This is a genomic window from Clostridium algidicarnis (assembly GCF_000703125.1).
Classification (GTDB): Bacteria; Bacillota; Clostridia; order Clostridiales; family Clostridiaceae; genus Clostridium_L; species Clostridium_L algidicarnis.
Genome location: NZ_JNLN01000001.1, coordinates 340,001 through 397,671, shown reverse-complemented (window position 1 = coordinate 397,671; position 57,671 = coordinate 340,001). Strand labels below are relative to the sequence as shown.

Below are 57,671 nucleotides of genomic sequence, written 5' to 3'. Positions count from 1 at the left end.
AGCAAGAGAAATAGAACTTGAAGATCAATATGAAAACATGGGAGCACAATTAGTTAAAGAAGTTGCAACTAAAACTAATGATGTAGCAGGAGACGGAACTACTACAGCAACACTTCTTGCTCAAGCTATAATAAGAGAAGGATTAAGAAATGTTACAGCAGGAGCAAACCCAATGCTTGTAAGAAAAGGCATTAAGCTTGCTGTAGATAAATCAGTAGAAGAAATTAAAAAGGCTTCAAGACCAGTAGAAGGAAAAGAAGATATAGCTAGAGTTGCTGCAATATCAGCTGCAGATGAGGAAATAGGAAAACTTATAGCAGATGCTATGGAAAAGGTAGGAAACGAAGGTGTTATCACTGTAGAAGAATCAAGATCTATGGGAACTGAACTTGATGTAGTTGAAGGTATGCAATTCGATAGAGGCTATGTAAGCCCTTATATGGTAACAGACACAGAAAAGATGGAAGCTGTTTTAGAGGATCCATATATACTTTTAACAGACAAAAAGATAACTAACATTCAAGAGATACTACCAGTGCTTGAACAAATAGTTCAACAAGGTAAGAAACTTCTTATAATATCAGAAGATATTGAAGGAGAGGCAATGGCTACATTAGTTGTAAATAAACTAAGAGGAACATTTACTTGTGTTGGAGTTAAGGCACCGGGTTTTGGAGATAGAAGAAAAGAAATGCTTGAAGATATAGCAATATTAACAGGTGGAGAAGTTATATCAGAAGAACTTGGAAAAGACTTAAAAGATGCTACACTTGAAATGCTTGGAAGAGCTGAAAGTGTAAGGATTTCTAAAGAAAACACTACTATTGTAAATGGTAAAGGTGATTCAAAGAGTATAAAAGATAGAGTAAACCAAATAAAAGCTCAATTAGAAGAAACAACATCAGAATTCGATAAAGAAAAATTCCAAGAAAGATTAGCTAAACTTTCAGGCGGAGTTGCAGTTATAAAGGTAGGAGCAGCTACTGAAACTGAATTAAAAGAAAGAAAGCTTAGAATCGAAGATGCTTTAGCAGCAACTAAGGCAGCAGTAGAAGAAGGTATTGTTTCAGGTGGTGGAGTATCTTACGTTAATGTTTTAGGAGAAGTAAATAAATTAACTACAGAAGATACAGATATTCAAGTTGGAATTAACATAGTAGCTAGAGCTTTAGAAGAGCCAATGAGACAAATAGCTATAAATGCTGGAGTAGAAGGCTCTGTTATACTTGAAAAAATAAGAAATAGTGAAGCTGGTATAGGATATGATGCTTTAAAAGGTGAATATGTAAACATGATTAAAGCTGGAATAGTAGATCCAACTAAGGTTACAAGATCTGCACTTCAAAATGCAGCATCAGTAGCATCAATATTCTTAACTACAGAAGCAGCAATTAGTGATATACCAGAAGCAAACCCACAACCAATGCCAGGAGCAGGTATGGGAATGGACGGAATGTACTAAAATAAACAAAAACTTAATATTAAAAGATGTTTTGCATTGCCAAAACATCTTTTTTTTATCAAATAATATAGTATAAATAATATAGTATAAATAAAATACCTCTTTAATATATGGAGTATATATTAAAGAGGTATTTTAATTTATTTAAAAATAGTTAAAAATTATGAATAAGCTATATGAATTGAGTTAAGAATTATAGCTAGGTATATGATATTGTACACTTCTTAATATAAAGCATTAATGATGAAACTTTAGTAGTATACCTAATAAAATTAAAGGAGATAAATAAAGTGAAAAGATTTTCTAGAACAACTAAAAAAAAGAAGGGGTTTACATTAATAGAGCTTTTAATAGTTATATCAATTATAGGTATCTTAGCAACATTAATCGTACCAAAGTTTTCTAATGTTACAAAGGATGCTAAGATAAAAACAGATTTAGCTAATGCTAGAACTATATATAATGTAGTTAATACTTGTATTGCAAATGATGAAATTAAAGATACTGATTTCAAAGAAGGTGTACTTTCAATTGAAAATAGCAAACTAAAAGAACATATTCAAGTTATACCAAAACCAAAAGCAAAGGAAGGAAATTTTATTATATCTAAAACTGATGAGAATATAGTAATTATGATTGACAAAGAGGTGATTTATCCAACTGATGATGTTGGTGCTAGCGAGTAATTTAATTATAAAAAGTAAATAGAGAAGAGAAAAACCTAATAAAGTCTATTTAAAGCTATTCAAAATAAAAATTGAGTAGCTTTTTTAGATGTTTTTCAAAATTAGCCTGAATTCCTATTGCATTAACATCTTTCTTGAAGTATAATACTAACAAATATTTAAATAAAGAAGTTTTAAATTCAAATTTATAAAATTATGCAGGAATATATTCAACTCATATATACCCAAAATAAGGTTGGGAGTATCTACCGAATACCAAAAATATTCGACTATGAGTGGGGATTAATATATCTTTTAAAGACATATTAATTTTCACTTAGAGTAAAGTGAGAATTGGTATGTTTTTGTTTATTTATCCGATGGCTACCATCCGTAACACCCCTATACTCTTCAAGGTGAGGGATAACTGTTGCTACGCCCCTGGATAAGTTCTTCTAAGGCACAGATGGAGAGAGGTGTTCCTTATAAGCAAACTCCACCTGTGTCTAAGAATCACTTGATGGGAATACTAGTTTGATTATTTCAATTTAAAATTCTTGCAATAATATCTTAAAAGAATACAAATAAAGGAAGGATGATTGTTTTGGCTAAAATATTAAAAACAGCGTATACGTTTGATGATGTGCTTTTAGTACCTAATAAATCTGAAATATTACCTAGAGATGTAGAACTAAGTACTAATCTTACTAAAAAGATAAAACTTAACATACCTTTAATAAGTGCAGGTATGGATACTGTAACAGAATCAAAGATGGCAATTGCTATAGCTCGTGAAGGCGGAATTGGAATCATACACAAAAATATGACAATTGAGCAACAGGCAAGTGAAGTAGATAGAGTAAAAAGACAGGAAAATGGAGTAATAAAAGATCCCTTTTATTTGTCACCTGAACATACTATAGAGGATGCAGACAAGTTAATGGCTAAATATAGAATATCGGGAGTTCCTATTACTATAGAAGGCAAGCTTGTAGGTATAATAACTAATAGAGATATCATATTTGAATATGATTTTAGTAAAAAAATAAAAGATGTTATGACAAAAGAAAATTTAATTACAGCACCAGAAGGAACTAGTATGGAAGAAGCTAAAAATCTACTTAAGACAAATAAGATAGAAAAGCTTCCATTAGTAGATGAAAACTTTAATCTTAAAGGGCTTATAACAATTAAGGATATTGAAAAATCAATAAAATTTCCAAATGCAGCTAAAGATAGTCAAGGTAGATTATTATGTGGTGCTGCAGTAGGTGTTACTAATGATATGATAGAAAGAGTAGATGCTCTAGTTAAAGCAGGTGTAGATATTATAACTCTTGATACAGCTCATGGTCATTCCAAGGGAGTTTTAGAAGGGGTTAAAAAAATAAAGAGTTTATATAATGATTTAGAAATTATAGCAGGGAATGTAGCTACAGCAGAAGCTACAAAAGACTTAATAGAAGCAGGAGCAGATTGCATAAAGGTAGGGATAGGACCTGGGTCTATATGTACTACTAGAATAGTAGCAGGAGTTGGAGTTCCGCAACTTACAGCTGTTATGGATTGTGTTGAAGAGGCAGAAAAACATGGGGTCTCTGTAATAGCTGATGGTGGTATAAAGTATTCAGGAGATATAGTAAAAGCTTTATCAGCAGGGGCAAAGGCATGTATGATGGGTTCTTTATTTGCAGGATGCGAAGAATCACCTGGTGGAACTGAGATATATCAAGGAAGAACTTACAAGGTTTATAGAGGAATGGGATCTTTAGGCGCAATGGCAGCTGGAAGCAGAGATAGATACTTCCAAGAAGGAAATAAGAAGCTTGTACCAGAAGGTGTTGAAGGAAGAGTACCATACAAAGGATATGTATGCGAAACTATATATCAACTAATAGGTGGAATACGTTCCGGCATGGGATATTTAGGATCAAAGACTTTAGTTGATTTATATAATACTTCAACTTTTGTAGTTCAAACCTCAGCAGGATTTAGAGAAAGTCACCCACATGATATAAATATTACAAAAGAAGCTCCAAATTATAGCGTAAATCATTAAAAATGTATAGAATTAAAAGTATATGGCTTAAAATTATATATTAATTTAGGAGGATTGCATGAATAAAGATTTAGTTTTAGTAATAGATTTTGGTGGTCAGTATAGTCAATTAATAGCTAGAAGAGTTAGAGAATGTGGTATATATTGTGAGATTATTCCTTATACTTACAGCATAGAAAAGATAAAAGAAAAGTCACCTAAAGGTATGATTTTTACAGGTGGACCTAATAGTGTTTATGGTGATAATTCACCAACTATTAGTGAAGAAATATTTAATATAGGAGTGCCTATACTAGGTATTTGTTATGGAGCTCAGCTTATGGCTCACGTACTTGGTGGAGAAGTTAAGGCATCTACAGGAAGAGAATATGGGAAAACTGATATAAATATAGATAATAATAGTTTGTTATTTAAAGGTGTTAGTGAAAAAGAACAATGTTGGATGAGTCATACGGATTTCATAACTAAAAAGCCAAAAGGATTTGAAATAATAGCTACAACTCCAAAATGTCCTGTAGGAGCTATAGAAAATTCAGAAAAGGCATTATATGGAGTTCAATTTCATCCAGAAGTAGAACATACACCGGCTGGAAGATTAATGATAGAAAACTTTTTATATAAAATATGTAAGTTAGAAAAAAGCTGGACTATGGCTTCATTTGCAGAAGAAAAGATAAAAGAAATAAAAAGCATAGTAGGAGATAAAAAACTTATATGTGCATTATCAGGAGGGGTAGATTCTTCTGTAGCAGCACTTTTGATTCATAAAGCTGTAGGTAAGCAATTAACCTGTATATTTGTAGACCATGGTTTACTTAGAAAAGATGAAGGTGACATGGTAGAAAAGGTATTTAAAGAAGAATTTGATTTAAATATAATAAGGGTAAATGCGAAAGATAGATTTCTTTCAAAACTTAAATCTGTTTCAGAACCTGAAAAGAAAAGAAAGATAATTGGAGAAGAATTCATTAGAATATTTGAAGAAGAAGCAAATAAACTAGGTGAAATAGACTTCTTAGTTCAAGGTACTATATACCCAGATGTAGTAGAAAGCGGTACGGATACCTCTGCTGTAATAAAGAGTCATCACAATGTAGGGGGACTTCCAGAAGATATGAACTTTAAACTTATAGAACCTCTAAGAGAATTGTTTAAAGATGAAGTTAGAGCTGTAGGTGAGGAACTTGGAATACCACATAAACTTGTTTGGAGACAGCCTTTCCCAGGTCCAGGACTTGCTATAAGAGTATTAGGAGAAGTTACAGAAGAAAAGTTAAGCATAGTTAGAGAAGCGGATTCTATAATGAGAGAAGAAATTTCAAACGCTGGACTTGAAGAGACCATATGGCAGTACTTTGCATGCCTTCCTAATATACAATCAGTAGGAGTTATGGGTGATGAGAGAACTTATTGTCATACAATAGCTTTAAGAGCAGTAAACTCTTCTGATGGTATGACCTCAGATTGGAGTAGAATTCCCTACGAAGTACTAGATAAAATCTCTAGAAGAATAGTTAATGAAGTGAAAGACGTTAATAGAATAGTCTATGATATAACATCAAAGCCACCTTCAACTATTGAGTGGGAGTAATTAGAAATAAACATAAAAGATTATAAAACCAATGCTTACAGAGATTAAAAAGCATCAACTGGAACGAAATTGGGTAAAAAAGTTTTTTAGAATAATTTAATAAATAATGCCAAGTGGCTTACAAATAGAAACACCATAGAGATCTTGTTAAAAGAATCTATGGTGTTTTTTGGTGTGCATTTATTTTTTAAGTTTAGATAAATTCTAACGGTGTCGAATTCGAGACGGTTAAAACTTGACTTTGGAATTTGCTAATGAAATATTCTAACCCCATCGAATTCGATGGGGTTAAGGCTGAATTATGTATTTATTATTGAGCCATTTCCAAACTGGTGGCAATCAGTCAGACCTAAATCTTTTTATACTTATATTATGATAATTATCTTTTTAATCTAGACTTTTTAGGATATGATAATTTCCAATCCTCAAATTCTTCATCTGTAACTTCTCCGTTATAGTGTTTTTTTCTCATCTCATCCCATTCAGTTAGAAAATCATTTAAATTCATATCATGTGAAAGCAGCCCTATTGTAGAATCTTCTACTAGGGGTCTGATTTTTAAATCCTCTTCATAATCAAAAAGAATCTGCATAAATTCAAAATTTGAAATAGGAGTATGGTCAATTAGGGCAGATACATCACAAGCTAAAGCCTCTGCTATCTTTATTAATTGATCCTTATTGGGAGATCTATAACCCAATTCATAATTCCTTATAGCAGAATCTGTAAGTCCTGATTTTATAGCTAATTCCTTCTGTGTCAATTCTCTAAGTAATCTTAACTTTTTTAGCTTTTCACCTGAAATCATTTGGAACTCCTTTAAAAAGTATTTTTATTTATTCTATCATAAAACATCATCAATAGCAACAAAAGTGAACTATTACAAAATCAAGCAAACCCATTGTAATACAAGAAATAAATTTTAATTATAATAAATAAATCTTGACAACACGAAAACGTGCTGATAATATATAATTAAATAGCACGAAATTGTGCTATTTAATTATAAGGAAACCAAATTGATGCTCGTCATTTATTCATTGATGAGAAGCTTATAAATAAAAACATAAGGGGGAAGAAAAAAAATGAATAAGATTTTTATGAACGCAAAAGAAGTTCAGGATTTTTTAGAAGTTAGCAGAACTACAGCCTATCAAATAATAAATGAAATGAATGGAGAACTAGTTGAACTAGGCTATAGGGTTCAAAGAGGTAAAATCAATAGACAATATTTCTTGGACAAGTATTGTTACCAAGTAAGAAAGGAGGCTTAGCAGTGGGAGCATATAAGGATGAAAGTGGAAATGGGACCTGGTTTGTCAAATTCACCTACACCAATTGGAGAGGTGAAAAAATTAATAAAAAGAAAAGAGGATTTAAAACAAAAAAAGAAGCCTTAAAATGGGAAGAAGATTTTTTAAGAGAGCAAGCTGGAAATCTTGATATGACATTTGCTGAATTTTTTCAAGTATATGGGAAAGATATGCGACCAAGATTAAGAGAAAATACTTGGAGAACTAAGGAACAAATAATAAGGACAAAGGTTATTCCCTATATAGGAGATCTTCAAGTTAATGAAATTACTAAAATGACAATAGTTAAATGGCAAAATATCTTAATGAAAGAGGAGGATGATAAAGGCAAAAAATATTCCCAGACCTACTTAAGAACAATACATGCTCAATTAAGTAGTGTCCTAAATCATGCTTGTAAATATTATAATCTAAAATCTAATGTAGCAAGGGATGTTGGATCTATTGGAGAAAAGGAAGCTTCTGAGATGAAGTTCTGGACTGAAAAAGAGTATGACAAATTTATAGAGGAAGTTAAAGACAAACCTTTATCTTTCCATGCTTTTCAAATTTTGTATTGGTGTGGACTAAGAACAGGAGAATTGCTGGCTTTAACCAAGGAAAAATTTGATTTTACTAACAATACTATTAGAATAAACCAATCTCTACAAAGAATTGATGGTGAAAATGTTATTACAGAGCCTAAGACTAAGAAAAGTATTAGAATAGTTGTTATGCCAGACTTTTTGGCAGAAGAAATGGAAAAATATATGGCTGGTATATACAAGCTAAAGAGGGATCAATTATTATTTCCAATTACTAAGTCTTATCTACACCATGAAATGACCAGAGGGAGTAATAAAGCTGGGGTTAAAAGGATTAGAGTTCATGATTTAAGGCATTCCCATGTATCTTTATTAATTGAATTAGGATATTCGGCAATAGCTATAGCAGATAGATTAGGCCATGAATCCATCGATATAACCTATAGATATGCTCATTTATTCCCAAGCAAACAAAATGATATGGCTAACTCCCTATCTACTATAAGAAAAAGCAACTTAGATGATGAGTGGGAAAAATTATTGGAGGATGAAGATGAGTAAGGAAATAAAAAAACAAGTTAAAAGAAAGAGAAATAAAATAATCTCCTTTAGAGCAACGGAGGAAGAAGCTGAGTTATTAGATAGAAAGGTAGAAATAAGTGGCCTTAGCAAGCAAGATTATATAATAAGTTCATTAACTTCTCCTACTGTGTCTATTAAAGCGGATTATAGACTTGAAGACAAATTTGCTCTAGAAATATTTAGACTAGCAAAGCTTGTAAAAAAATATGGAAGATTAGAAGAGGATGACCAAGAGATTTTAAGGTTTTTAATAGAGATTTACTATGAAATCAAAAAAGAAAAAAGCCTTTAGCACAAAGACCAAAGGCACACCCCCGTATGGAATGTTTCTACCAAATTCATTTTACCATATGGGGTCTGTTTTGAACAGCATAAGGAGGTAAAAATGAATGGAAAAATATAAATATCTACCAGAAGAAATGAAAAATTTGAAAAGATTTGTAGGTTGGAGAAAGGAAGAGGTAAATGGTAAAGTAGCAAAGCTTCCCTTTTCACTAATTGATGGAAAAGCTAGTGATTGGAATCATCCAGAGCGATGGATAGCTTTTAATGAAGCTAAGATTAAAAATAGACCTCTAGGCTTTGTTTTAGTGGAGGAAGATAGGATTATCTGTATAGACCTAGACCATGCAATTAAAGGTGGAAGGCTAACTCCTATGGCCAAAGAAGTTGTAGAGAACTTTGCAGGAACTTACATGGAAGTATCCCAATCAGGCAAGGGAATCCATATCTTTGTTCAAGGGACTATACCAGATAATCTTAATTTATCAAGTAGAGGAATTGAGATATACAAGAAAAATAGATATATAGCTCTTACAGGAAATTTAGGAGATGGATCCTTCTTTCCTAGAAGTAATAAGCTTTTAGAAAATGAAGATGAATTAAATAAGCTTTATAAGAAATGGACACAGGAGAAAGCATCCACCCTAAAACAAATTAGAGAATATAAGTATAAGCCTTTAAATAAGATTTCTAGACTTGATGACTTAAGCCTAGATGAAATACTAACCACCATGGAAAGAACCAATAGAAAGGCAAGTATGCTTATCTCAGGAGCTAGTCTAACAGGGGATCATAGTCGAGATGACTTTACATTTTTATTACTTGCTAGAAACTATACAGGTGGAAATCCTAGCTTAATGAAAGAACTTTTTTTAATGACTCCTTTAAATCGCTTAGCCACCAATGAAAAAAGAAGGGATGATAGAAAGTATCTTGATTATGTAGAAAAGACCATAGATAAAGTCTTAGGTCTTGGAAATTTTGTAGCCTTTGACTGGAGCAGACATTTTCAATACAAGAAAAGGACAAGGGCCTATGAAAGAGTTTAAACTAGCTTTTCCTGAAATAGACCAGTCCTATTCTTTAATCGATTTACAGAAAACAATAAAAGGTAATGTAAAGCAGATTACAGGAAATATCGTCACAGTACTTCTTAATCCAAAATATTGTAAGGCTAAGAAAATATATGAAGGACAAATCTTCTATGATAAATTTACCAATGAGATTAAATTTCAAGGCAAGATTATAGGGGAAAAGGGCATAAAGCCAAATCAAATTAGGCTATGGGATGACTCACTAAACAATAGGCTAGGACTTGAAATAGAAAAGCATTTTGGACTTAATTACAATGCCAATAAAATGTGGGATGCAGTTCGCTTTGTTGCTAATCAATATGAAATAAGTCCACCAGAACAATATCTAAAAAATCTTACTTGGAAGGGAGATAGAAATGCAATAGCTAAACTCCTACCAACTTATCTAGGAGCTGAAGATACAGAATTAAATGCCTGGATTATGGAGCATATAATTTTAGGTTTAATTAAAAGAGTATTTGAACCAGGATCTAAGTTTGATGAGATGATGGTCTTAGTAGGTGGTCAAGGAATAGGAAAATCTACCTTTGCTAGATACTTGGCTATTAAAGATGATTGGTTTTGTACTATAGAAAATATTCAAGGTAAAGATGCTGTTATGAATCTAATGGGAAAGACTGTAGTAGAAATTGAAGAATTTGTAGCCTTAAGAAATGCAAAGTCTGCCAATGAAGCAAAATCCTTTTTATCTAAATTAAGTGATAGAATAAGAATCCCCTATGAAAAGTTTTCAACAGATGTTCCTAGGACTTGTATTTTAATTGGAACATTAAATGAAAGAACTTTTTTAAATGACCATACAGGCGAGAGAAGATATTTACCTGTAGAATGTCACAAGGAAAACAGAAAGAAGGCCATTTACCTCGACAAGGATTTTCAAGGTGAACAATCAGAAAAAGAATATTTAGATTCAATCCGAGAAGATTTTAACCAGGCCTTAGCCTATGGTTATAAACTTTATAAAGAAAAGAAACATTCTTGGACCATACCAAAAAAACTCCTTGAAGATCTTTACCAGGAACAAGAAAAGTTTAAGTATCTCAACCCAGATGTAGAAGATATTCGCTACTTCTTAGAAGAGTATAAAGTAAAAACACAAGAACCAAATATAACTTGTTATAAGGAATTATCCATGCAAGGCTATCAGATTAAATCAAAATCTTTTTCTGAAATCATGGATAATTATTTTCCAGAATGGAAGCCAGTTCGCTCATCAAAGACTAAAAGAATTTCCCCTAGTGGCGTATCTATACCTGTCAAACTTTTTTATGAGAGAGAGATGAAAGAAAATGACTTTATAGAAGTTGATAATAATAACCTACCAAAAGAATGGCAAGAGCCAGAGAGAATAAAAATAGACACAGGAGAGAATGATAAAGAGAAATTGTAACTTTGTAACCTTGTAACTTGTAACCGAGATTTTAAAACCCTTAGAAATAGGCTGGAAGAAATGGGGGTCTAGTAATATCAAGACTTGTAGGAATCAAGATAAGAATCAATGCCTTATTTGAGGACTTTTGAAATAGTAGGTTACAGTTACAAATCTCCTGTGTCTATTAAAACTTTAGTAGCAAGCACAGTAAGTGTACGGACACTTACGAAAAAATTGAGAAAGCGGACCTTAAGGTTCGCTTTCTTCAAATCAAATTTTTTACTTGTTCTTATCAGAATGATTTAGGGGTTCCCCCTAAGACCCTAGTTAAAAATATAAAAGGAAGGAAAGATATTATGGCCAATAGATACAGGAATGAAAGGATTGAAATCAAGTTGACTAAAGAAGAGAAAGAAATTTTTAAGAGAAAACTTGAACTTAGCAAGTCAAAATCAATGGGACATTTTATAAGGAAAAGTGTTCTATAAGCTCCTATATTTGTAATAGATATGAATGTTTTTAGGAGGCTACAAACTCTTATAGGAAAGAACTCTGGTAATCTTAATCAGATTGCAAAGAGGGTAAATATTACAGGAATAATCTACAGAGAAGATATTGAGGATCTTAAAAAAGAAAATGATGATATATCAAGAGAAATATTAAAGATACAGAATATCTTGCTGAGAAAATATATTTAAAACTACTTACAGGTGTAATAAGAAAGGAAGTCTGTTATAATTATAGTAATGAGTGAATTTACAGAAGGAGACAGGGATATGGAGAATTTTGGACAGGTGGTTTTCAAGATTGATCAAGTCTTGGAAGAGAAAAACATAAGTAAAAACAAATTAGAAAAGGAAGCTAATTTACAGAGAACACAGCTCAATTCATATTGCAACAATAAAGTTAAGAGATTAGATTTAGCTACTATAGCAAAAATTTGCTATGTTTTAGACTGTGATATAGAAGATATTATGGAATATAGAAGAAAGTAAATATAAAATAAAAAGGAGAGAGAATATGACAGGAAAAATTTATAGTCAAATAGTCAGTTTTATTTGGTCTATTGCAGATGATGAATTAAGAGATGTTTTTGTTAGGGGAAAATATAGGGATGTAATTCTACCTATGACTGTAATAAGAAGATTGGATGCTGTATTAGAAGATACAAAAAAAGAAGTTATGGAAATGAAAAAAAGGCTTGATGAAATGGAAGTTTTAAATCAAACAGAGGCACTTTGTTCTGTATCAGGACAAGCTTTTTATAATGATTCTCCCTTTATACTTAAAGATCTAACCTCAAGAACTAAAAAACAGCAATTAGAAGCAGATTTTTTAGCTTATTTAGATGGATTTTCACCAAACATACAAGAAATATTAGAAAAGTTTAGATTTAGAGAACAGATTAAGGTTATGACAGATGCAGATGTTTTAGGAGATGTAATAGAAAAATTTGTAAGTCCCAGAATAAATATAAGTCCAAACTCAGTATTGGATGACAATGGAGATATATTGCTACCAGGACTTGATAATCATACTATGGGTACAGTTTTTGAGGAACTAATAAGAAAATTTAATGAAGAAAATAACGAGGAGGCTGGGGAACACTTTACACCAAGAGATGCTGTAAGACTTATGACTGATTTAATGTTTAAGCCTATAGCAGATAAAATAAGTGATGGAACCTATCTGTGCTATGATGGTGCTTGTGGCACAGGGGGAATGTTGACTATAGCAGATGAAAGGCTTAAGGAATTAGGGAAAAAGAATAATAAAAACTTTTCAATACACCTTTACGGGCAAGAAAGTCAACCAGAAACCTATGCCATAGCTAAAGCTGATATGATTTTAAAAGGTGATGGTTCACAAGCTAATAATATATCTTATGGCTCAACCTTGTCTGTAGATGCTAATCCAACTACGGAATTTGATTTTATGATATCAAACCCGCCTTATGGAAAGTCTTGGTCATCTGATGCAAAAAAAATGGGTGGAAGAAATAAACTAACAGACTCTAGGTTTGTGGTTAGTTTTGGAGATGAAGAAGAGTTTAGGATGGTTCCTTCTCAATCTGATGGTCAAATGTTATTTTTAGCTAATAATATTGCTAAGATGAAGCATAGTACACCACTTGGTAGTAGAATAGTTCAAGTACATAATGGATCATCCTTATTTACTGGAAATGCAGGAAGTGGAGAGAGTAACTTAAGAAGATATATAATAGAAAATGATTACTTAGAGGCAATAGTAGCCCTACCTGAGAATATGTTTTATAACACAGGAATAGCTACTTATGTTTGGGTTCTTTCTAATAGGAAAGAAGATAGAAGAAAGGGTAAAATCCAGTTAATAGATGCTACTAGCTTTAAAAAACCTCTTAGGAAAAATCTAGGGAATAAAAACTGTGAAATATCAGAAGAATTAAGAGAAGAAATAATGAAAATGTATTTAGATTTCGAAGAAAATGAATTCAGTAAAATATTTGAAAATGAAGAGTTTGGATACTATGAAATAACAGTAGAGAGACCACTTAGGTTAAAGGTAAACCTAAGTCAAGAAAACTTAGACAAGCTAGAAGAAAGTCTAAAGAAGAATGATAAATATATATTTGACCTAGTATTAAAGCTAAAAGAGAAAGAAAGAAAAGAAGAATATTTAGATTATAATTTATATATAGAAAAATTAGAAAACCTAGCAGAAGAAAAGGATGAAAAGTTTTTAGCTAGGCATAGAAAACTTATACAGGACAACTTAACTATAGCTGATGAAAAGGCTAAAAAGCTTATAAAGTCCTCAAAGAAAAAAGGTAAAGAAAATCCTATATATGGAGTATTTAGAGAGGATAATCTATATATAGAATATGAACAAGATACAGATCTAAGAGATACAGAAAGAATTCCTTTAAACTATAATGGAGGAATAGAAGGATTTTTCAAGGAAGAGGTTATTCCCTATGTTGGGGATGCTTGGATAGATGAAAGTAGAACTAGAATAGGCTATGAAATAAGCTTTACAAAATATTTTTACAAGCCAGTAAAATTAAGATCATTAGAAGAAATAGTAGAAGATATAAAGGCTTTAGAAGAAGAGACAGACGGCTTATTAGATGAGATAATAGGGGGCTAGATGGAAATGAAATTTAAGCCTTATGAAGAATATAAGAAAGTAGATTTACCATGGATAGATGAAATACCAAGTCATTGGGAAATGAAGAAGATTAAATATATTTTTAGTGAACGTAATGAAAGAGGCAAAGAGAGAGAACCTCTATTGGTAGCTAGTCAAAGACATGGAGTCATTCTAAAGTCTATGTATGAAAATAGAACAGTTGAAGCCCTAAGAAACTTAGAAAGTTTAAAATATGTAAATGTGGGAGACTTTGTAATAAGTTTGAGAAGTTTTCAGGGGGGGATAGAATATGCGTATTACAGTGGTATAATAAGCCCGGCTTATACAATAATGATTCCAAAAGGAGAAGTAGTTAGAAGATATTTTAAATATTTAGCAAAGTCATATAATTTTATAAAGCTATTACAAACATGTGTAACAGGAATTAGGGAAGGGCAAAATATTGACTATAATAAACTACGAGATCAAAAAATATTCTTACCCCCAAAAGAAGAACAGGATAAAATAGCAGACTTCCTAGACCATAATTTAAGTAAGATAGATAAATTTATAGAGCTAACAGAAAGGCAGATAGAGCTTTTAAAAGAGCAAAAGGAAGTTATAATTAATGATGCTGTAACTAAGGGAATAGATAAAGATGTAGAGTATAAGGACAGTGGTATAGATGGGATAGGTGAGATACCTAAGCATTGGGGAAGAGATAAAACTATTAGAATATTTAAAAGGATAGGAAGTGGCACAACTCCAAATAGTAGTAATTTGAATTATTATAATAATGGTCAATATAATTGGATAAATTCAGGAGACTTAAAATCAAAATATTTATATAAATCGAAAAACAAAATCACAGATATAGCAGTAAATGAAAACCCTAGTTTAAAACTATTCCAAGAAAATACAATAGTAATTGCTATGTACGGTGCAACAATTGGTAACTTAAGTATTTTAAAAAAAGAATCGTATATGAACCAAGCTTGCTGTGGTTTAGCTCAGTATGAAGATGATTATATTGTAAATTATTCATATTTTGCTTTACAAAGCATAAAACAATTTCTATTAGAAAGTGCTCGTGGAGGAGGACAACCAAATATAAGTCAAGATATAATAAAACAAACATGGCTTCCAATACCTCCAAAAAAAGAGCAGGAAGAAATTGTATCTTATATTGAAAAAGAAACTAGTAAAATAGATAGGACTATAGAGCTTTACAAAAGTCAGATAGATTTAATTAAAGAATATAGGACTAGTTTAATAGCTAGTGCAGTTACTGGGAAGATAGATGTAAGGGATTTTTAGGAGGGATTATTTGGCTCAAATAGATGTCTATAGAAGGAACATAGAAAATAAGAGAAAGCAAATTAATAAACTGTCCTCAGACAGAGCTAAGGAAAGAGAGAAAATATCAAAAGAAAGTAAAAATATAATAAATGCAAAAAAATCTATATCTAGAACGAAATCACAGTCAACTATTAAATCTAAGCTTAGAACTATAGAAAATGCGGAAAAAAAGATTTCTGATAGTCATAAAAAGGTAGCTGATTTGGAAAGTAAAATATCAAAGTTAGAGAAAGATATTTTAAATGAAGAAAAGAAGTTATCGAGAGAGAAGAAGAAAATAGAAGATAAAAGATTAAATGAAGAGAAGAAAAGAATTAGATCATCAGAAAAATTAAGTAGTCAGCTTCAGAATAGTATATACAATAATGAAGTATTTAAAGAACAGGTGGTAAGGGATATTGAGAAGTTAAAAAATATACCCGAAAAAATAATTATATTATTTATTTCATCCAACCCTAAAGACCAGAGTAGTCTAAGGTTAGATGAAGAGGCAAGGGAAATAGAAGAAAATATAAAAAAATCTAAAAATAGAGATTCAATAGAATTTAAAACAATTTGGGCAACTCGTCCCTTAGATATATTAGATGCTATAAATGAACATAAACCTACGATTATTCATTTTAGTGGCCATGGAACAGCAGATGGATCTTTAGTTTTTGAAGATTCAAATGGTAATAGTAAGTTTGTAAGTAAAGATGCAATATTTCAAGTAATTTCAGGAGAATCAGAAACAGTAAAGTTGGTATTTTTCAATAATTGTTTTTCATATATTCAGGCTAAAGAAATAATGAAAAGTATAGATTTTGCAATAGGTATGTCAGATGCTATTGGTGATAAGGCCGCTATAATATTTTCTTCTAAGTTCTATTCATCAATAGGATTTGGTAATACAGTAAAAAAAGCATTTAATCATGGTATAAGTGCTATAATGCTAGAAGGAATTTTAGAAGAAGATATACCAAGACTATATTATAGAGATGATAGCTTAGAGATAGACAAACCATTAGTGTTGCCAGATGAAGAGAGTATTCATATAAATCAAGAGATGGATAAGCTAAGTGGTGAAAGAGAAGATAAATATATAATAAATGTGCATATAAATGGAGACGGGCAAATAAATTTAGCTCAAGATAAGTCCACTATAAATGCTGTCCAAAATAACAATAGTAATGACTTAGAAGAGCTATCTAAGGAAATAAAGGAAATATTAAGGGGTATAGATTTAGATAAAGAAATTAAAGAAAACATAAAAGATAATATTGAAGTGTTAGAATCCGAATTATTAGAAGAGAAACCTAGAAAAGGATTTATAAGGACAGCTATAGATGGTCTTGAAAATTCACTACCAAATATAAAGAATCATATAGAATTAACTGCAAATATAACAAGTATTATAGGATTTGCAATGGCTGTAATTAAATAAATAGGGGTGAGATAGTTGTTTACTAATGTAAAAGAAGAGGGACTTGAAGATATAATTGTAGAATATCTTGTGGAAAACAACGAATATGAGCTTGGAAATACTGGAGATTATAACTTAGACTTTGCAGTAGATGAAGGAAGGCTTATAAGGTTCTTAGAATATACACAGCCTCAACAAGTAGAGCTTTTAGGCATAAAGGAAAGTGAACATAGGAAGAAACAATTTTTTGATAGGTTATCAAAAGAAATCACTAAAAGAGGAATTATTGATGTACTTAGAAATGGTATAAAAGTATATCCAGCCGATTTAATAATGTTTTATTTAACTCCATCAGATATGAACCTAGAATCACAAAAAAACTTTAATAAGAATATTTTTTCTGTTACTAGACAGCTACAGTATTCTAAAAGTAATAGAAGATTGGCTTTAGACCTGGCTATTTTTATAAATGGTCTACCTGTAATTACTATGGAACTTAAGAATACCCTAACTAATCAAAACTATAAGGATGCTATATATCAATATAAAAATGACAGGGATCCAAAAGATTTACTTTTTCAGTTTAAAAGATGTATGGCTCACTTTGCAGTTGACGATAATGAGGTATATTTTTGTACAAAATTAAGTGGGGATAGTTCTTGGTTCTTGCCTCTTAATAAGGGTTTTCAAAATGGTAGGGGCAATCCTCCCAATCCTAGTGGCATAAAGACAGATTATTTGTGGAAGATAATATTAGAAAAAAATGAACTTACTAATATTATAGAGAACTATGCTCAATTAGTAGTAGAGGTGGATGAGGAAACTAAGAAAAGAAAAGAGAAACAAATATTTCCTAGATACCATCAGTGGGATGTTGTAAAGAAACTGTTAGCAGATGTTTATAATAATGGAGTGGGGAAGAAATATTTAATTCAACATTCAGCGGGAAGTGGAAAGAGTAATTCTATAGCTTGGACAGCACATCAACTAGTTTCTCTTGAAAGAGAAGGGAAAAACCTAGTTGACTCTGTAATAATAGTTACAGACAGGGTTATACTTGATAAGCAAATAAGAGATACCATAAAGCAGTTTATGCAAGTTTCTAGCACTGTAGGCCATGCTGAAAGCTCTGCAGATTTGGCAAAACTTATTAATGAAGAGAAGAAGATAATTATAACGACTGTTCATAAATTTTCATTTATATTAGATGAGATTGGAACTTCTCATAGGAATAGTAAGTTTGCAATCTTAATAGATGAGGCACACTCTAGCCAAAGTGGTAGTTTATCAGCCAATATGAATATAGCTCTTTCAGGTATTGATGAAGAAGAAACTACAGAAGATAAGATTATTAGAATAATGGAAGGCAGAAAGATGCTTGATAATGCTAGTTATTTTGCCTTTACTGCTACACCTAAGAATAAAACTTTAGAGATGTTTGGAGAAGAAGTTCTTAAAAATGGGGAAATAAAGCATGAACCTTTTCATAACTATAGTATGAAACAGGCCATAGAAGAAGGATTTATATTGGATGTATTACAAAACTATACAACTATAAAAAGCTATTATAAATTAGCAAAGATAGTGGAAGATGACCCTATGTATGATACAAAAAAAGCTCAGAGGAAGTTAAGAAATTATGTTGAGTCTAATGAATATGCTATAGGGCAGAAAGCAGATATAATGATAAATCATTTTCATGAACAAGTTATAAATAAGGGCAAGATTAATGGACAGGCTAGGGCCATGGTTATAACTAGTAGTATAGAGAGGGCTATAGAATATTATTATGCAATTGAAAAATCTTTGGCTGAAAGAAAGAGTCAGTATAAAGCTATTGTTGCTTTTTCTGGAGAGAAGGAGTTTAAGGGGCAAAAGTTAACTGAATCCAAAGTCAATGGATTTCCAAGTTCTCAAATTGAAAAGAAAATAAAGCATGATCCCTATAGATTTTTAGTTGTTGCAGATAAGTTTCAGACGGGTTATGATGAGCCCTTACTCCATACTATGTATGTAGATAAACCTCTTTCTGGAATAAAAGCTGTACAAACGCTTTCTAGGTTAAATAGGTCTCATCCTGGTAAGGTTGATACATTTATTTTAGATTTTGTAAATGATGTTGATCTTATAAAAGAAGCTTTCCAATCCTATTATACAACTACAATTTTATCAGAAGAGACGGATCCTAATAAACTATATGATATACAAAGTGAGTTAGAATTTCATCAAGTATATTCTGATTATCAAATTAATGAACTAGTTGAAAAATATATTAATGGGGTTAGTCGTGAAAAATTAGATTATATATTGGATACTTGTGCTAAAGAATATAAGGAACTTGAAGAAGATGAACAAATAGATTTTAAAGGTAATGCGAAGGCTTTCGTAAGAACCTATGGTTTTTTAGCATCAATATTGCCTATTGGAAATATTGAATGGGAAAAACTTAATATATTCTTAAGATTATTAATTCCTAAATTACCTTCACCTAAGGGAGAAGACTTATCTAAGGGTATATTGGAATCTATAGATTTAGATAGTTATAGAGTTCAGGCACAAAAAAGCTTATCTATAGTTTTAGAGGACGAGGGTGATTATGAAATAGATCCTGTACCTACAAGTGGAAAGGCCTATATAGACAATCCAGAACTAGATTACTTAAGCAAAATATTAGACGTTTTTCATGATATGTTTGGAGATATAGATTGGAAAGATGAGGACCAAGTTAAAGATCATATATCAAAAATTCCAAAGGCTGTAGCAAAGGATAAAGCCTATCAAAATGCTATGAAAAATTCAGATAAACAAAATGCTAAACTAGAAAGTGAAAGGGCATTAGGTAGAGTTATTATGAACATGATGACAGATAATATTGAAATCTTCAAGCAATATCAAGATAACGATTCATTTAAAAAATGGCTTTCTGACTTAGTTTTTGATGTAACTTATAATACTGAGGGGAAAGAGTTTGATAGTAATTTAAAGATTTAAATAAATAAACAAGATTGCATCTATCTCAAATTTAAGGTAGGGTGAAAAACTTGATAGATTTTGATGATGATTTATTAGAAAAAATAAAATATAAGATTGATGTTAATGAAAACATAAAAGACTTTGTTTTAAATAATAATAATTATTTTATTGTAAGTAGCTACGCACAATTGAAAGATTTAAATAAAATATATAGATTTATTAACATATTAAATAAGAAAAAGTCTGAAAGTAAAAAATATGATGCTGAATTAGAAAAACTGCTAGAAAACAATTACTTCATTATAAATTTTGACTTAGATTTAAAGAAAACTAAGGTAGCATTCTTAAACAAGGGTAATTTTCTTTATATAAGAAATAGCATCTTTTTTGGAGAACTAACAAATATTGTAGACATAGAAGATGAAGAGTGTTTTGAAGGTAAGTTGATATTAGATGATTGTTTTGTTAAAAAAGAAATAGATTTTATTTTTGACCCAGTTTATTTTGAAGCTAAGGGATGTAAATTTAAAAATACAATAAAAATTCATGATTTACCGGATGGTTTTGTAGCATCACATTCAGAATTTGAAGATATAGATTTAGAATCTTTTTCTTTGGATAAAGTTTATCTTTATGGCTGTTATGGAGATAAATTAAGTATTAACTTTGATTATTATGAACCTGATTTTAAATCATTAAAAATGGAAGATTGCACTTTTGAAGAAGTGATTGTTAATTCCAATGAATCTGCGAGTAAGGTCATAAGTGAAGAAATAATTTTAAATCGATGTAATTTTGATTTGTTTTATTTTAATAAATTGCTAGGATTAAGATTAATAATTGGTGGAAATAATATAGGAAATATTAGCGTTGTAAGATCAATAATTAGTCAAGAATTTATTTTTACCAATCAATCATTTAACAGTATAAATCTAATTGATACTTACTTTACTGGGAAAACCTTATTTGATTTAGATTTTGTTGAGTATGCAGATATGGACAAAACACTTAAGAATGATCTAACAGACGAAGAATTTCTTTATAATATTGAATCCTTTTTAAGAATTGCGGTGAATGAAGAAAACCCAGAAATAAAATTAAAACTAAAATATTTTAAGGATTACCAGAAAAACAAAGTATATAATAGAGGCATAACGAAATTTTCAAACAATTTGTTGGATCTTACTACTGGATATTTTACAAATTATAAAAGAATAGTGATTACCATGGTTAGTATTATAATTATATTCGGGTTTATATATTCATTGTTTCCACGGAATATTTTAATAGATGGGCAATCGTTAAATTTCATTGCAAGTGGTGATTATTTGAGTATCTTATATAATTCAATGTATTTTTCTTTAATAACTTTTACTACTATTGTTTACGGTAATATATCTCCTATAGGAATATTAAAATTATTTTCAGGAATTGAAGGATTACTAGGTGTGTTAACTACTGCCTCTTTAATTACTGTTTTTGCAAGAAAGTTCACTTAAAATATAATATTTATTGAAGAATAAGAGTAAATAGGGAGGATGCAAGAATGGACAAGGATAAAATGTTTAATCTTATTCAAGAGGACATTGGTAAAATTGAACAACAACTTAATAATAGAAATGGATCACAAGAACTTTGGAATGATTTACAAGTTAGATATTCAATGATTTTATCAGATCTTGTAAAACATGTGAAAGTTGGTGGCAAAATAGCAGCTGTAGGGCAGGAATTTGATTATAGGCCTGAATTAAAGAAGCTGAAAACTGCTTTACTTACTTGGATAATGATGAATGAGGATAAATTAGAATTAAGTAAAGAAAATATAGATAATGAAGCGAAAGATTTACTGAATGAAGTGCCACAAGAATCAATAGAATCAGAATTAAGAAGTTTGATTATGGAATCAAAATTGTATATTCTTAAAAAAGATTTTACAGAAAAGAAAATTGGAATTGATAAAATATGGGATGCTTTTGAGCGATTAAAAACCATGAAATCTTCAGATAAGAAAAATTCTATAGAACGAATTATTGATGAGATTTCGGGTGGTGATGAAGAATTAAAGTTTCAAATAGATGAAGAGTTTAGACTATTAACAAAGATAGGTAACACTTATTCCATTAGACATCACGAAATTGATCAAAAAAAATTTCCAAACAATGAATATATAGAATATTTTTATTTCAGTATGTTAGCATTAATATCTTTTGTTTTAAATATGCTCAATATGGAGGAGTAAATCACATATCTTTACTGGAACTGGGACTGGAACGGGTAAAGTTAAGTTGAAATACATCTAAACTAGACGGATAGAACATAAATGAACGGCCAAATAATGGCTAATTTGAAAGCTTTTGCATACAGTTGATAATATGTAATGAAGAGTGGGAGTAATTATAAGAAAGCCCCAAGCCCTTATATAACAAGGGATTGGGGCTTTTACCTTTTTAAAAATCCTATTCATGATTTTTATTAATCAATATTCCTAGTTCATAATCATTATAATAAAAAGCTATAACCATAACTTTCCGAATTTATTAACAAAAGTTAAACTAATATTTATAGTACAAATACTAGTTCACTTGAATCATATTGACCATCTTTATAGAGAATTATATATTTTCTAGCTTATTGTGGTCTAAAATAATAATTGTCTTTCTATCCCTTTTAATAAGTCCTTCTTTTTCTAACAACTTAAACTTGCGGGACAATGTTTCAGGAGTTGTTCCTAAAAACGCTGCAAGTTCCTTCATTTTCATAGGTAATACTACGCAATTTTCTTCTTTAACTTTTGAAAGGTTAATTAAATAGGTTGCTAAACGTTCTTCTACCTTTTCCATCACTAAAAACTGTGTTTGTTGTTCTAATTTTAATGATTTTTCTGCGTTGATTTCTAGTAGCTTTAAAGTAATTTGGGGATATTTCAATAATAGTTTCTGAAAGTCTGATTGCCGCAAGACACAGACTTCTGTTTGTTCTAGGGCTTCACCAAAAAGGGTATTATTATCAGCTCCAAATAATTGATTTTCACCTTCATATCCACCTGGTTCAACAACTCTTAATAATTGTTCTTTTCCAGTTACAGATAGTTGATATACTTTCATATTTCCACGAGCCACAATGATCAATTGAGCTTCTTCATCCGGAGAAAAAACCAGTTCTCCTTTTTCTACCAAGTGATGAGTTACTAATTCATTAATTTTCTTTTGATCTTCAATATTTAAATGATTAAAAAGTGGTACTAATGAAACACAAAGATGGTTATATGTCATGGAAATCCCCCCTTTAACATGCTAATGTTTAATTATCAACTGTATTATTCGAAATAGTTCTATATTAAGAATCTTTTTCAACTGCTTTTAAAACAGAATAGCCCATATCTTCTATTGCCTTTTTAATATCAGCAATAGAAGTTTTTTCTTTATCAAAATTGGTTTTGACTTTACTGGCGTTAAAAAGTACCTTTACACTTTGTTGATCTACACCATCCACATGTTTTACTGCACTCTCTATTTTTTGCATACAAGTTGGGCAAGCTAATGTTTCTAACGTAAAAATTGCTTTTGTCATTGATAACTCCTCCTTATTTAAACTTCTTCATAGATATGATCTGCTTGTTCTAACATATGATATGTTGCGACAAATGTGGGACAAACATCTGTGGGAATAGCATAATTATTTGTGAGTTTTCGTAATTCAGTAAATTCCAGATCTAAATTTATTGTATCTGTAATACTACTTTGTATTTTATCTTGAATAGCTGTATAAATTTTTTTCACACCAAAAACTTCTGGATGATGTTCTTTATGAGCACGCGTAATTGCAGTTGTGTATAAATCTAAGATTTCTTGGTTTTCTTTGAAATATTTTAATACATTTGCCATAAATAATCCTTCTTTCTCTATTATACTATTTATTAGGCTGTTTTTAATATGGTTCATGTCTCTCGGTACTTATATATTGCTTTTGATATTTATAGTATAGACAATTTACTATGATAAAAACTTGATATCTATCAAGTTTTTATCAAATTATCTTTTAGTGAATACTTTAATAAGCGCATACCGTTTAAAATAACCACTAAGATACTTAATTCATGGACAAGCATACCGATTGTCATGTTCATCCATTGACTGAAAATTAAACTTAACAATAAAATAATAACCACACCAATAGCAATCACAATATTTTCTTTCATGTTTCTTGCAGTGGCTTTACTTAAACCTAGTGCATGCGGTAGTAGACTGAAATTAGAGTTCATCAAAACAATATCAGAGGTTTCAATAGCAACATCAGTTCCATTCCCCATTGCAATGCCGACATCTGCTAAAGCTAGGGAAGGACTATCATTTACACCATCTCCAACAAAGGCAACAATTTGACCTTGTTTTTGTAATTGATCAATATAAGCGGATTTATCTTCTGGAAGCATATTTCCATGTGCCTCTGTTAGACCTAACTGTGTTGCGACTAAATTCACTGTTCCTTGATTATCCCCAGAAAGAACTATAAGATTTTTTACACCCATGACTTTAAGTTTTTTTAAATCTTCGTTTACACCTGTACGAATTTGATCACGAATTCCAAGCAAAAGTTTTAATTCATCATCTATGGCTGTTAAGACTAGTGAATCACCATTTTTTTCAAAGGTAGCAATATCATTTACTACTTGTGGATTTAATAATATTCCTTCATTTTTTATCAACGTTACATTTCCAACAATAACTCGATGCCCCTCAATGGTTGCAATGATACCACCACCTTTTATAACCTCAGTATTGGTCACAGGACTTGGAGGAACCTCACCAATACTTTCCAAGATAGCTTTTGCCAAAGGATGATCCGATTCTTTTTCAATGTTAGCTAGATAACGAAAAGGATCTTTTGATTCTGTTCCATAAATTGATTGTTCTGCGACTTTTGGACTCCCCATTGTTAACGTTCCTGTTTTGTCAAATACAATTGTATCTACGCCACTGAAACTGTTAACTACTTCACTACCTTTTAGTAAAATTCCATTTTTAGCACCATTTCCGATGCCTGAAACATTTGAAACGGGAACTCCTATGACCAAAGCACCTGGACACCCTAATACTAAAATGGTAATAGAGAGTTCAAGATTACGAGTAATCACCCATACAAGAATTGCTAGTGCAAGAACAATAGGTGTATAGTATTTAGAAAATCCATCAATAAAACGTTCTGCCTCAGATTTTGAGTCTTGTGCTTCTTCTACTAATTCAATAATTTTCCCGAAGGTTGTATCTTCTCCAACTTTATCTGCTCGAATTTTTAGCGTTCCATTTTCTAAAATCGAACCTGCGAATACTTCACTCCCTTTTACTTTTGTTAAAGGAACAGATTCACCTGTGATGCTTGCTTCATTAATATAGCCATCTCCACTTAAAACAGTACCATCAACAGGAACCTTTGCCCCAGTTTTAACCAGTAGAATATCCCCTTCCTCCACTTCATCCACATCAACCTCTTTAAAACTACCATCGTTTAATTGAAGCAATGCATTTTCAGGTGCCATAGCTATTAGTTCTTTAATGGCTGATCTTGTTTGATTCAATGTTCGTTGCTCTAAATAAGCTCCAAACAGAAATAAAAATGTGACAATAGCTGATTCTTCATAGTTTTGAATCAAAAACGCTCCAAATACTGCAATAGTAACCAATAAATCAATGCTCACTACATGAACCTTCAGTGCCCTATATGCTTGTATTGCAATAGGCAAAACACATATAACGGAGGCAATTACTAATGAACTGATTACTATATACGAGTTTTGTAGAATAAAGTGGCCTACCAGAGCTACTAAAAGTAAAAAACCATTTATTAACACAATTTGATTTTTCTTTCTCAAAATATATTTTTGCATTACGATTCTCCTCTCTCTTATTCTTGACAGTATTATATTGCTTTCCAAAAGAAAAAAACTTGATAGCTATCAAGTTTTAAAATCTCTTTTTATCTTTTTGTAAACTTTATTAAAACGGGTTCACCTTAATATATCTTAATTTATATTGGGAATGAGGAAGGAGTAGGTAATATATAGGTATAGGTGTAGCGTATTTATTAGATTTAAGATAAAATTAGTATATACACTTAAATAATATTATGATGGGATAATTTTAAGAGATAGGAGTGGTACATTTGAAACCAATGAAGAAAACAAAATTATTGGAAAAGCTACGTTATCTTCCCTTAATTTTTATGGGGATATTCTTTGTATATTTTGCATTTAACTTTAGAGAATTATCAGTTAATGATATTTTAAATTATACGCCATCTAATTATTTTTTAGCAGGAGTTATAATGGTATCTTTTTTCGCAATAAAATCAATTTCTGTAGTTATCCCTCTTACACTTCTTTATATTAGTTCAAGCATCATATTTTCTTGGTATTGGGCTATTATAGTAAATCTAATAGGATTGTTTGTTAGTATGACTATTCCTTATTATATAGGAAAGTTTTCTGGAAAAGATGTAGTAGATAAATTAATGTCCAAATACCCTAAAATTAATAAAGTAAATGATATCAAAGTAAAAAACCAGTGGGCTTTTGTATTTATTGTAAAGATATTAGGGTTTATACCTAATGACGTAAGTAGTATAGTCTTAGGTTCATTGAATACAGATTATAAAGCATTTATTATATCTTCTGTACTGGCTAAGACTCCAATGATGTTAGCTAAAACTTTAATAGGAGCTAATATTAATCAACCAGGGAGCAAAGGATTTAAAGTAGCAATTTTAATTTCAATATTAGTTTTTATATTTACTGTGGTTATTTATTGGAAAAACAAAGATATAAACAAATAAAGAGTTAAAAACATCTAAAATAGACTAGTGATTTTATAAAAATTAAGAATAATATGAGTAAACAGGGTTAGTGTAATATATTAAGTGATTTATAAAATGTAAATTTTGTATGATTCTAATTTGTCTATACAAAATAGAAAGCCTATAATCCTCATTTAAAATGAGGTGTAGGCTTTTGTTTTATTTTAGACTTGACAATATAAGTTGTATACCATAATATGAATATAGGTAAGTACTTACTAACATTAGTAACAATCATGAAAAATAAGGAGGTGCTAAAGAAAATGAATAAAGAAGATAGAAGAAAACAAATATTAGATGCAGCCATGACGGTATTTACTGAGAAGGGCTTTAATGGAAGTACCACTTTGGAAATAGCAAAAGCAGCGAATATAGCGGAGGTGACATTGTTTAGATACTTTTCATCTAAACAGGAAATATTTTTAGAAGGCATTAAGCCTATTCTATTTAGTACTTTAGAAGAAACGATAAATGCTTCAAAAGAATTAAATGCTGAAGAAAAATTAGAATATATATTATATGAAAGGATTAGTTTGATATCAAATAACTACAAAACAGTTAAATTAATACTTACAGAAGCACCGCTTTTAGAGGAACTAGGTAGTGAAAACTTTATGAGTAAAATACTACAGATTCTTGAAAGTATGCTTACTCAAATAGGTGTATCTATAAATGATAAAGGTTTTATCTTAAGAATATTAATGGGGTCAATATTATCATTTTTATATATGCCTGAAATGGATGAAGAAAACATTAAAAATTATGTTAGTAAAGTTGTGTCTATTATATTAAAAGAAACTAATAAATAAGGCAGGGTGTGACTTGTATGAATAAGTTATTTAAATGGATAGGTAATTTAATAGAGAAATGGTCTGTTAAGACACTATTAGTTACAATAGCACTATTTGCAATATTAATTGCTGGCGTGTCAAATGTTAGAATGGCAACAGGAAACGATACCTTGGTTAAAAATGATAATGAAGTATATATATCAAATAAGCAAATGGAAAATTCATTTGGTGGGGATGCAATTCTAGTTCTTTTTACAGATCATGCAAAAGGAAATTTATTATCATATGAAAATCTGCAAAAGATGTGGGATGTAGAGCAAAGATTTAAATATGAAGAAGATATCTTTTCTTTTATGAGTCCAGCAAGTATAGTTCATCAAATGACTCAAAGGCAAAGTATTGAAATAAAAAATCAGGTACTTACATTGAGTGATGGTTTAGATGAGATGAGTTCTAAGATGATAGACCTTGGGAATGAACTTAATTCAAAGGATATAAAGGATCCAAAAGAAATAGAAGAAAAGTTAAATGGGCTATCTGATTCCACAGAAGCATTTAATAAGCTTATTGCAGGTCAAGATAACCTTACAGAAGGTGCAAAACAGATTCAAGGGGGACTGTTTACTGCAGCGGATGGATTAGGCATAGCATCTAACCAACTAAAAGAACTAAGTGAGTTAACGGGTGAAAATGTAACACTAAAAGTGAAATTAATGGCTATATCAGAGAATATAAGTGCAAGCTCTAAAGGTATTAGGACCATGGGAGAAAAAACAACTAATGTTCAAGATGGAACTACAAATACTTCTAAAGCACTAACAAATGTTAGTGACAAGTTAACAAAAGAGACCTCATCTATGAAAGAAGGTTTAACAGGTGGAATTTCTCCAGTTGAGTTAAAAGAAATGGCTGAAGGCTTTGTTGTTATGGGAGAGAAACTTGGAGATGTGTCTAAAGGGCTTAAGATATTTCATACTAAAAGCAATATGATGATAGCTGATATACCTGGGGACCAATCACAATTAGACAGTATATTATATGATGAAAACAATAAAATCAGATTAATGTTTTCTGATGTAGTTATAGATGATGAAAGTAGTTTAATGGTTGTAAAGCTCAAGGGGAACCTGGGAGATGAATATAAGGATCAAGTAGTTAAAGATTTAACCACAGTATTAGAAAATGAAGGGTTTAAGAATCTTTCTTATGTTGTATCTGGAAAACCAGTGCTAGATTCTTCACTTCGAACTGAGATGAAATCTAATATGAAGGTTATGGTTGTATTAGCAGTCTTAATAATGTTTATCGTCCTTGCCCTTGTATTTAAAGTTAAGTGGAGGATACTTAGCTTAGGCATTATTTTGGTATCTGTAATAACAACTTTGGGATTTATGGGAATTTTGAGTGTACCTATCACCATGGTATCCATGGCAGTTTTCCCTATATTAATAGGACTAGGTATTGATTACTCCATACAATTCCATAATAGATATGAAGAAGAAAAGTCAGTAAAAAGAACAATGAATCAAATGGGAAAACCAGTAGCTGTAGCTGTCTTTGCTACAGTACTAGGGTTTATATCCTTATATGCTTCACCAGTACCTATGATTCAGGAATTTGGTAAGATGTTAACTATAGGAGTAATAATAAGCTTTTTAGGAAGTATATTCTTACTTATGCCTATATTGAATTTGAGGCAAAAGATCAATAAAAAATATGAAATTAATACGGAGTCTAGTAAAAAGGAAATCGTAGAAAAGGAAACGCTATTAGATAGTATATTAAAAAATTCTACAAAGATAGTAATAAGATTTTCAATCCCAATATTGATTATTGTAATAGCTTTATCATTCACAGGATTTTTAGTCGACAAAAATGTGGGGGTGGAAACAGATATTGAGACCTTTATGCCACAAAATATGGAGGCTTTGAGAGATATACATTCTATTAGAGATAAGGTAGGTTCAACAGACCAAATGGCTATCTATATTAAAGATAGTAATATATTAACTGAGGAAAACATCGGTTGGATACAAGAAAAGACAAAGAATATTGAAGATAAGTATGGTGATATTGTAGTAGGAGTAAAATCTATAGATACATTAGTTAACAATATTTCATCGGAAAATAACTTAAGTTATGAAAACTATATAAATATAGTGGATACTTTGCCAAAGCAACAGGTAAGCATGTTTATAAATGATGATAAAACGGAATCTGTAATACTTTTAAATATAAAACATTTATCAACTGAAAGATTACAAGACTTTACAAAGCAGCTGAAAGACGACTCCAGTGATACAACTATGCAAATTCAAATTACCGGAAAGAGTGTTTTAGATGTGGAAATGGTAAATGGGTTGACAGCGGGAAGAGTTAAGATGACAATTATAGGTTTGGTACTGGTGTTTTTATCCCTTCTTCTAACATATAAAAACCTTATTAAGGCATTAATTCCAATAATTCCAGTGGCGTTAATAATAGGAATGTCCAGTGGCTTAATGTATCTGATAGGCATTAAGTACACGCCGATTACAGCAACTCTAGGAGCATTGGTTTTGGGTATGGGCACAGAGATGACAGTTATGCTACTTGAAAGATATATGGAAGAAAGAAAATCAGGAAAAGATAAATTAGAATCTATGATAACAACTGTCACTATGATAGGAAATGCTATTGTGGCATCAGGACTTACTACAGTAGGTGGATTTTCAGTACTAATGGCTTCTAGATTTATAATTCTAAGAGACTTTGGGTTAATGACTGTTATAAACATTACATTAGCTTTACTTAGTACATTTATAGTATTACCACCAATTATAATGCTATTAGATAGATTTATTTTAAACAAAGAGGAAATGAAAAATGTTTAAAAATTATCAGTAAATATTAAACTATTAAATTAGTATAAATCAATAATTAATCACAAAAGTATTAACATAGTGTAAACATAAGCATGAAAACTGAATAGAAGATAAAATTATTAAATTTAATTTTAAAAAAAGAAGTTCTTATTATAAAATAAGAACTTCTTTTTTTATATAATAAAGAGAAAAAACATTCATTATATAATATAATAAGTATATAAAATCAATTAAAGAACAACATATAGTATTTTAACTAATTAAAACATTCTCATAAATGAATTTTAAGATTCATAAATATATTAAAATGTATAATAAAAATAATAATGAAATACACTTTACATCATATTAATATTATGATATAAATATTTTTAACACAAAGTTAATATGAAATAAAAGTCGACTTATGAATCTTCAAATAAATATATACTATATTAAGTGAGTTATTTTAATAATATTATGTAAATAATAAAATTGACAGAGAATTTGATATATGATAATATATATTTATCTAATTAAATGTTAACAGTTTAAGAATTATTCATAACTTCAGATAAAGGATATCCTTTACATTAATCAATTCAGTATTTTATCAAATTAACAAAACATTAATAAAGTAAGTAAAAGAACAGTAATTTACTAATAAACTTATTTATATAGGCTTTGTTTCAATTTCATTTATCAGAATCTTTCATATGTTTTTATTATTAAATATAATGTAGTTCTATATCAAGATAAATTCATTGTACCTAAAACAAAATTTACGGGGAAACTTAAAGGTACAGTGTTATTTAAATATAAGAAAATTAAAAAAATTAAGAGGGGGAACGTTTATGAAAAGAAATAAACTTCTTACTACAGTTGCTGGAGTAGCTACTTTAGCTATAACATTAACAGCTTGTGGTAATAAGGCTCCAGAACAAGGCGATGATGCAAAAAAGCCAGAAGGTGACTTAAATAATAAGGCAACTGAAGTTATAAAGGCCGAGGATGCTTCAAAGAATCCAGAGGCAGCTAAAAATAGAAAAGATACTATAGTAATAGGTATAGATAAACCAGAGGGAGTATTTAATCCAGCATATTATGAAAGTGTATATGATAGATATGTAGCTGACGCTATGTTTGCATATATAGCAGATATTAAACATGATGGAAAATTAGAAGATGGGCTAGGATCAGTTAAACTTTCAGAAGATGGATTAACTTATACAATAACTTTAAAAGATGGAGTTAAATGGAGTGACGGTACTCCAATTACAACTGATGACTTAGAATTTTCCTTCTTTGTTAAGTCAGATAAAGCATATGATGGACCATCAGACTATAGTTCTTTAAAGATAAAAGGATGGGCTGCATATCATGATGGAACTTCAGATAAAATTGAAGGTTTAGAAAAAGTTGATGCTAAAACTCTTAAGGTTACATTAGAAGAAGTTAACGTATCTGCAATATATGATATTGGGAATTTTCAACCAATACCTAAGGAATTCTACGGAAAACACTATAAACAGGGGGAGGCAGACAAGCTTCAATCTGTGCACAGAACTCCAGAATTATTCTCAGGCCCATATAAATTAAAGGAATATAAAGAAGGACAAAGCATAACTTTAGAAGCTAATGAAAATTATTATAAAGGAAAGGCTAAAATTCCTAACCTAATATATAAAGTTACAAATAAAAATACTGCAATGCAGCTATTAGAGACTGGTGAAGTTGATATAAATGCATTAACAGTTAGCACTGAGAACGTATCTCAAATTAAAACTAAAGGATTCTTAGATCAACATATATACCCAACAAATGGATACGGATATGTAGCGTTTAATCATAGAAAAGAAGCTTTAAAAGATGTAAAAGTACGTCAAGCCATAGCTTATGCATTAAATAGAAAGGCTATTACAGATACAGTTTATAAAGGATATGCAGACGTTATAAATATCCCTCAAACAAGGGTTTCATCTGCTTACACAGATGATGTTGAAAAATATGAATTTGATAAAGAAAAAGCAAATTCATTATTAGATGAAGCAGGCTGGAAAAAAGGTTCAGATGGAATAAGAGAAAAGGATGGAAAGAAGCTTTCTCTTAAATTCTTGGCATCTACACCAAATGAGGTTAATGACGCTTTACTAAATATTGCGGTGGGCGACTTTAAAGAGGTTGGTATAGATTTTAAGGCGGAGCAAATGGATTTTGATACAATAAGAACTAAAACAAAACAAGAAGATGGGGATTACGATATGTACTTTATGGCTTGGGGTTTAACTCCAGATCCAGATTCAAGTACTATATTTAAAACTGGTGGATCACAAAACAAAATTGGATACTCTAATGCAAAAGTAGATGAGTTCTTAACAAAGGGACTTAAGGCTACTAACCAAGCTGATAGGGATAAGATATACCAAGATATGTATAAAGAGTTAAATAAAGATCTTCCATATATCTTCGTTTATCAAAGAAGAGATATGTGGGTTGTTAACTCAAGAATTAAAAATGTAGATGTATCTCCTTATAGAGAATTCACTACTGATTTAGCTAAGTACGAGATAGAGCAATAATTAAACTATTATGTGCCCGGAGTATTACCGGGCACATTTAGGATATATTATTTAGAATGGGGGATAAAAATGAGGCAATATATATTGAGAAGGCTTCTACAAATGATACCTGTAATAATAGGGGTATCTATAATTTTATTTACAGTATTTGCCTTGGCACCAGGGGATGCTGTAGATCATATTCAAAATCCTAAAATGAGTGAGGAAAAACAACAAGAGTTAAGGAAATTATACGGGTTAGAGGGAAGTATACCAAAGAGGTACATAAATTGGGCTTCTAAAGCTATAAAATTTGACTTTGGAAACTCAGTACAACACAAGAGACCGGTTAAAGCTGTAATTAACACCTATGTTTGGAACTCATTTTACCTATCTATGTCTTCATTTATAGTAAGTGTAATAATTGCGGTACCACTAGGAGTAATTTCAGCTACTAAACAATACTCGGGATTTGATATGTTCTTTACGGTATTTGCATTAATAGGAATTTCAATACCGTCATTTTTCTTTGGTATGTTACTTATAAAATGGTTTGCGGTAGATTTAAGATTATTCCCAGTGTCTGGAATGACGTCACTTGGAATATCCCAGACAGCAGGAGGGCATATTTTAGATGTTATGCATCATATGTTCTTACCGTTTATAGTTTTATCTTTAGGAAGCGTTGCATCACTTATGAGATATACGAGGACAAGTATGCTTGAAGTTATAAGACAGGACTATGTAAGAACAGCTAGATCTAAAGGACTTACTGAAAAGGTAGTTGTTTATAAGCATGCTCTTAGAAATGGTTTAATACCAGTTATAACTATATTAGGATTTTATCTTCCAAGTTTATTTGGTGGAGCTATTATAACAGAACAAATATTTGTTTGGCCTGGAATAGGTAAGGTTGCAATAGATGCTATTAATGGAAGGGACTATCAATTATTGATGGGATTTGAAATGCTTTTAGCTATACTAACCTTAGTGGGTAATTTAATTGCAGATATTACATATGCAATAGTAGACCCAAGAATCAGACTTAAGTAGGGGGTGGGGAAATGCCAGAGAATATTAAAAAAGATAATAATATACCAGTAGTTGAAAGAAAGGAAGAGATTGAAACTCCTTTTAAAACTATATGGAAAAGATTAAGAAAAAACAAGCTTGCTATGGCAGGGTTATTTATACTAGTAGCTATGGTTGTAGTCTGTGTATTTGGACCTTTCTTCACACAAGATCCAAACAAAGTAAACTATACAGATGGATTTTTAAAACCCTCTTCTAAGTACTGGTTTGGTACTGATATGCTTGGAAGAGATATATTTGCAAGGACGCTATCAGCAGGGAGAATATCTTTGTTTGTTGGTATAGCATCTGTTATTATTCAAGTGGTGATAGGAAGTATATTAGGAGCAGTAGCGGGTTATTATGGTGGAATAGTAGACACTATTATAATGAGAATAGTGGATATATTTATGAGTGTACCAACGTTACCAATTCTAATAGTGCTTGCAGCTATACTTTCAGATCTTGGTATAAGACCTGAAAGAAGGATATTCGTTGTTATGGCAGTTATAGGTATTCTAAGCTGGCCAGGACTTTGTCGTATGGTAAGAGGGCAAATATTATCTCTTAGAGAACAAGAATATATGGAAGCTGCAGAAGCTTTAGGGCTTACTGATTCAAGAAAGATGTTCAAGCATCTTTTACCAAATACAATACCTGTAATTATAGTAACTGCTACTCTTAGTTTAGGAGGAGCGATTCTATCAGAGTCAACACTAAGTTTCTTAGGACTTGGGGTTCAACCACCAACAGCATCTTGGGGTAATATGATACAGTCAGTTTATGATATGTATAATATTCAATATAGACCTTGGCTTTGGATGCCACCAGGAGTTGCTATATTCCTGACAGTTATGGCTATAAATTTATTTGGTGATGGTTTAAGAGACGCAATAGATCCTAAGTTAAAGAAATAGAGAGGTGATAGTGATGGCCAAAGATTTAGTAGAGTTTAAGAATTTAAAAACTTATTTTTATACAGAAGATGGCGTAGTTAAAGCGGTTAACGATGTTAGCTTTAAAATAAGAGAGGGAGAAACTGTAGGAATAGTTGGTGAATCAGGATGTGGTAAGTCAGTTACTTCAATGTCCTTGATGAGACTTATTCCAAGCCCTCCAGGAAAGATAGTAAGTGGAGACATATTGTTTGAAGGAAAGAGCATACTAGCTTTAAGTGAGGCAGAAATGAGAGAAATAAGAGGCAATAAAATGTCTGTTATATTCCAAGAACCTATGACCTCTTTAAACCCTGTATTCACTGTAGGCTTTCAAATATCTGAAGCAGTTATACTTCATCAAAAGTTGAGCAAAGAAGAAGCGAGACAAAAAGCTATTGAAATGGTAAAGCTTGTTGGTATTCCAAGAGCTGAAAAGATTGTAGATTCATACCCACATGAACTTAGTGGTGGTATGAGGCAAAGAGTAATGATAGCTATGGCATTATCTTGTAATCCAAAGTTACTTATTGCTGATGAGCCAACTACAGCTCTTGACGTTACAATTCAAGCTCAAATATTAGATCTTATGAGAAATATAAAAGAAAAGTTAAATACCTCAATAATGCTTATAACACATGACCTTGGGGTTATAGCTGAAATGGCAGATTATGTTGTAGTTATGTATGCTGGAAAAGTAGTAGAGGAAGCTGATGTTAAAACTTTATTTGCAAAACCTATGCATCCATATACTACAGGACTTTTAAAATCAAAGCCAGCTTTGAATCAAGAAGATAAAAGATTATATTCTATACCAGGACAAGTTCCTAATCCTATTGGAATGCCGGATAACTGTTACTTCTGTGAGAGATGTGAAAAAGCAATGGACATATGCAGAAAGAAGATTCCACCATTAGTTGAAATCGAGCCAGGACATAAAGTAGCATGTTGGCTTTATGAGGAGGAGAAATAGATGTCAGAAACAATTTTAAAGGTTGAAAACCTAAAAAAGTATTTCCCTATTAAAGCAGGAGTATTTTCGAAAACAGTTGGACAGGTAAAGGCAGTAGATAATGTTTCTTTTGAAATTAAAAAAGGTGAAACATTCGGACTAGTTGGTGAATCAGGATGTGGAAAAAGTACTACAGGTAGAACTATCCTTAGGTTATTAGAAAAAACTGATGGAAAAGTTATATTTGAAAATAAAGACCTTAATGAGCTTACAAAAAAGGAAATGAGAGGGTTAAGACCTAAAATGCAGATTATATTCCAAGATCCTTATAGCTCCTTAAATCCAAGAATGACTATAGGAGATATAGTTGGTGAGGCTATGCTTCAACATGGTCTTTGTTCAAAATCAGAAATTAGTGACAAGGTGGTAGAAACTTTAAAGATTTGTGGACTTGCTCCTTATCATATAAGAAGATATCCTCATGAATTTTCAGGGGGACAAAGACAAAGAATTGGTATAGCAAGAGCACTTATAATGAATCCTGAGTTTATAGTTGCAGATGAGCCAGTATCAGCTCTTGACGTTTCAATACAATCACAAATAATAAACTTAATGATGGACTCACAAGAGAAGAACGGTTTCTCATATTTATTTATATCTCATGACTTAAGTGTTGTTAAACATATATCTCATAAAGTTGGAGTTATGTATTTAGGATCCTTAATAGAGGTTGCTCCTAAAACTAAATTATATGAAAATCCTCTTCACCCATATACTCAGGCACTGCTTTCAGCGGTACCTATACCAGACCCTACATTAAGAAGAGATAGAATAATATTAAAAGGGGATATTCCAAGTCCTGCAAATCCACCATCTGGATGTAAGTTCCATACAAGATGTCCTTATGCTATGGACGTATGCAGTAAAGAAATTCCTGAATTTAAAAATGTGGGAGATGAGCATTTTGTTGCTTGTCACCTTGTAAAATAACATATAAGATTTTAGAGCATCTATGGTTTAAATCCATAGATGCTTTTTAAAAATTTTAATACTTTAATATTATGTAGTATTTAATTATATATTGTGATAATATTAATATAAATTTAACTCTTAGGAGGAATTGAGATGTTTTTAAATAATAATCAAGAAGGTCTTGAGGGACTTACTTTTAGGCCTGACGAAAAACTAGAAAATGAACCAAAGATAAAGCAGGAAAAGATTTCAGCGAAGGATATATGGGCAATAATTTTAGCACAGTACTCAATATTAATCCCTATAGCATTAATATCAAGTGCTATTTTTGGAGTATTACTTTTCTTAATAACAAGGCTTATGAGATAATATTTTTAATGTGTATAAACTAGAAATTTTAATTTTAAAATTCTAGTTTTTTTATTTTTAGTAATAATAAGATTTACTGTTTAGATAGAATAAAAATTAAGTAAATGGTAGAATTTATTATAAGAAGAGTATTAATAAAGCTAGGAGTGAAATTTATGAATAAACCGCTAAGTTTAGATTTAAAAAATATTAAAGATTACATAGAAGATAAAGAAATAGAGGCTATAGAAAATGAAGTACAGCTTGCACATAAAACACTTCATAATGCCACAGGTCTTGGGTCAGAATTTTTAGGATGGCTTGACCTTCCGGTAAATTATGATAAAGAAGAGTTTAAGAGAATAAAAGAAGCTGCTAAAAAGATTAGAAAGAATTCAGAAGTTTTATTAGTAATAGGCATTGGAGGATCCTACCTTGGTGCTAGAGCTGCTATTGAAATGTTAAATCATAGTTTTTATAACATCTTAAATAATGATCAAAGAAATTCCCCAGCTATATTTTTTGTGGGTAACAATATAAGCTCTACATATATGATAGATCTTTTAGAAGCTATAAAAGATAAGGATATTTCTATAAATATAATTTCAAAATCAGGAACCACCACAGAACCAGCTATTGCATTTAGAATATTTAAAGATCTTTTAGAAAAGAAATACGGAAAAGAAGAAGCAAGAAAAAGGATATTTGCTACCACAGATAAAGAAAAAGGTGCACTTAAATCTTTATCAGACAAAGAAGGGTATGAAACTTTTGTTATACCTGATAATGTAGGCGGTAGATTTTCTGTCTTAACTGCTGTAGGGCTACTGCCTATTGCAACCTCTGGAGTAGACATAGATAGTATTATGAAGGGCTCAGAAAAGGCTATGGAAGACTTTGCCCATGATGACTTAAAGAAAAACAATTGTTATCAATATGCAGCAGTTAGAAATCTTCTTTATAGAAAAGAAAAAAACATAGAAATTATGGTGAATTATGAACCATCTCTTCATTATTTTTCAGAGTGGTGGAAACAGCTATATGGGGAAAGTGAAGGTAAAGATAATAAAGGTATATTCCCAGCAGCAGTAGACTTTTCCACAGACTTACATTCTATGGGACAATACATTCAAGATGGCAGAAGAAACTTATTTGAAACTGTATTAAATGTAGAAAAACCAAGAAAAGAAATAATTATAGAAAAGAACAAAGAAGATATAGATGGATTAAATTTTTTAGCAGGAAAAACCATGAACTTTGTTAATAATAAGGCATTTCAAGGAACCCTTTTAGCCCATAGTGATGGAGGAGTACCTAATATAATAATAAATATTTCTGAAATATCTCCATTTAACTTTGGATACATGGTTTATTTCTTTGAGAAGGCTTGTGCCATAAGTGGATATATATTAGGAATTAATCCCTTCAATCAGCCAGGTGTGGAAGCTTATAAGAAAAATATGTTCGCTTTACTAGGAAAACCTGGGTTTGAAGATTTAAAGGATGAACTTGAAAAGAGATTGGAAGATTAATGAGGATTATTGTGGATGGAGACTCCTGTCCGTCTAGAGATATAATAGAGAAGGCTGCAAAAGAGCTTTCAATAGAGATGGATATATTTTGTGATTTAAATCATCATATAACAAGTGATTATAGTAATGTTATATATATGGACAGTGGATTTCAAAGTGTAGACATGGCTATATTTAACCATGTAAAAAGCGAAGATATAGTTGTAACAGGGGACTTTGGTGTGGCCTCTATGGTTATAGGTAAAAATGCTTATGCTGTATCTCCAAAAGGATATGTGTTTACTGAAAAAAATATAGATAGACTGCTTTTTGAAAGACATATATCTCAAAAGATAAGAAGATCTGGAGGTAAGACTAAAGGTCCAAAGAAGAGACTGGAAGAAGATGACGTAAGGCTTTATAATAGTATTATAACTATTGTTAAAGAGTTTATGAAATGAAAATAAAATTTATAAATATAATATAAGGGTTTTAAAGAAAAAAATAAGATCTACAAAAGTAAATATTAAAAAGATACCCAGAATTTAAATTCTGGGTATCTTTTTTAATCTCCTGGCTTAAATCTTTTTGAGTGGTAACCTTCCATTGGTATTTCGGGTAGAAAGTTGGTATTGTCTATCATTTCAACTAGTGGAGCACCATTAATATTATTTACATACAAATTCAAGCTTTTAAGAGTACCGTTATGAGGGTTGGTTTTTAGTAAGGTATCCAAATTATCGTCATTTATATTCATAAAGTAGGGATAAATCCCTTCACCTCCTTTATTGTTATTTTTACCATTAATTTTCTTCTTATACCGTCAAAAATCTTCCTTTACTCAAATAATTTGGTGAACGAATATAGTAATAAAAAGAAGGAATGTTATTACATAATATGGAATAGGAATATGTAGAAATGAAATTATATTTAACTAAAAGGAGAGAGTAATATGGAAATTAATTTTAATTTAAGTAGCCCTCAAAGAAAGGGTGAGAATATAGAAATTACTGTTGACTCAAAAAAAGAAGACTTATTATATAAATTTTTCATTGGATTAGATGGTATTTGGCATACTCTTCAAGATTTTAGTAAATCAGATACCTATAAATGGATTCCAAAAAAAGATGGGAAATATGTATTAATGGTTCAGGGTAAAGATAAAGATAGTAAGAAATCTTTTGATTATGTGACTAGGGCAGATTACATAGTTGGAATAGAAGATGAGAATATTATAAAGGAGATATTACTTGATAAAGAGGAATATTTAATAGGAGATAAAATCAATTTATCTGTGGATGCCTATAAAACTAACCTGCTTTTTAAATACTGGTTAAAAATTAATGATGGCTGGGAATTAATGAAAAATTATTCCCCACAAGACACATTAAGTTTTACAGCAAATACTCCAGGTTTTTATGATATTTTAATAGAATGTAAAGAAGTAGACTCTAAAAATAACTTTGATGATTTTAAAAAGATTAGTTTTAATATAAAGAATATTGATCCTGTAGAAATAAAGGATTTTAAATGTGTAACCCCTGATATAATGGTAGGAGAAGAACTTATATTTAAGATAAATTCAAATAGCAATGAAGAAAGGATGCTTATATATAAATTTTTTAAAATAGATTCTAAAGGCAATATAAAGTGTATACAGGATTATTCCACCAAAAATATAGTTTCTTATATAGAAACTATAAAAGGGAAATATAAACTTCTTTGTTTTGTAAAAGATATGTATTCTAATAGAGAATATGATGATAGGGCGGTAATAAGTTATGAGGTAGAACCTTATAAAAAGATAAAAATAAAAGAATTAATAGCAGATCTTAGTTCGCCACAGTTATCAGGTACTGAGATAAGCTTTAAGACTATTGTAGAAGGAGGTAAAAATTTATTATACAGATTTATTGTAGAGGGAACTTATAGTGAAGATACTGGGTACTCAAGAGAAGATAGTTTGTTATGGAAGTGTAGTAAAGATGGTGACTATGTTATTAAAGCTATGGTAAAAGATATAAGCTTTGAAGATGAGTATGAAGATATAAAGGAAATGGAATATTCTATAAGTAAGAAAGCTAAAAATCCTGTAATAATAAAAGATGTATCTGTGGATAAAAAGAAAGATATTATAGTAAACAAGCCAGTAAAAATAAAAGTAAAGGCTGAAGGTGGGCTAGAATTAAAATATTCTTTTATAGTATATTTATTAGATAAAGAAGTAGAAACTATAGAATATGGAGATTGTAACTCAGTTAACTTTACCCCCATGGTTCCAGGAGAATATTGTATAGAGGTCAGAGTTAAAGATAAATACTCAAATAAAGAATATGATTGTCATTGGATTTTAACACTTAATGTAAATGAATATGTGAAAGGGAATATAGAATATGTTTTAATTAATCCTAAAGAATATTATATGGTAGGAGATACTATTGATTTAGAAGTTGTATCAGAAAATACTAAAGATACACTAATTAAGTATATATTAAAGGTGGATGGACATTTAATTGAGGAAACTAGCTTTGTTAAAAATAAGAAGTATATATTTAAACCTAAATGTAGGGGAAGTTATTTAATAGAAATTCAAGGAAAGAGTGTGCATTGTGAAAAAGGATATGATAGTAAAAAGCAGGTTAAAATAAAAGTTCATGATGCCTTACCTGTTATGAATACTAAACTTTTTATAGATAATACTAATATTCATATAAATGAACCTGTGGTTTTAAGAGTTGAAAATGAAGGAGGAATAGATGTAAGTTATGAATTTTATATTATGGAACAAGGGGAATGGAGAAAAGCACAAAGTTATAGCAAAAAAGATTATTATGCCTTTATACCTTTTGTACAAGGAAAATATAAGATTTTAGTTTTAACTAAAAGTAATTACAAAAATTGCTCCTATGAGGATTATGATATTTTTGAGTTTGAGACCTATGAAGAAATGGCAACAGTTCAATCTTTAGTTGACTATGCTCTTTAAAAAAATTACAATAGAGATATATATAATAAATAGGTGGTGATTTTTTGGAGATAAAGTCAGCGGAAAATGTAATGAAGCTTCAGCTAATGACTCAAATGATGAAAGGTGCATTTAAAGAAGACTCTATTGCTTTTCAAATGGTGTTAGAAACCATGGCTAAGGCTATGAGTGATGAACAGAGTAGTAATGATTTATTAGAATCTCTTGGACTAGAAGAGGCGGATCTAAGTCAGTTAGGTTATATGAAGGGACAACGTTTAAATACAAAAGATTTTAAAGATGAATTTATTTCAAGCCCTATAGGTAAAGATTTAAGATCAAATAATATGATAATTGAAGAATCAATAAAAGAAGCATCTAAAAAATATGGGATAGATGAAAAACTAATAAGAGCCATAATAAAGCAAGAATCAAATTTTGATCCGAAGGCCAAGTCTTGGGCTGGTGCAATGGGCCTTATGCAACTTATGCCTGAAAATGTAAAGGAAGAAGGCGTAAAAAACCCTTATGATATAAAAGAAAATATATATGCAGGTACAAGACACTTTAAAAAGTACCTAGATCAATTTAAAACTTTGGAAATGGCATTATCAGCTTATAATGCAGGGCCGGGAACTATGGCTAGAAGAGGCGTAGATAGTATAGAAAAGGCAGATAGGCTTCCTCTAGAAACTCAGAACTATATTAAAAAGGTTATGGGATATTATAAGGCATAGTATAAAAGTGAGTATATATATATTCACTTTTTTCAATAATAACTTTTTAATAGAAGAACTTATCCAGGGGCGTAGCAGCCGTAATCCCCACCTTGAAGAGGATAGGGGTGTTACGGATGGTAGCCATCGGATAAATAACAAAATAAAGTACAAATAATGAAGTTTAATTTAAATAAAGGATGGTATTATGGAAAGATTAGATAAGATACTTTCAAACCTAGGATATGGTAGCAGGAAGGACATAAAGTCTTTAATTAAAAAAGGAAATATTATGATAGATAAAGAGGTTGCAAAAGATAATAGTATTCAAATAGATCCAAACAAGTCTATTATTGAAATAAATGGACAGGAGATATTCTACAGAAAATATATATATCTTATGATGAATAAACCAAAGGATGTAATCTCAGCAACCTTTGATAAATATGATGAGACAGTAATAGATCTATTAGAACCTGATTACATAACTTTTGAGCCTTTTACAGTAGGAAGACTTGATAAAGATACAGTGGGACTTATTCTTATAACTAACGATGGGGAACTTAATCATAAATTAATATCTCCTAAGTGGAATGTGGAAAAGGTTTATTATGCAAAAATCAATAAAGAAGTAGATGAAAAAGATATAAAAATGTTTGAAGAGGGAATAGTTATAGATGATGGATATAAATGTTTACCAGCAAAATTAAAAATAATATCTTCATCTAAAGAGGGCTCAGAAATAGAACTTACAATACAAGAAGGAAAATTTCATCAAGTAAAAAGGATGTTTGAAGCATTGGATAAAGCAGTTACTTATTTAAGAAGAACAAGGTTTGGACCTATTTTATTAGATGAAAATTTAAATGAGGGAGAATACCGAGAACTTTCTGACGAGGAGATAGAATCATTATATTCATGTGCTAAAAAATAGATAGAGATAAACAAAATTCTTTTAGCATTTATAAGATGTATAAGAGATCCCAATATATACAGCAAAAGGTATTATTATTAATAAAATTATATATAAATTAAAATAATACTAAATGCATAGAATATAGAATGTTTAATGTGATAGTAAGATAAAAGTTACAATTTTATTTTAAAAACACCTTGCAATATTAAAAAAAGTTTAATATAATAGTTGTGCAAGGATGAATAAAAAGTATTAATAACCCCCTTTTTATTTATAAAAGCACAGCCTTTCCCCAAGGGTTGTGCTTTTATTTTTTAAAAATATATTTAGATTTAAACTATGATTTTAAAATAAAATATAAACTTGTGGCTTATTTAGCGTATAAATGGTAGAATAGATATAAGAGCATAGGATATAAACTTATATTTGAAGGAACAGATTAAAAATAATTAATATCTGTTTATTGCTATAAATTAAAGAGAGAACATATAATCTTATTTTATTGTGCTTATATGTTATACTAGGATGGGTGACTTTGGCTTATTCTTTTGAGTTTATATTTTTTATATAAACTTTTTTTATTTACAGGAGGTAATTAATATGGAATTAAAAGAACTTTTAAACAAAGAGCAATATGAAGCGGCTACAACAATAGAAGGACCTTTGTTAATATTAGCAGGAGCAGGATCTGGTAAGACTAGAGTTTTGACATACAGGATAGCGCACATGGTAGAAGATTTAAATATATACCCATCTCAGATTTTGGCTATAACATTTACTAATAAAGCAGGTCAAGAAATGAGAGAAAGAGTGAAGTCTCTAATTGGAGAAACAGCAGACAATATGTGGATATCAACCTTCCACTCTAGCTGCGTTAGAATTTTAAGAAGAGAAATAGATAAGTTAGGATACAAAAAAAGTTTTACTATCTATGACAGCTATGACCAAAAGTCTTTGGTTAAACAATGCATGGAAGAATTAGATATTAATGATAAAGATATTACAGAAAATGAGATAATAAGCAAGATAGGGAAAGCTAAAGATAATCTAGTTACAGCATCAACTTATAAGAGAGAAAATGAAAGTAACTTTAGAGAAAATAAGATAGCTGAGATTTATGAACTTTATCAACGTAAATTAAAAAATAATAATGCTTTAGATTTCGATGATTTAATATTCAAAACTGTAGAGTTATTTAATTCATATCCTGATGTATTAGAGTTTTATCAAAAGAAGTTTAAATATATAATGGTAGATGAGTACCAAGATACAAATAAGTGTCAATACGAATTTGTAAGATTACTTGCTAAAGAAAGTAGAAATATTTGTGTAGTTGGTGATGATGATCAGTGTATTTATGAGTGGAGAGGTGCAGATATTAGAAATATCTTGGACTTTGAAAAGGATTATCCAGATGCTAAAGTTATAAAACTTGAAGAAAACTATAGATCTATGGAAAATATATTAGAAGCAGCTAACACAGTAATAAGCAATAATAGCGAGAGAAAAAACAAGGTTTTGAGAACTTCCAATGAAAAGGGAGAAAAACTTAAGGTATATAGGGCTTACTCTGATATGGATGAAGCACAGTTTATTTCATCTGAAATAAAGAGAATGATGAAAGAAGAAGAAAAGACTTATAAAGATTTTGCAATACTTTATAGAACTAATGCACAGTCACGTATATTTGAAGATATTTTTATGCGCGCAGATATACCTTATAGAATAATTGGTGGATTAAAGTTCTATGATAGAAAAGAAATAAAAGATATAATGGCTTATTTAAAATTTATAAATAACCCAGAAGATGAAGTAAGTTTAAGAAGAATCATAAATGTACCTAAAAGAAATATTGGAGATACAACATGTTCTAAGCTTCAGGAATTTTCTGTTTCTATAGAAGATGATTTATATAATGTTATGGTAGATGCTAAAAGTATACCAGGATTAACGCAAAGAAATATAAATGCTATACTTAAGTTTACATCTTTAATGGATGATCTTATTGATATGAAAGAGCAGCTATCAGTTTCTAAGTTTATAGAGTATATACTTAATGAAAGTGGTTATATTAAGGAATTAGAAAAAACTAATAACCCTGAGGATAAAAGTAGAGTAGAAAACTTAAAAGAATTGGTTTCAGCAGCTGTAGACTTTGAAAGAAGCTCAGAGGATAAAACCCTTTCAGCATTTTTAGAAAAGACTACTCTTGTATCAGATATAGATAATTTTGATAGAGAAGCAGATACATTGGTACTTATGACTGTTCATAGTGCAAAGGGATTGGAGTTTCCTGTAGTATTCATGGTGGGTATGGAAAATGGAATATTCCCTGGTAATGCATCTTTAAATGATCCAAAAGAAATGGAAGAGTCAAGGAGACTTTGTTATGTTGGTATAACAAGAGCTAAAGAAAAGCTATATATGACATCAGCAGAGGTTAGAAGAGTATTTGGAAGAGCGGTTAGTTATAGTCAATCTGACTTTATAGATGAAATAAATCCAGAACTTGTAGAGCATATTAAGGTGAAGACATTAAGAGAACCTAGAAAAAGAACAAAAGCAAAAGCGGAGTATAATCCTCATAGTTTAAGAGCAGATTATAGTGAGGAATCTTTTACTAAGGCATTAAATAGAATGGAAGAAAAGATACAAAAGGGTACCGGTGAATTACTTACAAAAAAAGAAGCAACCATTGGTAGGAAGATAGAGCATTCAAGATTTGGAGTAGGTACTATAATAAATACTCTAGAAGAAGAGGATGATTTAAAAATAACTATAGCATTTGATAATATGGGAGTAAAACAATTTATACTTAGTTTAACCCCTTTACAATTATTGTAATACTTTAAAAGATAGTTATAAGGAGTGAAGCTTTTGGATATGAATGAAAATAAAATTATAGACCTTATTGAAGAGCTTAATAGATATGCTTATGAGTATTATGTTCTTAATAATATTTCAATTAGTGATAAAGAATATGATAAAAAGTATGATGAATTAGTAAGACTTGAAAAAGAAACTGGAATCATACTCCCCTATTCTCCAACTCAAAGAGTTGGAGATATGGTTTTACCCCAATTTAATAAATATGTCCATAAAGCTTCTTTATGGAGCCTTGATAAAGCTCAAAGTATCGAAACATTAAAAGAATGGCATAAAAGGAACATAAAGATAGTAGAAAGTTATAATCAAACTGCAAGTATTCCCTTGCCAAAGTTAACCTATGTTTTAACCAAAAAATTTGATGGTCTTACTATTAATTGCACCTATAATGAAGATGGAGTATTAATTAAGGTAGCTACAAGAGGAACAGGAATTGTAGGGGAAGATGTTACAGCTCAAGCTAAAACAATAAAAAGCCTTCCGCTAAAGATACCTTATGATAGTACCATAGAAATCCATGGTGAGGCCGTAATGACTAGAAAGGCTTTTAATAAATATAATGAAAGCGCTAAGGTACCCCTAAAAAATTTAAGAAATGGTGCTGCAGGTGCTCTTAGAAATTTAAATGTTAAAGAAACTGAAAGACGGAATCTTTCTGCATTTTTTTATGATATAGGATATAACGAAGGAAGACCTTTTGAAACCTATGTTGATATGCTTAATTTTATTAGAGATATGGGGTTTTATTTAGATAGCTATATGAAAGTATGCAGTACTGTAGAAGAAATAGAAGAAGAAATAAAATACATAGATAATATACGATTAGATTTAGAATATGATATTGATGGTGTTGTAATTGCCATAAATGATATTAGAACAAGAGAACTTTTGGGGTATACTGTAAAGTTTCCAAAATGGGCTATAGCATTTAAATTTGAGGCAGAGGAAGCAACAACTAAACTTTTATCTGTGGAATGGAATATAGGAAGAAGTGGGAGAGTTAGTCCTACTGCATTGTTAGAACCTGTAGAGCTTGCTGGAGCAACAGTAAGACGTGCTACTTTAAATAATATGGACGATATAAATAGAAAAAAGGTTAGAATTGGATCCAATGTTCTTGTAAGAAGATCAAATGATGTTATACCTGAAATAATGGGGGTTACTTTAGAAAATACTAAAGATACCTTAGAAATTGTTCCGCCAACTAATTGTCCTTGGTGCAATAGTAAACTTATATTGGTAGGAGCTCATTATTTTTGTGAAAACAGTTTATCTTGCAAGCCACAAATGGTTAAAAGCTTAGTACATTATGCTAGCAGAGAGGCCATGAATATACAAGGATTTAGTGAAAAGACTGCAGAACAATTATTTGAAAAGTTGAATGTAAAGTCCATACCAGATTTATATAGAGTTAAGAAAGAAGAATTATTAACTTTGGAGGGATTTGCTAAGAAAAAGGCTCAAAATCTTTTAAATGCAATAGAAAGTAGTAAAGATTGTGATCTTTCAGCATTTATATATGCCTTAAGTATTCCAAACGTTGGAATAAAGACGGCAAAGGATTTAGTAAGTAAATTAAAAACTTTAGAAAATATAAGAAATGCAAGTTTTGAGGAACTTACTGCTGTAGAGGATGTAGGGGACATAGTTGCACAAAATATATTGAAGTTTTTTTCTGATGAAAAAATTAATGAAAGCATACAAGAATTATTTATGCTTGGTATTTCACCTAAATATGAAGAAAAAGATATAAAGGCTAACATTTTTGAAGATAAAACAATTGTAGTTACTGGGTCCTTAGAAAACTATACTAGGTTAAGTATAAAAGAAAAGCTAGAATCATTAGGTGCAACAGTATCTGGTAGTGTAAGTAAAAAAACTGATTATGTTATAGTTGGTGAAGAAGCTGGATCAAAATATGATAAGGCTAAAGAACTGAATTTAAAAATACTTACAGAAGAGGACTTTGAATCTATGCTAAAATAGAAAGTATTCTTTTACTGGAGGAATAAATATGAAAAAGGCAATAGATTATCTATGTTGGGGATTTGTAGCTATTACCATAGTAGTTATGACGCTTACTGTAATATCCACCTATCAATACATATATATAGCATACTTTAATAATTACTATATGGTAGAAGTGTTTTTAGCAATAACTATGTTACTTTGGTCTATAAAGTTTTTAACATGGGGTGAACTACCTAAAAGAAAACTATACTCTTTTTTCTGCTTTTTTGTAGCTTCGGCAGCTATATTTTTTAGAGTATCACAGGTATTTTAAGTTAAGAATCTTTGAAATAAACCATAAATAAGATAAGTGGAATATGAATTTTTACATATTAAATCTATTTAATAAGTTTAATGAAAAATGCCTTTTTCTGTATCTAGCTGAGATTAGATACAGAAAGAGGCATTTTATATGTAGATTTATTTAGAATATAGAAGAATTAAATTTTGCTTGTATCTTTGTTTTTGTCTTTATATTTACATTCATCTTTATTTGTATCGTTATATTCATCAAATAATTTATTACAAGTTTCTTTATCTTTTTTTGACGCTATCATATATATATTTTGAGTCATTTTTTCCATAAGATAATTTTTATATTTTAATTGGGACAATATCTTATTAATCATGATAAAAGATAGTACACTAACAGATGATAAAATAATCATTGTGATGATACCTATAATTTCTATTGTAAGCAGCATTCATAAAACCTCCAAAGTTTAATTTTCATAACTTTTATAAATAATTATATCACACCACATACTCTATAGTACATATAATAATATAATAATAATATTTTGGAGTTAATATGGAACTGATATATAAAGTATATTATAAGTTAAATAAAAAATTAATAAACAATGAAAAAGAATATTTAAAATCTATAGATATAGATAAAATATATGATTCTATTATAAAAGAATGCTGGAAGTATTCTATTCAATATGAATTAATTCTTAAAAATAAATATGTTTTAGAAATTATGTTGTATGGAAAGAGATGCAATAGGTTATTAAAATTTCATAAAAGCACATATGTTACATATGAAGATTATTTAAGCTTTTTATATAAGTGTAATAATGTAAATATAGACAAGGCTTATTATATATCCACCGGTTTTTTTAAAAAAGAAGTTATCAATGCTAATCATTATGAAAAGTTGCCTTTTAAAATAATTTTAGAAGATAACGTTAGATTTATATCAAAACAAATGATGATGAATTCAAAACACAAAGATCGATTAAGCAGAAATTATATAAGGTTTTATGGATATATACCGGATTGAAATATGATTAAAAGTTATAAATTAGGTAATAATATATAATAGATTAATTATAATAAAGGTGTATATAGGAGCTAAATATTATGATAAAAAGAATGTTCTTGTTTGTTTTTATAGCTATCACGTTAATATTTTCAGGATGTATCCAAAAAAAAGATGCACCTATTGAGGATGAGAGAGACAATGTAATTATAGGTATGCAATCCATTCCTAAAGGATTAGATTCTGAAGATACATATAATTCTAGAGAGGAAGACATAATTTGTGCTATTTTCGATGGATTAGTTGAAAAAAATGATAATGGTGAGATAAAAGGTGCCCTTGCAAAAGAATGGAGTATAAGTGAAGATGGGCTTAGTTATACATTCATTCTAAAAGAGGATATAACATGGAGCGATGGAAAGCAGATTGAAGCAAAACATTTTGTAGAACTATTTAGACAAATACTTAGTCCAAGCGAAGACAGTAAAAATATTTCAGAGCTATATAGCATTTTTGGAGCAGAAGACTATAACAAGGGTAAAAAGCCTCAGGGAGAAGTAGCTATTATATCAACAGATAAGAAAACACTTCAAATAAGATTAAATTATAGAAATGACAAATTATTAGATACTCTTTCTAAGCCTAGATACAGACTTAGAAAAGACTTTGAAGTATTAAAATCATGGAAAGAAAATTATAAGCAGATAGTTTATACAGGAGCATATAAAATTACAGATTTAAAAGAAAAAGACGGAGAAAATACAATTGTTTTAAAAAAGAATAATAACTATCATGATAAAGACAGTATTTTGACTGAAGAAATTATTTTAGATAATGTAGCAAATTCAGAAATGGGTATGGCAAAGTTTGATACAAATCAAATAGATGTATTTTTTTCCCCACCTATAAGTGAAATAGATAGATTAAAGTCCACAGAAAATATTATATATATAACTCTTCAAGATTTTAATTCTATAATATTTAATTTTAAGAGTCCCTTTGCTTCGAAAATAGATTTTAGAAAAGCTATTGAAGAAGCTCTCCTAGCATCATTAGATGAAACTAAAGTTAGTGAAAAGTTTAATTTAAACCTTGCTAAAGGAGAAATATTTAATGATTCTAGTACAAAAGTAGTATTTTCAAATGAAAATAAAGATATTAATCTTAGATATGATCTGTTTTCTGCTAATAGTAAAATAAAGGATTTGGTAACTGAACAAAATAATAAAACTCTAAACATATTATGTGTAGATAATGAAAAAAATAAATTGTTAATTGAATCATTAAAAGATATCATAGAAAAAGAATTTAATATAAAAAGTACAATTTATTATTATAAAGATAAAGATATAGAAAATGAGTTAACTAAAGAAAACTATGATATGGCATTAGTAGAATATACTCATATTGGAACTAAAGAAAGTTTTTTGAGGTCTTGGTACAATACCCATGGTAAAGAAGTGAACTATAACAGCGAACTTTTAGATAAAGGTTTAATTAAGATAAAAGGTGAAAATAATAATCTAATAAAAGAAAATTTAATAAAGGGAATGGAATTAGAATTAAAAAAGGACTTACCCCTAATACCTATTGCTAATAACAATTTATTTATATGTAAAAACAATAACATTGAAGGTATATATATGGATGGAAATGAAAATATAATTATTAAAAATATAACTAAAAGTACAGATTTAAATGAAGAACTAAAAGAAAAAGAGTTTTAGATAAATAAAAGATTATCTAAAACTCTTTTTTAAAAATTACGAAACTAAGAAGATGCTTATTAACTGTTAGAGAGGTAAATCATGTAAAGTAAACATTGGAAATACTTTGTTGAATCAAATACTTGCTTATTTATAGTGAATTCATCTTTTTTAATATTATATTTTATATCCTTTATTATAACAGGGGCAACACCAGAGGTTTCAGGAGTAGGTAAAGTAGGAAGTTTAAAATAAATTTCATCTATTAAATCTTCTGATTTTAAAGTGTGATTTTTATATCTTTCTATACTATTTATATTAGGAGGTTCTGGCCAGCTACATACTATACCTGAATTTATAATATATTTTCTATAAATATATTCAAACTTAGCATTACTCTTTTCATCATTAGAAAATTTGTTTTTAAATACTAAAGCTAAAATATAAAAACAAATTTCATAAGAATTATAATCTATGTCTTTTTTAGAAGAATTTTTTAGTAAAACAAATTTTTCTTCATCACATAAATTAATTAATTCTTTGTAGATATCTTTACTAAAGTCTTCATATTTTGAAATTCCTGTAGTGTGATTAAACAGTATAGAGGTAATAAAAATTAATGAAGTATTTGAGATAGAGGTTGAATTATTTAAATTTCCTAACTCATCATGGATTAAATCCATAATATCAATGGTTAAAAGTAAAACATCATTATTATTATTATCAAATTTTAAGTAAATATTTAGTAGAGATAATATGTTTATCTTTTCGTGAAGAGACACGTTGTAGATCTCGTCTTTATATCTTAAAATCATGTCTAAAATATCCTTAGAAAAATTATAATATTCATCTGAATCTTCAGTTTTAGAAATTATACTATAAATAGCATAACAATTCATCATTAAGATTTGGTTGGAATATTTAAACTTTTTATTTTTAATTTCAAAATTTAATTCTTTTGTTATTGGGTCTGAAATATCTTTCTTATCTACAAACAGCCCTTCTTCATTTCTAAGATAAGAAGAATAAAAGTTTAATTGATGTTTTACTAGATTAATATAGATATTATATAAGCCATAAAGTTCTTTATCTAAATCCTTGAATTTTTCATAATAATTAGCAAGTTCTAATAAACATAAAGTTAAGTACCCATTACTAGATATATTAACTTCTTTTTTAAAACTATCTTCATCCCAAAATACATTGTTTTTGTGAGTTAAAAGTTTAATATTAGATCGTTTATAGATACATAAAAGTGGAGAACTTTCTTTAAATGTGTTAATATCGAAGTTGGAAAATGTTTTGATTTTAAGTTCTTTTAGGGGTATATTAATACCAAATTTAGAGTTTAAAACTATATGTTTTGTAGATTCTTTTGCAAAATAAAATAGTTGACTTTCTATCATTTCTTTTGATAAATTATTTAGTCTTAGAAATGGACCGATATATTTCAAAATCTTCACCTCATAAAATAATCCTTATATAAAGGATATGTGATGAAAAGATAAAAAGTGCTAAATAATCTATAATTAAAGGGAAAATTTTATATATGATGGCTTATTTTATAGTCAGTAAAGATTAAATGAAAAATAAATGGTAACAATTAGGATGCGTAATATTGTAAATACTTTGTATTTAATATTTCAAAGAGAATATTTTAAGTTGAAAAGTTATAAAAGTGGAGGTAATAATGTGAGGATAGACGGAAGAAAAAACGATCAGATAAGACCGGTTAAGATTATAAGAAATTATACTAAATATGCTGAAGGATCAGTATTTATAGAGGTTGGAGATACTAAGGTTTTGTGTAATGCTTCAATTGAAGATAAAGTCCCTCCGTTTTTAAAAGGTAAGGGAGAAGGGTGGATAACCTGTGAGTATAATATGCTGCCAAGATCCACTGAAGTAAGAAAAACAAGAGATATATCTAGATTGAAAATAGACGGGAGAACTATGGAAATACAAAGACTTATAGGTAGAGCTTTAAGATCTGTAGTAGACCTTAAATTAATAGGTGAAAAGACTATATGGATAGATTGTGATGTTATTCAAGCAGATGGGGGAACTAGAACTACGGCTATTAATGGAGCGTTTATAGCTATAGTAGATGCTATAAATAAAATACATAAGGAACGTCCATTTAAAGTTTATCCCATTAGAAACTTTTTAACAGCTGTAAGTGTAGGTATATTTGAGAATGAAAAAATATTAGATTTATGCTACAAAGAAGATTGCAAGGCAAATGTAGATATGAATGTTGTAATGACTGAAGAAGGTGAATTTGTTGAGATACAAGGAACGGGAGAAAAAAATCCATTTTCAAGAAAAGATTTAGATGAGTTGCTTCATTTAGCTGAAAAAGGCTCAAAACAAATGATAAATATTCAAAAAGATATTTTAAAAATGGATTGTCTTTGGATAGGTACTGGTAAATAGTTTAGGTATATATTAAAAATGGTTAGTTTTATTTTTAGATAGGAGTAGATAAAGTGAAAGATATTATATTAGCAACTAATAATGAACATAAAGTAAAAGAATTTAAAGATATATTAAAAAATCTACCTGTTAATATTTATTCATTAAAAGAAGTTAATGTAGAGGTAGATGTAGAAGAAACAGGTACTACATTTATAGAAAATTCTAAGATAAAGGTTCAATCTATATATTATATTTTAAAAGAGAGAAATAGAAAAGACTTTATTATATTAGCAGATGATTCTGGACTTGTGGTAGAGTATTTAAATGGTGAGCCAGGAATATATTCAGCAAGATATGCAGGAGAACATGGAAACTCAGAAGAAAACAATAAAAAGCTTTTGTCAAAATTAAAAGGTGTGCCATATGAAAATAGAAAAGCAAAATTCGTAAGCGCTATTGCATTAATGGATGATGAGGCCAGATTTACAGTGGTAGAAGGTGAGGCTTATGGATATATTATAGAGGATTATAGAGGTGGTAAAGGCTTTGGATATGATCCTTTATTCTACTTTACAGGAAAAGATAAGACTTTTGCTGAAATGAGTGAAGAAGAAAAGAATGGTTTAAGTCATAGGGGTAAAGCTTTGAAAAAATTAAAAATAGAAATAGAAAAATTAGTAGAACTATAATTTATGTTGGATTCAGATTGTAGCTGTTAAAGGAGATGCAGAAAGTTTGTTAGTAGCAATTATAAGTGACACGCATAGAGACTATGAAGTATTAAATAAGATAATTCATAAAGTTAAGACCTGCGATTATATACTTCACCTTGGAGATAATATAGAGGATCTAAAATACATAGAGGATAGAACTAATAATAAAAAGATAATATGTATGGGTGTTAAGGGAAATTGTGATTATTCTAATATTGTACCTAGTGAGAGAATTGTTGATATAGCGGGGCATAAGATATTTATGACTCATGGGCATAATTATGGAGTTAAAATTGATACCTGGAATATTAGGCGAAGAGCTTTTGAATTAAATTGTAAAATATGTTTATATGGTCATACTCATGTTTTTGGAATAAGTGAAAAAAATGGTGGTTATTTAATAAACCCTGGTAGTCCATCAATTTCTAGAGATGGGAAGAGAGGCTTTGTTATTATGGAAATAAGAGGAGAAGATGTAAGACCGTATTTTGTAGATATTTAATAAAATATACTTAGATTGGAAATTGTAGACTTCATATTATTAATTTAATTATATGAAAATATAGTTTCTAGTATAAAATTATATGTCTATAAGTATTAAGGTATAGCCATTCTATCCATATTTATATGTTGTAAAAATAAAAATGAATAAAAAAACAATAAAAAACTATTGACGTATTAAAAGATATCGTGTAGAATAAATTATGTTGCGTGAGAACATATTTCTTTAAGTGCAACGGGGTGTAGCGCAGATGGGAGCGCGCGTGGTTTGGGACCATGAGGTCGCAGGTTCAATCCCTGTCACCCCGACCATTTATGCGGGTATAACTCAATGGTAGAGTGCTAGCCTTCCAAGCTAGTTACGAGAGTTCGATTCTCTCTACCCGCTCCAATAGTTTCATGTAAATATGAAACTATAAATATAACTTGCGTCTTTAGCTCAGCTGGATAGAGCAACGCCCTTCTAAGGCGTGGGCCAGGGGTTCAAATCCCTTAAGACGCACCATTGTGGTGGACGTAGTTCAGTTGGTAGAGCGCCAGATTGTGGTTCTGGTTGTCGTGGGTTCGAGTCCCATCGTCCACCCCATAAAAAGATGGGGTGTCGCCAAGTGGTAAGGCAATGGACTTTGACTCCATTATGCGTAGGTTCAAATCCTGCCATCCCAGCCAAATGGTTTACTAGCTCAGTTGGTAGAGCACATGACTTTTAATCATGGTGTCCGGGGTTCGATTCCCCGGTAAGCCACCAAAAAAATAAATATGCAGGTGTGGCGGAATTGGCAGACGCACTAGACTTAGGATCTAGCGCTTCACGGCGTGCAGGTTCAACTCCTGTCACCTGCACCATTTAAAACTAAATAAGCGGGAGTGGCTCAGTGGTAGAGCGTCACCTTGCCAAGGTGAACGTCGTGGGTTCGAATCCCATCTTCCGCTCCATATGCGGGTATAACTCAATGGTAGAGTGCTAGCCTTCCAAGCTAGTTACGAGAGTTCGATTCTCTCTACCCGCTCCAATGGTTTTATATATGTAATTAAAATATAAAGCTGAAACTAATATGCGTCTTTAGCTCAGCTGGATAGAGCAACGCCCTTCTAAGGCGTGGGCCAGGGGTTCAAATCCCTTAAGACGCACCATAAGTGCCATTAGCTCAGTTGGTAGAGCACCTGACTCTTAATCAGGGTGCCCAGGGTTCGAATCCCTGATGGCGCACCAATTTATCGGGGTGTAGCGCAGATGGGAGCGCGCGTGGTTTGGGACCATGAGGTCGCAGGTTCAATCCCTGTCACCCCGACCATTTATGCGGGTATAACTCAATGGTAGAGTGCTAGCCTTCCAAGCTAGTTACGAGAGTTCGATTCTCTCTACCCGCTCCAAAAATACTTGCAATATTATAGTTTATATATTATAATAAATAATTGTAGAGTATATATGCGTTTTTAGCTCAGCTGGATAGAGCAACGCCCTTCTAAGGCGTGGGCCAGGGGTTCAAATCCCTTAAGACGCACCATAGGTGCCATTAGCTCAGTTGGTAGAGCACCTGACTCTTAATCAGGGTGCCCAGGGTTCGAATCCCTGATGGCGCACCAAAATTTGTGGTGGACGTAGTTCAGTTGGTAGAGCGCCAGATTGTGGTTCTGGTTGTCGTGGGTTCGAGTCCCATCGTCCACCCCATAACAAAAAAAATGGGGTGTCGCCAAGTGGTAAGGCAATGGACTTTGACTCCATTATGCGTAGGTTCAAATCCTGCCATCCCAGCCAAATGGTTTACTAGCTCAGTTGGTAGAGCACATGACTTTTAATCATGGTGTCCGGGGTTCGATTCCCCGGTAAGCCACCAAAAAAATAAATATGCAGGTGTGGCGGAATTGGCAGACGCACTAGACTTAGGATCTAGCGCTTCACGGCGTGCAGGTTCAACTCCTGTCACCTGCACCATTTAAAACTAAATAAGCGGGAGTGGCTCAGTGGTAGAGCGTCACCTTGCCAAGGTGAACGTCGTGGGTTCGAATCCCATCTTCCGCTCCATATGCGGGTATAACTCAATGGTAGAGTGCTAGCCTTCCAAGCTAGTTACGAGAGTTCGATTCTCTCTACCCGCTCCAAAAAAAGTTAGTTTAAATACTAACTTTTTTTTATAAAAACAATTAAAATCTACAAAAAGATGTAATATGTATCTGCGCTCATAGCTCAGCTGGATAGAGCGTTGGACTTCGAATCCAAATGCCGGGGGTTCAAATCCCTTTGGGCGCACCAAGACCTATTAAATAAGCCATTTGATTGAAAAATTGAATGACTTATTTTTTATATTCCCACACTATTCCCACATTAAAAATGAAAAAAATCTTGGTTACATACTGATTTTAAAACCTTACCTAGCGTATCAATATGTAAAAAGTTAAGGAAAATTTATTATTTTAAAGTTTAATAGAGATAAATCTTTTAAATTGTTTATTATACTTGTACTTATTATTACTTTTTTGATAGAATATATATTGTTACTTAAGAAATGAAATCAAGTGATTCTTAGACACAGGTGGAGTTTGCTTATAAGGAATACATCTCTCCATCTGAGTCTTAGAAGAACTTATCCAGGGGCGTAGCAGCCGTCATCCCCCACCTTGAAGAGGATAGGGGTGTTACGGATGGTAGCCATCGGATAAAAACAAAGAAAACTAAGTGAAAAAATATATTGACATTAAATTAAAATCATGATAAACTTACAAAGTCGCTTCATTAAAGAAGCACATTGATCTTTGAAAATTGAACAGAAAAGATATATAAAGACCAGCAATTCTTTTGAATTATGTAATTGAGTAGATTAAACTTACTTAGAGAATTCAGATTCAGATATTCTGAAAATGGAAACTCACTCAGCAAAGCTGAGAAGTAAAAGTCTATACCAAATCCTAGATTTGGGATATACTTTTAAATTGAGAGTTTGATCCTGGCTCAGGAC

General features: G+C 30.5%; 47 protein-coding genes, 22 tRNA genes, 1 rRNA gene and 1 riboswitch (2 of these 71 running past the window's edge). Of the genes, 62 read left to right on the top strand and 8 right to left on the bottom strand.

What is annotated here, in order from left to right:
* From groL to guaA, 4 genes are all read left to right on the top strand, one after another.
* A protein-coding gene (groL, locus tag BV55_RS0101970; RefSeq protein WP_029451045.1) for a chaperonin GroEL crosses the window boundary here: on the top strand, positions 1-1,462 show its 3' portion. 164 nt of this gene lie to the left of the window's left edge; 1,462 of the gene's 1,626 nt are visible here — the last part of the coding sequence; its start codon lies off the left edge, out of view; its stop codon occupies positions 1,460-1,462.
* A 290-nt stretch (positions 1,463-1,752) separates the two neighbouring features.
* Positions 1,753-2,148 (top strand): type II secretion system protein, encoded by a 396-nt coding sequence (locus tag BV55_RS15860; RefSeq protein ID WP_051652369.1) that lies wholly within the window; start codon positions 1,753-1,755, stop codon positions 2,146-2,148.
* A gap of 194 nt (positions 2,149-2,342) precedes the next feature.
* Positions 2,343-2,440: riboswitch (purine riboswitch) on the top strand.
* Between the two features lie 291 nt (positions 2,441-2,731).
* Positions 2,732-4,186 carry an IMP dehydrogenase gene (guaB, locus tag BV55_RS0101960; RefSeq protein ID WP_029451042.1) on the top strand — a complete coding sequence of 485 codons (1,455 nt, stop codon included), beginning with the start codon at positions 2,732-2,734 and terminating at the stop codon, positions 4,184-4,186.
* A gap of 58 nt (positions 4,187-4,244) precedes the next feature.
* Positions 4,245-5,777: a glutamine-hydrolyzing GMP synthase gene (gene guaA / locus BV55_RS0101955; RefSeq protein ID WP_029451041.1), complete on the top strand. Its 1,533-nt coding sequence runs from the start codon at positions 4,245-4,247 to the stop codon at positions 5,775-5,777.
* 379 nt (positions 5,778-6,156) lie between these two features.
* On the opposite strand, the gene BV55_RS0101950 is transcribed toward guaA, so the two are convergent.
* Positions 6,157-6,585 carry a helix-turn-helix domain-containing protein gene (locus BV55_RS0101950; protein ID WP_029451039.1) on the bottom strand — a complete coding sequence of 143 codons (429 nt, stop codon included), beginning with the start codon at positions 6,583-6,585 and terminating at the stop codon, positions 6,157-6,159.
* A gap of 277 nt (positions 6,586-6,862) precedes the next feature.
* Between BV55_RS0101950 and BV55_RS0101945 the strand changes: the two genes are divergently transcribed.
* From BV55_RS0101945 to BV55_RS0101885, 13 genes are all read left to right on the top strand, one after another.
* On the top strand, positions 6,863-7,051 hold the full coding sequence (locus BV55_RS0101945) for a hypothetical protein (RefSeq protein WP_029451037.1): 189 nt from the start codon (positions 6,863-6,865) through the stop codon (positions 7,049-7,051).
* Positions 7,052-7,053: 2 nt separating this feature from the next.
* The gene (locus tag BV55_RS0101940) at positions 7,054-8,175 is read left to right on the top strand and encodes a tyrosine-type recombinase/integrase (protein ID WP_029451036.1); all 1,122 of its coding nucleotides are present in this window, start codon (positions 7,054-7,056) and stop codon (positions 8,173-8,175) included.
* A complete protein-coding gene (locus BV55_RS0101935; protein ID WP_242850835.1) occupies positions 8,168-8,488 on the top strand; it encodes a plasmid mobilization protein in 321 nt (106 codons plus the stop codon). Before BV55_RS0101940 ends, BV55_RS0101935 begins: the two co-directional genes overlap by 8 nt.
* Before the next feature lie 97 nt (positions 8,489-8,585).
* Positions 8,586-9,527, top strand: coding sequence for a hypothetical protein (locus BV55_RS0101930; RefSeq protein ID WP_029451034.1), 942 nt, complete (start codon positions 8,586-8,588; stop codon positions 9,525-9,527).
* Positions 9,514-10,962 carry a VapE domain-containing protein gene (locus tag BV55_RS0101925; protein WP_029451033.1) on the top strand — a complete coding sequence of 483 codons (1,449 nt, stop codon included), beginning with the start codon at positions 9,514-9,516 and terminating at the stop codon, positions 10,960-10,962. Before BV55_RS0101930 ends, BV55_RS0101925 begins: the two co-directional genes overlap by 14 nt.
* Positions 10,963-11,453: 491 nt before the next feature.
* A complete protein-coding gene (gene mobC, locus BV55_RS15985; protein ID WP_051652368.1) occupies positions 11,454-11,642 on the top strand; it encodes a plasmid mobilization relaxosome protein MobC in 189 nt (62 codons plus the stop codon).
* Between the two features lie 48 nt (positions 11,643-11,690).
* Complete coding sequence (locus BV55_RS0101915; protein WP_242850834.1) at positions 11,691-11,939, top strand: helix-turn-helix domain-containing protein; 249 nt, start codon at positions 11,691-11,693, stop codon at positions 11,937-11,939.
* Between the two features lie 25 nt (positions 11,940-11,964).
* Positions 11,965-14,070: a type I restriction-modification system subunit M gene (locus tag BV55_RS0101910; protein WP_029451031.1), complete on the top strand. Its 2,106-nt coding sequence runs from the start codon at positions 11,965-11,967 to the stop codon at positions 14,068-14,070.
* Positions 14,071-15,369, top strand: coding sequence for a restriction endonuclease subunit S (locus BV55_RS15225; protein ID WP_084170472.1), 1,299 nt, complete (start codon positions 14,071-14,073; stop codon positions 15,367-15,369).
* A gap of 10 nt (positions 15,370-15,379) precedes the next feature.
* A complete protein-coding gene (locus BV55_RS0101900) occupies positions 15,380-16,834 on the top strand; it encodes a CHAT domain-containing protein (RefSeq protein ID WP_051652367.1) in 1,455 nt (484 codons plus the stop codon).
* 15 nt (positions 16,835-16,849) lie between these two features.
* On the top strand, positions 16,850-19,804 hold the full coding sequence (locus BV55_RS0101895) for a type I restriction endonuclease subunit R (RefSeq protein WP_029451025.1): 2,955 nt from the start codon (positions 16,850-16,852) through the stop codon (positions 19,802-19,804).
* 50 nt (positions 19,805-19,854) lie between these two features.
* Positions 19,855-21,285, top strand: coding sequence for a potassium channel family protein (locus BV55_RS0101890; protein WP_029451023.1), 1,431 nt, complete (start codon positions 19,855-19,857; stop codon positions 21,283-21,285).
* Between the two features lie 47 nt (positions 21,286-21,332).
* Positions 21,333-22,025 (top strand): hypothetical protein, encoded by a 693-nt coding sequence (locus BV55_RS0101885; RefSeq protein ID WP_029451021.1) that lies wholly within the window; start codon positions 21,333-21,335, stop codon positions 22,023-22,025.
* A 373-nt stretch (positions 22,026-22,398) separates the two neighbouring features.
* Here the strand turns inward: BV55_RS0101885 and BV55_RS0101880 are convergent, their stop codons facing one another.
* The 4 genes from BV55_RS0101880 to BV55_RS0101865 all read right to left on the bottom strand — a co-directional run bounded on the left by BV55_RS0101880 (position 22,399) and on the right by BV55_RS0101865 (position 25,670).
* A complete protein-coding gene (locus tag BV55_RS0101880) occupies positions 22,399-23,058 on the bottom strand; it encodes a Crp/Fnr family transcriptional regulator (protein ID WP_029451019.1) in 660 nt (219 codons plus the stop codon).
* 64 nt (positions 23,059-23,122) lie between these two features.
* On the bottom strand, positions 23,123-23,356 hold the full coding sequence (locus BV55_RS0101875) for a heavy-metal-associated domain-containing protein (RefSeq protein ID WP_029451017.1): 234 nt from the start codon (positions 23,354-23,356) through the stop codon (positions 23,123-23,125).
* Positions 23,357-23,373: 17 nt separating this feature from the next.
* On the bottom strand, positions 23,374-23,670 hold the full coding sequence (locus BV55_RS0101870) for a hypothetical protein (protein WP_029451016.1): 297 nt from the start codon (positions 23,668-23,670) through the stop codon (positions 23,374-23,376).
* A gap of 131 nt (positions 23,671-23,801) precedes the next feature.
* Complete coding sequence (locus BV55_RS0101865) at positions 23,802-25,670, bottom strand: heavy metal translocating P-type ATPase (protein ID WP_029451015.1); 1,869 nt, start codon at positions 25,668-25,670, stop codon at positions 23,802-23,804.
* A 284-nt stretch (positions 25,671-25,954) separates the two neighbouring features.
* On the opposite strand from BV55_RS0101865, the gene BV55_RS0101860 reads away from it, so the two are divergent.
* From BV55_RS0101860 to BV55_RS0101810, 11 genes are all read left to right on the top strand, one after another.
* The gene (locus BV55_RS0101860; RefSeq protein WP_216119213.1) at positions 25,955-26,614 is read left to right on the top strand and encodes a TVP38/TMEM64 family protein; all 660 of its coding nucleotides are present in this window, start codon (positions 25,955-25,957) and stop codon (positions 26,612-26,614) included.
* 284 nt (positions 26,615-26,898) lie between these two features.
* Positions 26,899-27,444: a TetR/AcrR family transcriptional regulator gene (locus BV55_RS15015; protein WP_051652366.1), complete on the top strand. Its 546-nt coding sequence runs from the start codon at positions 26,899-26,901 to the stop codon at positions 27,442-27,444.
* 17 nt (positions 27,445-27,461) lie between these two features.
* On the top strand, positions 27,462-30,299 hold the full coding sequence (locus BV55_RS15010; protein WP_051652365.1) for a hydrophobe/amphiphile efflux-3 (HAE3) family transporter: 2,838 nt from the start codon (positions 27,462-27,464) through the stop codon (positions 30,297-30,299).
* Between the two features lie 824 nt (positions 30,300-31,123).
* Positions 31,124-32,848: an ABC transporter substrate-binding protein gene (locus BV55_RS0101845; RefSeq protein WP_029451008.1), complete on the top strand. Its 1,725-nt coding sequence runs from the start codon at positions 31,124-31,126 to the stop codon at positions 32,846-32,848.
* Between the two features lie 69 nt (positions 32,849-32,917).
* A complete protein-coding gene (locus BV55_RS0101840) occupies positions 32,918-33,880 on the top strand; it encodes an ABC transporter permease (protein ID WP_029451006.1) in 963 nt (320 codons plus the stop codon).
* A gap of 11 nt (positions 33,881-33,891) precedes the next feature.
* Positions 33,892-34,815, top strand: coding sequence for an oligopeptide ABC transporter permease (gene opp4C, locus BV55_RS0101835; RefSeq protein WP_157469585.1), 924 nt, complete (start codon positions 33,892-33,894; stop codon positions 34,813-34,815).
* A 13-nt stretch (positions 34,816-34,828) separates the two neighbouring features.
* Positions 34,829-35,806 carry an ABC transporter ATP-binding protein gene (locus tag BV55_RS0101830; protein ID WP_029451004.1) on the top strand — a complete coding sequence of 326 codons (978 nt, stop codon included), beginning with the start codon at positions 34,829-34,831 and terminating at the stop codon, positions 35,804-35,806.
* Positions 35,807-36,775, top strand: a complete 969-nt coding sequence (locus BV55_RS0101825; RefSeq protein ID WP_029451003.1) for an ABC transporter ATP-binding protein — start codon at positions 35,807-35,809, stop codon at positions 36,773-36,775.
* A gap of 135 nt (positions 36,776-36,910) precedes the next feature.
* Complete coding sequence (locus tag BV55_RS0101820; protein WP_029451002.1) at positions 36,911-37,126, top strand: hypothetical protein; 216 nt, start codon at positions 36,911-36,913, stop codon at positions 37,124-37,126.
* 155 nt (positions 37,127-37,281) lie between these two features.
* Positions 37,282-38,637 (top strand): glucose-6-phosphate isomerase, encoded by a 1,356-nt coding sequence (locus BV55_RS0101815; RefSeq protein ID WP_029451001.1) that lies wholly within the window; start codon positions 37,282-37,284, stop codon positions 38,635-38,637.
* On the top strand, positions 38,637-39,077 hold the full coding sequence (locus tag BV55_RS0101810) for a YaiI/YqxD family protein (RefSeq protein WP_029451000.1): 441 nt from the start codon (positions 38,637-38,639) through the stop codon (positions 39,075-39,077). The genes BV55_RS0101815 and BV55_RS0101810 overlap by 1 nt, the downstream gene beginning before the upstream one ends.
* Before the next feature lie 104 nt (positions 39,078-39,181).
* Here the strand turns inward: BV55_RS0101810 and BV55_RS0101805 are convergent, their stop codons facing one another.
* Positions 39,182-39,373, bottom strand: coding sequence for a hypothetical protein (locus tag BV55_RS0101805; protein WP_029450999.1), 192 nt, complete (start codon positions 39,371-39,373; stop codon positions 39,182-39,184).
* A 195-nt stretch (positions 39,374-39,568) separates the two neighbouring features.
* Between BV55_RS0101805 and BV55_RS0101800 the strand changes: the two genes are divergently transcribed.
* The 6 genes from BV55_RS0101800 (at position 39,569) to BV55_RS0101775 (ending at position 48,383) form a co-directional block, all read left to right on the top strand.
* Complete coding sequence (locus BV55_RS0101800; protein WP_029450998.1) at positions 39,569-41,602, top strand: triple tyrosine motif-containing protein; 2,034 nt, start codon at positions 39,569-39,571, stop codon at positions 41,600-41,602.
* A 44-nt stretch (positions 41,603-41,646) separates the two neighbouring features.
* Positions 41,647-42,318, top strand: coding sequence for a lytic transglycosylase domain-containing protein (locus BV55_RS0101795; RefSeq protein ID WP_029450997.1), 672 nt, complete (start codon positions 41,647-41,649; stop codon positions 42,316-42,318).
* A 187-nt stretch (positions 42,319-42,505) separates the two neighbouring features.
* Positions 42,506-43,231: a pseudouridine synthase gene (locus BV55_RS0101790; RefSeq protein ID WP_029450995.1), complete on the top strand. Its 726-nt coding sequence runs from the start codon at positions 42,506-42,508 to the stop codon at positions 43,229-43,231.
* Positions 43,232-43,813: 582 nt separating this feature from the next.
* The gene (gene pcrA, locus BV55_RS0101785) at positions 43,814-46,057 is read left to right on the top strand and encodes a DNA helicase PcrA (protein WP_029450994.1); all 2,244 of its coding nucleotides are present in this window, start codon (positions 43,814-43,816) and stop codon (positions 46,055-46,057) included.
* Positions 46,058-46,096: 39 nt separating this feature from the next.
* Positions 46,097-48,085, top strand: coding sequence for an NAD-dependent DNA ligase LigA (gene ligA, locus BV55_RS0101780; RefSeq protein WP_029450993.1), 1,989 nt, complete (start codon positions 46,097-46,099; stop codon positions 48,083-48,085).
* A 28-nt stretch (positions 48,086-48,113) separates the two neighbouring features.
* A complete protein-coding gene (locus tag BV55_RS0101775) occupies positions 48,114-48,383 on the top strand; it encodes a hypothetical protein (protein ID WP_029450992.1) in 270 nt (89 codons plus the stop codon).
* A gap of 166 nt (positions 48,384-48,549) precedes the next feature.
* Here BV55_RS0101775 and BV55_RS14735 read toward each other — a convergent pair whose 3' ends face one another.
* A complete protein-coding gene (locus tag BV55_RS14735) occupies positions 48,550-48,813 on the bottom strand; it encodes a hypothetical protein (RefSeq protein ID WP_035794207.1) in 264 nt (87 codons plus the stop codon).
* A gap of 107 nt (positions 48,814-48,920) precedes the next feature.
* On the opposite strand from BV55_RS14735, the gene BV55_RS0101765 reads away from it, so the two are divergent.
* Together BV55_RS0101765 and BV55_RS0101760 are read left to right on the top strand one after the other, a co-directional pair.
* On the top strand, positions 48,921-49,397 hold the full coding sequence (locus BV55_RS0101765; RefSeq protein ID WP_029450991.1) for a hypothetical protein: 477 nt from the start codon (positions 48,921-48,923) through the stop codon (positions 49,395-49,397).
* An 80-nt stretch (positions 49,398-49,477) separates the two neighbouring features.
* Positions 49,478-51,103 (top strand): ABC transporter substrate-binding protein, encoded by a 1,626-nt coding sequence (locus BV55_RS0101760; RefSeq protein WP_029450990.1) that lies wholly within the window; start codon positions 49,478-49,480, stop codon positions 51,101-51,103.
* 59 nt (positions 51,104-51,162) lie between these two features.
* Here BV55_RS0101760 and BV55_RS0101755 read toward each other — a convergent pair whose 3' ends face one another.
* Complete coding sequence (locus tag BV55_RS0101755; RefSeq protein WP_051652364.1) at positions 51,163-52,536, bottom strand: hypothetical protein; 1,374 nt, start codon at positions 52,534-52,536, stop codon at positions 51,163-51,165.
* Between the two features lie 238 nt (positions 52,537-52,774).
* Between BV55_RS0101755 and rph the strand changes: the two genes are divergently transcribed.
* From rph to BV55_RS0101625, 26 genes are all read left to right on the top strand, one after another.
* Positions 52,775-53,518 carry a ribonuclease PH gene (gene rph / locus BV55_RS0101750; RefSeq protein ID WP_029450987.1) on the top strand — a complete coding sequence of 248 codons (744 nt, stop codon included), beginning with the start codon at positions 52,775-52,777 and terminating at the stop codon, positions 53,516-53,518.
* A 53-nt stretch (positions 53,519-53,571) separates the two neighbouring features.
* Complete coding sequence (locus BV55_RS0101745) at positions 53,572-54,189, top strand: XTP/dITP diphosphatase (protein WP_029450986.1); 618 nt, start codon at positions 53,572-53,574, stop codon at positions 54,187-54,189.
* Positions 54,190-54,235: 46 nt separating this feature from the next.
* Positions 54,236-54,715 (top strand): YfcE family phosphodiesterase, encoded by a 480-nt coding sequence (locus tag BV55_RS0101740; protein WP_029450984.1) that lies wholly within the window; start codon positions 54,236-54,238, stop codon positions 54,713-54,715.
* Positions 54,716-54,950: 235 nt separating this feature from the next.
* Positions 54,951-55,026 (top strand) — tRNA-Pro (locus BV55_RS0101735).
* A 5-nt stretch (positions 55,027-55,031) separates the two neighbouring features.
* Positions 55,032-55,105, top strand: a tRNA-Gly gene (locus tag BV55_RS0101730).
* 37 nt (positions 55,106-55,142) lie between these two features.
* Positions 55,143-55,219 (top strand) — tRNA-Arg (locus BV55_RS0101725).
* Between the two features lie 5 nt (positions 55,220-55,224).
* Positions 55,225-55,300 (top strand) — tRNA-His (locus tag BV55_RS0101720).
* Between the two features lie 8 nt (positions 55,301-55,308).
* Positions 55,309-55,383: transfer RNA gene (locus tag BV55_RS0101715), tRNA-Gln, on the top strand.
* 3 nt (positions 55,384-55,386) lie between these two features.
* Positions 55,387-55,462 (top strand) — tRNA-Lys (locus BV55_RS0101710).
* A gap of 13 nt (positions 55,463-55,475) precedes the next feature.
* Positions 55,476-55,560, top strand: a tRNA-Leu gene (locus BV55_RS0101705).
* 15 nt (positions 55,561-55,575) lie between these two features.
* Positions 55,576-55,650, top strand: a tRNA-Gly gene (locus tag BV55_RS0101700).
* A 3-nt stretch (positions 55,651-55,653) separates the two neighbouring features.
* Positions 55,654-55,727, top strand: a tRNA-Gly gene (locus BV55_RS0101695).
* 44 nt (positions 55,728-55,771) lie between these two features.
* A tRNA-Arg gene (locus BV55_RS0101690) sits at positions 55,772-55,848 on the top strand.
* 3 nt (positions 55,849-55,851) lie between these two features.
* Positions 55,852-55,927, top strand: a tRNA-Lys gene (locus BV55_RS0101685).
* Positions 55,928-55,933: 6 nt separating this feature from the next.
* A tRNA-Pro gene (locus BV55_RS0101680) sits at positions 55,934-56,009 on the top strand.
* A gap of 5 nt (positions 56,010-56,014) precedes the next feature.
* Positions 56,015-56,088: transfer RNA gene (locus BV55_RS0101675), tRNA-Gly, on the top strand.
* A 57-nt stretch (positions 56,089-56,145) separates the two neighbouring features.
* A tRNA-Arg gene (locus tag BV55_RS0101670) sits at positions 56,146-56,222 on the top strand.
* Between the two features lie 3 nt (positions 56,223-56,225).
* Positions 56,226-56,301: transfer RNA gene (locus BV55_RS0101665), tRNA-Lys, on the top strand.
* A 9-nt stretch (positions 56,302-56,310) separates the two neighbouring features.
* Positions 56,311-56,386: transfer RNA gene (locus tag BV55_RS0101660), tRNA-His, on the top strand.
* Between the two features lie 12 nt (positions 56,387-56,398).
* Positions 56,399-56,473 (top strand) — tRNA-Gln (locus BV55_RS0101655).
* Between the two features lie 3 nt (positions 56,474-56,476).
* Positions 56,477-56,552, top strand: a tRNA-Lys gene (locus tag BV55_RS0101650).
* Positions 56,553-56,565: 13 nt separating this feature from the next.
* Positions 56,566-56,650, top strand: a tRNA-Leu gene (locus tag BV55_RS0101645).
* Between the two features lie 15 nt (positions 56,651-56,665).
* Positions 56,666-56,740: transfer RNA gene (locus BV55_RS0101640), tRNA-Gly, on the top strand.
* A 3-nt stretch (positions 56,741-56,743) separates the two neighbouring features.
* Positions 56,744-56,817 (top strand) — tRNA-Gly (locus BV55_RS0101635).
* A gap of 74 nt (positions 56,818-56,891) precedes the next feature.
* A tRNA-Arg gene (locus BV55_RS0101630) sits at positions 56,892-56,968 on the top strand.
* A 673-nt stretch (positions 56,969-57,641) separates the two neighbouring features.
* Positions 57,642-57,671: ribosomal RNA gene (locus tag BV55_RS0101625) — 16S ribosomal RNA — on the top strand (it continues 1,482 nt past the right edge of the window).

What these genes read in the sequence shown, in the direction of transcription:
- guaA (WP_029451041.1), top strand. Translation starts at nt 4,245, where the DNA reads ATGAATAAAGATTTAGTTTTAGTAATAGATTTTGGTGGTCAGTATAGT.
- BV55_RS0101950 (WP_029451039.1), bottom strand. Translation starts at nt 6,585, where the DNA reads ATGATTTCAGGTGAAAAGCTAAAAAAGTTAAGATTACTTAGAGAATTG.
- BV55_RS0101945 (WP_029451037.1), top strand. Translation starts at nt 6,863, where the DNA reads ATGAATAAGATTTTTATGAACGCAAAAGAAGTTCAGGATTTTTTAGAA.
- BV55_RS0101935 (WP_242850835.1), top strand. Translation starts at nt 8,168, where the DNA reads ATGAGTAAGGAAATAAAAAAACAAGTTAAAAGAAAGAGAAATAAAATA.
- BV55_RS0101930 (WP_029451034.1), top strand. Translation starts at nt 8,586, where the DNA reads ATGGAAAAATATAAATATCTACCAGAAGAAATGAAAAATTTGAAAAGA.
- BV55_RS0101925 (WP_029451033.1), top strand. Translation starts at nt 9,514, where the DNA reads ATGAAAGAGTTTAAACTAGCTTTTCCTGAAATAGACCAGTCCTATTCT.
- mobC (WP_051652368.1), top strand. Translation starts at nt 11,454, where the DNA reads ATGAATGTTTTTAGGAGGCTACAAACTCTTATAGGAAAGAACTCTGGT.
- BV55_RS0101915 (WP_242850834.1), top strand. Translation starts at nt 11,691, where the DNA reads ATGAGTGAATTTACAGAAGGAGACAGGGATATGGAGAATTTTGGACAG.
- BV55_RS0101910 (WP_029451031.1), top strand. Translation starts at nt 11,965, where the DNA reads ATGACAGGAAAAATTTATAGTCAAATAGTCAGTTTTATTTGGTCTATT.
- BV55_RS15225 (WP_084170472.1), top strand. Translation starts at nt 14,071, where the DNA reads ATGGAAATGAAATTTAAGCCTTATGAAGAATATAAGAAAGTAGATTTA.
- BV55_RS0101885 (WP_029451021.1), top strand. Translation starts at nt 21,333, where the DNA reads ATGGACAAGGATAAAATGTTTAATCTTATTCAAGAGGACATTGGTAAA.
- BV55_RS0101880 (WP_029451019.1), bottom strand. Translation starts at nt 23,058, where the DNA reads ATGACATATAACCATCTTTGTGTTTCATTAGTACCACTTTTTAATCAT.
- BV55_RS0101875 (WP_029451017.1), bottom strand. Translation starts at nt 23,356, where the DNA reads ATGACAAAAGCAATTTTTACGTTAGAAACATTAGCTTGCCCAACTTGT.
- BV55_RS0101870 (WP_029451016.1), bottom strand. Translation starts at nt 23,670, where the DNA reads ATGGCAAATGTATTAAAATATTTCAAAGAAAACCAAGAAATCTTAGAT.
- BV55_RS0101865 (WP_029451015.1), bottom strand. Translation starts at nt 25,670, where the DNA reads ATGCAAAAATATATTTTGAGAAAGAAAAATCAAATTGTGTTAATAAAT.
- BV55_RS0101860 (WP_216119213.1), top strand. Translation starts at nt 25,955, where the DNA reads ATGAAGAAAACAAAATTATTGGAAAAGCTACGTTATCTTCCCTTAATT.
- BV55_RS15015 (WP_051652366.1), top strand. Translation starts at nt 26,899, where the DNA reads ATGAATAAAGAAGATAGAAGAAAACAAATATTAGATGCAGCCATGACG.
- BV55_RS15010 (WP_051652365.1), top strand. Translation starts at nt 27,462, where the DNA reads ATGAATAAGTTATTTAAATGGATAGGTAATTTAATAGAGAAATGGTCT.
- BV55_RS0101845 (WP_029451008.1), top strand. Translation starts at nt 31,124, where the DNA reads ATGAAAAGAAATAAACTTCTTACTACAGTTGCTGGAGTAGCTACTTTA.
- BV55_RS0101840 (WP_029451006.1), top strand. Translation starts at nt 32,918, where the DNA reads ATGAGGCAATATATATTGAGAAGGCTTCTACAAATGATACCTGTAATA.
- opp4C (WP_157469585.1), top strand. Translation starts at nt 33,892, where the DNA reads ATGCCAGAGAATATTAAAAAAGATAATAATATACCAGTAGTTGAAAGA.
- BV55_RS0101830 (WP_029451004.1), top strand. Translation starts at nt 34,829, where the DNA reads ATGGCCAAAGATTTAGTAGAGTTTAAGAATTTAAAAACTTATTTTTAT.
- BV55_RS0101825 (WP_029451003.1), top strand. Translation starts at nt 35,807, where the DNA reads ATGTCAGAAACAATTTTAAAGGTTGAAAACCTAAAAAAGTATTTCCCT.
- BV55_RS0101820 (WP_029451002.1), top strand. Translation starts at nt 36,911, where the DNA reads ATGTTTTTAAATAATAATCAAGAAGGTCTTGAGGGACTTACTTTTAGG.
- BV55_RS0101815 (WP_029451001.1), top strand. Translation starts at nt 37,282, where the DNA reads ATGAATAAACCGCTAAGTTTAGATTTAAAAAATATTAAAGATTACATA.
- BV55_RS0101810 (WP_029451000.1), top strand. Translation starts at nt 38,637, where the DNA reads ATGAGGATTATTGTGGATGGAGACTCCTGTCCGTCTAGAGATATAATA.
- BV55_RS0101805 (WP_029450999.1), bottom strand. Translation starts at nt 39,373, where the DNA reads ATGAATATAAATGACGATAATTTGGATACCTTACTAAAAACCAACCCT.
- BV55_RS0101800 (WP_029450998.1), top strand. Translation starts at nt 39,569, where the DNA reads ATGGAAATTAATTTTAATTTAAGTAGCCCTCAAAGAAAGGGTGAGAAT.
- BV55_RS0101790 (WP_029450995.1), top strand. Translation starts at nt 42,506, where the DNA reads ATGGAAAGATTAGATAAGATACTTTCAAACCTAGGATATGGTAGCAGG.
- pcrA (WP_029450994.1), top strand. Translation starts at nt 43,814, where the DNA reads ATGGAATTAAAAGAACTTTTAAACAAAGAGCAATATGAAGCGGCTACA.
- ligA (WP_029450993.1), top strand. Translation starts at nt 46,097, where the DNA reads ATGAATGAAAATAAAATTATAGACCTTATTGAAGAGCTTAATAGATAT.
- BV55_RS0101775 (WP_029450992.1), top strand. Translation starts at nt 48,114, where the DNA reads ATGAAAAAGGCAATAGATTATCTATGTTGGGGATTTGTAGCTATTACC.
- BV55_RS14735 (WP_035794207.1), bottom strand. Translation starts at nt 48,813, where the DNA reads ATGCTGCTTACAATAGAAATTATAGGTATCATCACAATGATTATTTTA.
- BV55_RS0101765 (WP_029450991.1), top strand. Translation starts at nt 48,921, where the DNA reads ATGGAACTGATATATAAAGTATATTATAAGTTAAATAAAAAATTAATA.
- BV55_RS0101760 (WP_029450990.1), top strand. Translation starts at nt 49,478, where the DNA reads ATGATAAAAAGAATGTTCTTGTTTGTTTTTATAGCTATCACGTTAATA.